This is a genomic window from Prosthecobacter sp., assembly GCF_044226605.1.
In the GTDB taxonomy this organism is placed as follows: Bacteria; Verrucomicrobiota; Verrucomicrobiia; order Verrucomicrobiales; family Verrucomicrobiaceae; genus Prosthecobacter.
This window is the reverse complement of record NZ_JBGAGS010000022.1, coordinates 1-57,671: the sequence shown is the minus strand read 5'-3', so window position 1 is coordinate 57,671 and position 57,671 is coordinate 1. Positions and strand designations below refer to the sequence as shown.

The following is a 57,671-nucleotide window of genomic DNA, read 5'->3' as shown; positions in this document are numbered from 1 at the left end:
GATCTTCTCATACGCTTTCTTGCCACCGAGCTGGTACGCCATCTCCCCCCAGAGGGTATGCACCTGGACTCCGTTCTCTTTACGCTCAGGCTGCCCCGGAGTGAGTTGATTTCCTACCAGGATCGCCCGTTTGATGGACTGCGGCGGGCTGCCCCCAGCCTCGGCAATCACGCTCTCCATGCCAGGGAGTTCCATAGCCGGAGCGCCTGAGGCTAGATGATAAAGAGCCAGCATCGAGTGCGTCTTTCCGCCACCAAAGGTGGTTTGCAGTTCCACCACAGGCTCCCCGCCGGGCTCTTTTCTCCATCGGCGCACCGCACGCACAATCAGCTCGCGCAGCCCGGCAGTCAGGAAGGTGCGACGGTAAAACTCCCTTGGATCTCGGTATTCCGCAGGCGCATTGCCTTTGTAAACTTGCCACAAATCAGCGGCGAATTCTGCCTCCTGGTAGTTACCGCTTGCCACATCCGGGTGTGGTGTGACCACTTCACGCCATGGCTTCAATCCCGTTGGCGCAGTCCCCTCAATGGGCTGGTAGGCCTCTTTGCGGCGTTCATTGTAAACTTTGCGGTCGAAAGTCGCTCGCCGCAGTTCGTGTTTGATCTCGTCTGCCGTGTCAGCCTCTTTCACTGCCCCAATAGACCGCAAGAGACGGGTCGTGCTATCCAGGGCACGGTCTGTATCGTCATTGGAAAAAGTTTCCTGATGCGCCCAGCGGTTTCGAATATCAATAACCTCGTTCACGATGGCGCGATGGGACTTGCCCAGTCGGTCGGAAAACAGGTCTTTCCACTCCCGATCCATGATTACCAGCATTGCGGCAGCATCCAGCTCTTTTGGGCCAAACTTCAGCTTCGTGTCCGAGAGACGCTGGTTTGCCTTCTCCTTCCATTTCGGGCCGTAGGCAGTGCCTAGTTCTTGTTCAAGGAAGGGTTGTAGGCCGCGCTGAAGAAGCTCCAGCCCTTTGCCGACGCGCTCATGGTTTGTGACAGGCATGATCTTGATGAAAAGTAAAAATTAAAGCAGTTCCCCTTGCACCGGCACCGCAGGCACATCCTCAGCCATCCGCATCACGTCACCCCAGCTTTGCACTAGAGCATTGTAGGCCAGAGCTTCCTGCGCACGCTTCTTTCGCTCGCAGAGGGTGTAAAGTCGATAGGCCAGTTCACGAGCCGTTTCGGCTTTGGCGCCCAGCTTGGCCACCAGTCCAGCGGCCGCGCTTTCACTAGTGCTCAGAGCACGGATGAGATGATGCACCGTCTCCCAGTGCGTGAGACGGCTGTCTGCAGCCGGGTCCCAGTCGGCAGGCAGTTCTTCAGGCTTGAGCAGACGTACTTTGCCACGCGCTGACACCACGATACCCGCATCCACCATGCCCGCGACGGACGTTCCTTTAGCTTTTGAAAGCACTTCTGCGACGCCAAACTCACCTTCAGCAAAACCGCTCTGCTCGAACCAGGCCAGTGCCCAGCGGCTGTCAGCGTCGAAATCGCCTTCCTGCTCGGCCAGCGCGGTGTCAAGAGTCTCGTTGATGAGCGCCAGCGCCTCGCGCACAGATAGTTCGCGCCCCTGCGCATCAAGCACTCTGGAGTAACGAGTGAAAACAGCCATGCCTGGGCCGATGGCGGCCTGTGCGAGATCCACAGGGGCGATGTTGCCAGCCTGCAGATGCCGCAAAGCTCCCGGCAATTCCCGCTGAAGCGCTGCTACAAATTCCCGCCTGGTCGCAGTTGGCGCATCCGCTGATCGCCGACGGCAGACCAGCACAATACTGGATGCTAATGCGTTTGCATCTTGTCCTATCATGCGATTACCGAGTTCGGTTCGCATAGGCCATGTGCCGTTTGTACTGAAACCAGCACGTATTACGGCGTCCAAAAATGTCTCCCATCCAGTGCTCGCAGTTCCAGAATCGCTAGCGCTTTCCGATTGTTTAAATGCGTAATAAATGGTAACGGGAAATACGGGATGGGATTGGGATGCAAGTCGATGCATGGCATTTGTCATTCCATCGAGAAAGAATGCCTCCGCTTCGTCCTTCCCGCCACAGCGGTACGGATTAGCTACAAGCTCTTCGGCTTTAGGCACTGACAATGTTGCGAACAGCTCGGGAAAAACCGGTCGCAGAACGCGGCGAAGCCATACGTAAAAGAAATCCGACAGATCAGCGTAGCCTATGTTGTCATAATAAGGCGGATCAGTTGAAATAACTTTGTCGTTGCTGAGTGTTTGGGTCTGGGAATCTGCTTGAATTGCCTTACCCTGCTGACAGCTCAGATTTCTTGGAAACGCAAACTCTTGGGGCTTAATGATTTTCTCCAAAGCAGCATTATAATTTGCAAGCCAATCGCTGAATGGGTTTAACTCTGCGTAGTCCCACGTCATGGGTATTCCTTGCCGCGCAAAAGTATTTCTCGTAGCCTGCACTACAGGAATCCATCCACAGACAGTCGAATTGAAATCGGTCAGACGGCTGACGACAAAAGCGAGATAAACGGCAACCGCCTCGGCGTATGCGAAGGCTCCACCACCTCCATCCCGAAGAAATTCTCTGTTTCCAGCAGAATCACCTTTCGTCGCATCATGAACTACACGCTTCATCGCTTCACCCGCCAAGTCTGAAAAGGTGGTTAGCATTGAAAGCTGTCGAGAAGTGAATAAATCAGCGTATGTAGCAATTCCATACGGAGGCGTCCAGTGAGAACGCATGTCGTCGGGCAGTGAGCTTTCGGGCTTCCAATATGGTTCCGCTTTTTCTGCGGATCGCTCGTGCGCTGCTGTTGGCGAAAGATAAACTTTACCATCGCCCCCCTCGGCAACGATAGCCATTAGGCGTGCACCAATTCGCCCAGCTTTTCCCTCGGATTTGATATAATCACCATCAATGGGGGAACCAGACATGACACAGCGAAAGTTCGCGCCACGGGCAAGCTTAGTACCAGCTTTTACAAGCTCGGCGTCTTTTGGCTTGGTCATATGCACAACAAATCGGTAGGTGCCATTTTCGACCACAGGCTCGACCCAGGCTTCTTTTCCCTTTTTGGATGACAACATGAAAGTGGATGAGAGTGGTACATCCACATTGCGAAAGGCCGGGTTCGGGCTTTTCACAGTCCTCGCCCAAAGCCACGCAATGACGGTGAGCTTTTTTCCGACCATCGGCTTTAGATCTTTGCGCTGGTCCGCCACTGCTTCGGTAATCTCTATCTTCGGATAAAGATGACCAATACGTTTTACTGCCTCGTCTCGCATCCATTGGCCGTAATAGCGAACATCTTCAACCAATCCTTGCGCTCCACTCCAAGACTTAGTAACGAGCTGGCCTTTGCGTGACTCCGGGTTCACCGGCGGTCGGCCTGCGAACTTGGGCGGAATTTCGATCATGGCTTTGTTTATCAGCACAGCCACAGGATTCAGGTCGCTGGCGTGAGCCTCCAGCCCAAGCCGCTGCGCTTCCAGCGGCAGAGCCCCCCCACCGGCGAAGGGGTCGTGAAACGCGGGAAGTTTGTTCCGGTCAAACAGATCGTTGACGCGAGGGTGCCCGGCGTTGTCCGCGCAGGCGCGCCGCCACGACTGCCAGATTTCATTACGGGCCTTTTGAAGCACTGTCTCATTCGTAGTGCTTTCCCACTGCACCAGCTCTTCGATGATACGGAAAAGCCGCTGCCTCTCTTCCTCGGCAAGGATTTCGTCGAGGTTCGGCTCCGGTCCAGGTTCCGGCGCACTAATACTTGCCGCACTCGCTTTTTCCAGCGTCGCTGTCGCTTCCATCCAGAGTTTGTGCCGAACCTTGAGAAGGCTCTCCGCCCTCCGCTTCAGCTTCGGATCGCCCTTGAGCTGATCAACATAGCTCGATGGATCATCCACCATCTGTGCAAAGATCACCGCCCGCGCCGCCGCCAAAGGCCGTCTCGCCCACCAAAGATGCAGCGTGCTCGGATGCCCATGCCGGATGGACTTCTCCCGTGCTGAAGCCTTGTTAATGGCTTCGAGAGGAAGGGCTACTTCGATGAGCTTTTTGCGAACAGATGTCATTTAACCTTGGTAATTGATGGATTGGAGACAAGCCTCCGCTGTTGCGCCAAAGCGCCAGCGAACCATGGTAAAAAACGGCTTCCACTCTCCGTTGGCGTTCCTTGCGAGGTGCCTATGGACGAGCGAAGGAAAAAGCGTTTCCGGCACGGCCGATTTTTGACGAAGACTTTTGATCTGGTTTTCGATGGCTTTGTGAACCCGCATCCGAGCTTCGGAGAGCCGTCGGCAGTTCAACTTGAAGGTGTTCACCGTTGCTTCCGCCAAATCGACGGACACGCCCGCGCGATCACAATTTGCTTCGTCAGGAATGATGTCGAGTCGGTCTGTGCTTTGACGATATTCAAAGATACGCGGAGACGCCGGAACTTGATCAGGGGCGAGCACTTGCCCATCTACAACATGATCGTCTTTGGCAACATCACAGCTCCGGTTTTCAGATGCAGGCTTCAAATAAGCATCAGGGTTTTGCATCCACGCTTGATCACCTCCCTTGCAGGCGAGCCAGAGATTCGGCCAGTGCAGTCCCCAGTTGACTGGCGCTGGAGGATTCGGCGGCTCAGGGCGATCCGACTTTGGGTGAAAGTGGGCAATCTGCTGGTCGTTCTGATCCAGCAGGCGCTCGCAGTAAGCACACAAACCTCCCTGATCCGTGACAGTCCTATCGAGCACGGTTTCGGAACAAGCCGTATCTTTGAAGTCTTCCCAAGTCGCCTCCGGCTGAGCCTGACGAAAACCGCTCAGACACTGCGGTTCAGGCTGGGACTTCGGCACATGCTTCACAGGCCAACCTCCTTTTCCCAAAGGCGGTTCTCGATTATGGTCATGGCTTCGTCCACAGCGGGCTCGTTGCCAGAGAAGTCGGCGTCGAGTTTCTTCGCCAATGCTTTCGCACCGTCCAGATCCCCCTGATTGATTCGCTCAAAGAGTTTATTGAGGTCCCTCACACGTTCGTTTTCTGTCTCTGGTGGGCGGCTCGGAATTTTCATCACCCTTTCCAAGGCCCGCTTGCTTTCTGCACCGTAAATACCGCCTGGGGATGAGTGCAGTTCTCCATCCCTCAGAACGTGGATGCTCTGACTATGAATGGAGGTCAGCACTGCGGGACTATGGGTCGTGAGGATGATCTGTGTTTTTGGAAAAGTTCGCTGCAACTGCGGAACGATGGTCTGCTGCCAGTCTGGATGCAGATGCAAGTCCACCTCATCAATCAAGAGCAAAGCCTCTGATTGAAGAGGGTCAGAAATTTGAGGGTTAGCCTGCGCTAAACGTCGGGCGAAATCCATGACCAAAGCCAGCATCGTGCGGTAGCCATCGCTCAATTGTTCGGCGTAAAGATCGGTTACGGAACCATCCGCATTTTTACGACTGAGTTCAAAGTGCAACGGGTGCGTGGTAATGCGTGGCTCCGTGAATTCTGGAAGCATCGAGAGAATGGCACGCCTGACCGTCTCCAACACAGGAAGTCTGAACTTGTGGTTCTCCATTCTATTTTGAGTGGCGAGTTCGTCTCGCTCCATGGCAAAAAACCATCCAAACGCATCCTTGAAACGACTGACAGGATCTAGTGCATTCCCGAGAGCAGCTTCGCGACTGAAATCTCTTTGGAAGCTACGATGCCGCTGAGGAATGTCGATCACGGCTCTGCTGGTGCCGTAGTAGGCAAACACCGGCACTGTGCCCCCCGTACGCTCCGCTGTGAGAAACACATCATCGTCTAGCGCCTCACGAAGCTGCTTGGTGCCGAGCAAGGGGGGCAACGCCCCCCTTGTGCGTCGTGACTTGTCGCGCAACAAATGGGCATCCCATTCGACCACTTTTCCGTTGGGCATGCCTTTGAAGCGCAAGTGGCAAAAAGGCTTCGGGGAAGTGTCGTCAAACAGAGCAATAGCACGTTTTGCATGCCGTGAATTCTCCATGATGTCCAGCACGCCACGTCTCTTTCCACCCGGTATCTGGCTAAATCGGCGCGCTATCGGGGCAAGCCCCAGTGCGATAGCATCGAGGATTGCTGACTTGCCAGCGCCATTGTCCCCAACAAAGACATGAACATTCAGTGTCGGGTCAAACTTGATGGAAAGTGACTCGAAACAGCGAAAATGGGTGAGATGGATTTCATGCAGCCTCATGTGGGAGTGCCTCCTTTGGCTAACAGTTCACTAAAGTCATAATTCACACTCGTCACGCCAAAATCCGGTTCCCGCTGGAAGGGGCGGCGCACGTAGTGGACACGGTGCTCGGTGTCCGAAAGAAACTCTACAATGGCGAGGATGAAGTCCTCGGGCTTGTTGAGAGAGTACAAGATTTCGTTGCGGGTGACGGTCAGCGTGGCGGCACCAGTGACACGGCCTTTGACCTCAATGAACCGGAGTTTGCCAGTGCCGGGGACGCTCGACTCGATGTCATAGCCGAGCTTTTCAAGCTCACGGTCAATCGGCTCAAAGCCAAGCGAACGCTCCAATTCCATAATAACCTGCCTTGCGCGTGCTCCGGAAGCCTGCGTATCGATGGGGGTCCCTTCCCCTTGTGACTCTGCCGTGGGAGCCATTTTTTGCAGCAGTCCCACCGGCACCACGAGAAGTCCTCCGAGAATCACGGGCGGCAGCGGGGAAAGCTGGGATTCGAGCTGCAAATCCTCCAGACGCTTTTGCAGTCGGCCTTGCAGCAGATCAGCTCGTTTTTGTGCCTCGTTGGAGTTCAGGCGTGCATTGGGCTTGCCTGCCTGCTCCTGCAATTTGAGATCCTGGGCGCGGTGATCCCAATAATTAATTTCCTTGGTGAGGCGGTCCTTTACGGCGGCCTCGGTTTTGTTGATAAGTGCAACGCGGCGCTGGCGCACCTCGGCCAGGTGCTCTGGGACAACGGTAGCAATGGCGTGAGAGCGTCCCTTGTCCTCCAGACCGGTGCCGATCCATGCACATTCGGGCCTTGCCAGCAATATGTCGGCCTTAGGCTCGTCATCGCGCAAAGGACGGTAGTCGAGATAAGGTGCGTAATGGAGATGGCGCGTATTTCCGGCAGAATCGATCTCAACATAAAGCATCTGCTTCGAAATAACGCGACGTTCGCCGGTGCGAGTGGTGCCTGCGTCCTGAATTGCGTGCTCCATGTAGAAAAGCACACGAGGTTTATCGCCGGAGTCGTTTTCATCCACCAAGATGGCTCCACGGCGAAGCAAATCACGATGGCGTTCCAAAGTGAGATCAAGGGTGGCATCGAGCAATGGATGGCCCGGACACACAAAGGCGGCAAGAGGCTGCCCCTGTGGCTGAATCAGCGGTTTCTCAAACACGATGCGTTCGTATCTGCTGAGGACAGGCTCACCAATTCCAATGAGGCGGTCCCGGTTCCGAACGGGTGCTGGCACGTGAGCAACTTCATACCGCCGTGTCTCCCGCTGACGTGCATTACCCCCTAAAAGTCGGAACGCTTCGAGAAAGAAAGATTCAATGTAGTGAGGCTGAAGACGACGAGCGTCAGCACGTTCCATGTCCTCACGAATGCGATGCACGCGACTGGCATCCATGGCATCATGCGCGAGTGCGTTCTCCTCCACGAGATCCTGAAGCTTTGTGCGGTCGAAAGCCCCGGCAACGACATGATGCAGTCGGGATCGAACGTCAGGCTGCTCGCCGTAGCGCACAGCTTCAATCATCAGTTCACGCAAGGGCTTGCCCTCGAACATGACACGGCCCAACACATCAAACACCTGTCCGCCAAGGGCTTTGCGAGCCTCCTCTAGCTTGTCGAGCAATGTACGGTACACTTCGCCTTCTCGCGTTTCATCTGCCACGAGGTTCCACAGATGGCAAACCTCGGTCTGGCCGATACGATGGATACGACCAAAGCGCTGTTCCAGTCGATTGGGATTCCAAGGCAGGTCGTAGTTCACCATAAGATGAGCACGCTGAAGGTTGATGCCTTCACCAGCCGCATCCGTGGCAATGAGAACTTTAACCTCGGGGTCATGACGAAAGGCCTCCTGCGCTTTGAGGCGATCTTCCCGCCCAACACCACCATGAATGCTGACAACAGCATCATGGTTCCCGAGCAACCTGCCTATGCGTTCAGCGAGATAATTCAATGTGTCCCGATGTTCGGTGAAGATGACGAGTTTTTGACGTGTCGATTTATCTCCCAGCCTGGCCCCATAGGCCGGTGCATCTTCGGCGAGTCGGTTTGCCAAAGCGGCTGGTGTGAAAATTTCGCCTAACAGATGGGACAACTCGGACCATTTCCGGTCTTCTCCGCTGCGGCGCACCTCCATGGCAAGCCCCTCAAGGTGTCGAAGGATTTCGATTTCAGCGCGGAACTCAAGAATGCTGCTGGCTGCGGTGGCTTGGTCGAGCACCTCTTCCTCTGTGACCTCCGTCTCTCCATCTGGCGTGTCTTCAATGTCTTCAATATCTTCACCATCGAGCACAAGCGTAGGCTCAAGATCGCCCGTGGACATTTCGCGGCCACGTTGAAGCAGTTCAAGCTCGCGCAGTCTGGATTCCAGACGTTCACGGCGACGGCGAAGCGACTGATAAATTGCTTCAGGCGACGAGGCTAGGCGACGTTGAAGAATGGTGAGAGCAAAGCCGACGGTGCCAGCGCGCTTGCCGTTTTGCAGCGATTCGGCGCGGTTGAACTCGGTGCGCACATAGTCTGTTACATCCTTGTAGAGCTTCGCCTCGGCATCCGAGAGCTTGTAAGGCACAGTGTACGCACGTCGCTCTGGGAACAACGGTGTAGCGTCAAACTTGAGCAGGCTCTCCTTGACCATGCGCCGCATAAGGTCGGAAACGTCCTGGGCATGCACTCCATCGCGAAACTTTCCTTCAAAACGGTCCCCATCAATCAATGACATGAAGAGCTGAAAATCCTCCTCTTTGCCATTGTGAGGCGTAGCCGTCATCAAAAGGAAATGTCGGGTGAGAGTCGAGAGTAGCTGCCCCAGTTTATGCCTCTTGGTGTATTTGACTTCACCACCAAAAAACGTTGCAGACATCTTGTGGGCCTCGTCGCAAACAATCAAATCCCAACGTGCGTCCGGGGCGGAGAGCTTGGCCTGCACATCTTCATTGCGGCTCAGCTTGTCGAGACGGGCAATGACAAGATTATTTTCCAAGAACCAATTGCCAGTACGCGCCGCTTCCAACTTGTCGTTGGTCAGAATCTCAAAAGGCAGGTGGAAGCGACGATAAAGCTCGTCCTGCCATTGCTCCGCCAAGCTACCAGGACAAACGATCAAACATCGCACCAAGTCGCCTCGGGCGATCAGCTCCTTGATGAGGAGGCCTGCCATGATGGTCTTACCCGCGCCGGGGTCATCCGCCAGCAGAAAACGCAGAGGTTGTCGTGGCAGCATGTGCTCATACACTGCGGTGATTTGATGCGGCAACGGTTCAACCACCGAGGAATGAACCGCCAGAACTGGGTCAAACAGGTGCGCAAGCCGGATACGATGTGCTTCGGATACCAGTCTGAATGTCGCCCCATCCCCATCAAAAGCCCACGGACGCCCAATATCCACAACCTCAATTCGAGACTCGTCGTGTCGGTAAAGGAGCTCATTGGCAACTTTGCCCAAGGAATCTTTGTAGGTCAGCTCCAACGCTTCCGACCCGAACCACACGGTCTGAACCACCGTCACGAGGCTGCTGGGCAGAATTCCTCGAACGGTGGCTGTTGGTTTTAGGTCTTCAAGTCGTGACATGGGAGGCGCGAGGCCGAATATTCGGCCTAGTTAAGGCGTGGAAGTCCAGTAAAGACGCTCCCACAGCACTCGACAAGCGCAGAGCGCAAAAAGCCAACTGCCTCTTGCCGGTGCCACAAACACGTCCCATTGACGCGACAGCGGAGAGGGTGCATGAAAAAAACACCATGAGCTTACCCGGCTTGCCTAAGAACGCTGGAAAACCTACATCTGGCAGTGCGTCCCACATGCAGTTTGCTGGCAAAACGTCAGCCCTGCTCATGCGCAAACTCAAACGAGCAACGTCGCTTTTCACGGGAAGAAAGGACGCCCCTCTTGAGGAGGCCTCTCCGCCGAACTTGCCGCCGCTAACACATGAGGCCGAAGAGGCAATCAGACGCAAAATGTCCGCTGCGCAATTTGGAGATTACATGACAGCGATGGTCATCGAGGGTCTCCAGAGAAGAGACGACATGCCCGAGGAGGAGCTGGAGGAGCGAGAGCGAAACTGGCAGGCTAAACGAAACGAGTATCTGTTAGCGATTCGGGCACTCCAAAAAGCGCCGAACAATCCACCGGCATGGGCTGAAAGCAGTCTGGCTCGTTTCCAAAAAGAGATGCGGGGTGAATAAAGAACCACCCGCTTGCAGAGTCATCAAGGGGCTTTCATTCCCGGTCATGGCCTTGCCCTTCCTCCACCGGCCAAAGCTCCGTATCCAGCCCGATCTCTTTCCCCTCGATCTTGAGCATGTGGGCAAAACGCCCCGTGGCAGACAGCGCCGCATAACAGGCCTTGTTCTGTGCCCCCGTAAGCACCATCAGCCGCCGCACCGCTTCGCCCTTGGAATGATGAACCCGGCCATGCTCAAAAAGTTCAAGCAGGTGCTGCTCTGAAATTTTTTCGTTGTGTCCGCCCGCCCCGCTACTGCTGCCAGTGGTTTCCTTCCACGCCTCAATGTCGAAATCAGGCAGCGGCTTGAATGGGCCGTTGGCACGTTGCCAGGCAGTGCTCGTTGGCATAAGGCCATTGTTGCACTTCGCTACCGTCGCCACGATGCGCAAGTCACTCTCGTCCCGTGTCACGCATTGGAGAAAGATGGCTGCCCTCGCGGCACTTCCCAGAATCAGGCTCCCGCTGATGAGGTTCAAAAGCTCGCGTCCGTTCGCTCGCTCGTTCTCCTTGGGCTTGCGTGTGTGGCTGCCAATCACAAGGCACGGCTGTTCTTCGATCCTTTCAGGAAAGATGGAGTAAAGCCCGTCAATCGCAGAGCGGTAATCCTTCTGCATGCCGTCAGAAACACAGCGGTTCCATGGATCAACCCCAAAAACATCAGGCTTAAATTCTGCAATGTCTCTGCGAAGCTGATCCTGGAAATCCTTGTCTGACAAGTCCATGCCAAAGCGCGGTATTCGCGTGATTCGCACATAGTCTTGGATGTCCTCCCATTTGACCCCAGCCCCTCGCAGCTCGTCTTGCAGGCGCACCTCATCATTCTCAGCTTGAAGGAGCATCGTGCGAAAAGGTCGGTGAACCTTCATGCCAAACCAAGGCGTCTGGAATGCGCCGCACAGCGCCAGCCACGTCATGGCACGGCTTTTACCCGCACCAGCCGCGCCCGCAATTATCGCCATGCCTCCACGGAAAATGAAATTATCTCCCACGATGTGATAATCAGCGGGTGGCTTGAACTGGAAAATGTCTTTGGGAGTCAGCCACTCGATAGCCACTTTCTTTCCGCCTTCTGCCGCTGGATTCTTTCCATTCCAGTCTTGCCTACGGCCATCAGACTGGATGGAATGCCCGGTCGGTTTTGCTTCATCGGCAGGCAGTTCATAAATTCCGGCCTTTGCTCCTGGTTTGGGAGTCGTACTCATGGGCACACCTCCAAAAGCTCGGGGTGGGCACGAATGCTCTCCGCACTCGCCTTTGCGAACAGGTCTCCTAGATCTTTGATGCTCTCCCCTGCTGCATCCCGAATGCCAGCCAGGGAAAAGCCGTCCACCTTGGCTCCAGCATTCCGCAGACTCCGCGCCCATGACAGCGCCGCCCGCTGACCTGGCTCGTCCATTTGCGGAATGATCCGTACGCGCTTGCCCGTCAGACGCGCCGCCACCTCGGGCAACAATTGAACCGCAGCGCCCATACAGCACAGCGCCGCCACATCTGCCGCCCGTCCCTCGCCATCAATCACCGCATGCGCCGCCAGGAAATCTCCCACGCCTTCCACAAAGAGCAGATTCGGGAAGCTCTCCGCCTCCATCAATCCCACCGGCCACGTCTTGTCACCGTAGCAATGCGCCTTCCGTGCAGGCACTTCGCCAAAGCCCGGCCACAGCTCGCCATCCATGCGCCGCAACTCAGCACCGCGCCGCGCTGCATCGGTGATGCACCAGAACGCCCGGCCCCATTGCTGCCCAAAGTGCAGAAAGCCCCGCTCGTCAGCCAGCCGCACCGCAGGCAATGACAGCGTGCGCAGCTTTGCCAGCGCGTCCAGTTCCTGCGCATTGCCGCGTAGCATCGGCGGCCATGGCCTCGCTTTGCGCTCAGCCTGCCTTTTAGGCGCTTGAGGCGTGGCCTCACGCCCTGCCCCTGCCTGCTCACGCATCCACCGCACAGCGCCCGCTGTATCGCAATCCAGCGCCTTTTTGATGAAGTCCACCACATCAAAGGTCTCCCCCGTTGCGTGATCTTTGGCCCGCGTGCCTTCCGCATACACGGAAAAGCTGGCGTGCCTCTCCTCCGGTCTGAAGGGTGACTTGCAGCACCGGCCCGCCTCCCCTGGAAGATGAAGCAGCCGCCATGCCTCATCAATGCGCAGCCGCGCTTTCAGCTCCCGAATCAAGCCCGCCGTGCTCATGGCTGCGTCTCCTCTCCATGGCCTGCCTTGCCGCGCAGAAAGGCGGTGAGCTTTTCTTTGTCAATGAGCACCGCGCCGCGCACCCGCCCCGGCAGTCTGGCAGAGATGAACGCCCCCGCAGCCTTGGCCGCAGATACCAGCCCCGAACGGCTCAGCCCTGTGAACCGGCAGCGCCCCTTGGGAGAGGGGAGGCGCAGAAACTCCGCCTCATGAATGGGTGCAGGCTCAAAGCGCTGCTCCATCCCGTGTGGCAGATTCCCCGCCACCGATGGGCGGCCCGTCTTGATGCCCGACAGTCCGCCCCTGGCTGCCGTGGATGATTGATGTTGGCGTGATGTTGTGTTCATGTCCGTGATCTCTTTGGAGATTGCGGACACTCATTTATAGCCGTGGATAACTTTTCACAGCACGCGAGGCCTCGGCATTTGTTCTCGAAATCATTTTGATTTCGCAGACGATTTTTTCCACCATGGCGTTTCATCATCGCCAACGATCTTCTTAAAGCAGGCTGTGATCCTTGCGAGCTTCGCACCTGAAAGGTCTTGAGCCTTGGCCTTTTTCCCCGCCGCTATCTCCATGGCTGACATCCCTCGAATCTTCGCCTCAATGGCCACCTGCTCCTTCGCTGTCCACCCGCCCTTTTTCAATTCTCGTTTGAGCCGTTTCCCTTCCTTTTGTGCAGCATGGAGCGCATTCTTTGCCGTCTGCTTTTTTTGAAGATCAATCAAGGCATTCAAAGCGGCCATGGCTTCTGTCTGCCACTTGCTGCCCTGCTTCTGTTTCGCGGGACGTTCGGGCCATTCGGCTTCTGGCAATGCACGATAATAGTCCCCCTTTTTTGATTTGCGCGGTCGCAGTCTCTTCAAGAGTTGCAGGAATGCTTCTGCAAGCTCGCTGTCCCGCGTGTCCTTCCAGACAACTTTCAAAGCCAGGACCTCACCCCCTTCGTTGTCCAGTGCGCGGAAATGTCCTCTCTGCTTCGTCCGCGTGTTCATCGCTTCTTGATCGCTCGTGGTCGCATGCAGCGCTTTGTCAAAGCTGATGACATCCTCATGACCTATCGTTTTTCCGTACTCCTCCTTGGCAATGATGACTCGATAAGGAATGTTTTCTGTCTTGGTCGCTTCTTCGTTTTTTGCCAGCCTCACTCTATCGCGCACCACCTGTCCTATCACCCAAGGATCAAGCACCGGCCCGGCATCCGTAAGCATTGGCCCCGTGTAGCAATGAGATTCATTGCAGCTCATGGCAAAAGACGCAGCCCATTTGCGTTCATGCAGCGGGATGAGAGGATAGGGAGCATCTTCCACCAGAAATTTGCCAAGGCTTTGAATGACTGCCTCCGCATAGCCTCCGATTCTCCCATGCAGTTCTTTAATTTTTCTTCGTGTCGTAAACTCTAATGGGTGCATGGCACAACCTCCAAGCCGGGGCTTGCTGCTAATGCGCTTGGGGATGCGCATCTTTTCCGGCATCTCCTGCTTTATAGTCTCATGCATCACAGCAAGTTGCAGCAGCGTCACGGACTGCCGGGCATACTCGTAATAAACCGGCAGTAATCTTTCGGCTCTCTCCCACTGCTGGCGAATAGGCTCCCGCTGCTTGTCCGTGAGTTTGTCCCACAATTCCGGCCTCCACTGGCTGCCACCATGAAAGCCGCCCCCTTCCGGCCCAAAAAAGCGAAAGCAATCAGCAAAGCTCACTCTCTTGGAATCGGCAGCCACCTTGCGCTTGGCTATGATCTCCAGCGCTTTTTGTTTCGCGGCTTCAAGGCGGGCATGCAAATCTCTCTTCTCTTCTCCATTCTCCCAGGCTCCAAGAGCATGTTGCACATCCTGAAACTCTTCACTGCTCATTGCACTGCATTTGCTGCCAAACTCAATGCCCAAGGCTTTCTTCTCCTCCCTGGTCATCTTGCAGGCTTTGCGGGCTATTTCGACCCGACTAGCTGACAGCATGGAATCTTTCCATGCTGGAGCAGCAAGACGCTTGAGCGGCCAAGAAACCGGCTTCTTGCCCGCCTTGATTCGTTCCTGGTTGAACTCATCCTTTTCGCTTTTCGGCAGTGCGTTCAGGCGTTCCCGTTCACGGTTAATGTCGGCAACATCTTCCTCAATGTACCGCTGCTGATTGTTCCGCTCGAGAACCATCCACGCCTCAAATCTCGCGTTGGCAATCTCCTCCGCCTCGCTGCCCACCATTCTCTCAAGCATTGACGTCATGGGCGAACATTCTCACCGCTCTGGCGATGGCAACCACTTTACACGGCATCCAGCGCGGGCGCGGGAAGATTGGAAAGACGGGCGGCATGAGCTCCAAGAAGGCGGGGAGACTCTTTCTGAGCGGGATTGCTCTTTACCGCGATTTCAGCTATCCTTAGCCAAGCCGACGATGACTGGGTGCTGGCAAGACGTAGGCGAAAGCCCTCCACGAACCTGAGTTGCCCAGTTGTCGAAGGCCCGCTTCCATCCATCGCGAATTCTCAGGAGGGTGCTTGGAAAGAAGAAAACCAGCCTCGGGCGGGATCAGAGAAAGAAAGAGAGTGTTCTCTCTCTTCTTCCGGCTCGTCTCACTCGGATCAGGCGCGGCCAATGCAAAAATTTTTCCCTCCCAAGAATGGATAATGAGGCCTCGCCTCACCTGCCTTGCTCACCCCCTCCCCCCCTATCAAAGTTATCGGCGGCATTGTCTTACTTCTTGTCTTACTTTGCCCATATTTCAAAGTTACTTCTTTGAACTTCAAAGAAGTGGAGGCGAGGGGAATTGAACCCCTGTCCGAATCACCGTTGCCCGTAGCGTCTCCATGCTCAGTCTCATCTTTGGTCTCGGTGGGAGGCGGCTTGAGACAGCCTACTCTTCACCCAGCGTCCTGTTTAGTCTCGTTTGTGACCCGGTCGCCCGGCCGCCAAACCAGCCTGGTAGTGGCATCGCTCAGGCTACCAGACATTGCCTGAAGGATGTCGCAGTGCTTAAGCTGCGAGTGCTAGCTCGTTAGAGTTTGCATTTATGTTTTTGATCCGGTGTTTAACGAGGCCAACGAATCATCCTCGGCATGCAGCTCCGAACTAAGACGACCCGTCGAAACCAGTACGCCCCCGTTTTGGAGTGGAAGGGAAGATAGTACATGCCGGCGGGATTGCAAGGGGGGAGTGGAGCGAGGCAGGATACGCCGAAGGAGACGCAATGGGGCAGGCTAGAACATGGGGCCAGGCGCCGAAGGGACCGGATGAGGAGAGCGAATGCGAGTTGCTGGAGGACGAGTTCGAGCTCGAGGACGAGGACGAAGTGGCGTTTCGCCGGTCAACGTCCGCCTCATTCCGCGCTCGACAATCGGCATTCGACATTCACCTTCCCCGCCCCCATGTCTGCCCTGAAGCTTCACGACACACTTTCCCGCACCGACCGCGAAACCATGCCGCTCGATGGCAAGACGCTGCGCTTCTACTGCTGCGGGCCGACGGTCTATGGTCCGGCTCACATCGGCAACTTCCGCACCTTTGTGGCGCAGGATGTGATGCGGCGTGTAGTGGAGGCCGCCGGAACGGCGACGCTGCATGTGCGCAACATCACGGACGTGGATGACAAGACGATCCGGGATTCGCAGAAGGCGGGGCAGACACTCCTCGATTTCACGCGGGGCTGGACGGAGAAGTTTCATGCGGACTGCGCGTCGCTGAATCTGCTGCCGCCGCATGTGGAACCGAGCGCCGTGGCACACATCCCGCACCAAATCGCAATGATCGAGAAGCTGGTGGCGGGCGGGCATGCATACGCCGCGGCGGATGGGAGTGTGTATTTTCGCGTCTCGTCCTTTAAAGACTACGGCAAGCTGAGCCATCTGGAAGATCGAGAGCTGCGCCTGGGTGCGAGCGAGGCGGCGAGCGCGACGGACAGTGATGAGTACACAAAGGATTCGCTGACGGACTTCGCGCTGTGGAAGGCGCGGAAACCGGAGGACGGGGAGAATTTCTGGCCCAGCCCTTGGGGCGAGGGCCGGCCGGGCTGGCATTTGGAGTGCAGCGCGATGATTTTGGAATACCTAGGCGAAGATTTTGACCTGCACAGCGGTGGGGTGGATCTCATTTTCCCGCATCATGAGAATGAAATCGCTCAGAGCTGCTGCAGCACGCATGGTCACTTTGCGCATCACTGGATGCATGTGGCGCACCTGATGGTGGACGGCGGAAAGATGAGCAAGAGCATCGGTAATCTATACACGCTGGCGGATCTGGCCGCGCGTGGGTACTCGGCGGCGGAGGTGCGGTATGTGCTCATCTCCGGCCACTACCGTGCGCCGTTGAATTTCACCATGCACAGCCTGGACTCCGCGCGGCAGGCGCTGCAAAAGCTGGCGAAGGCGGACAAGGGGCTTTCTGCCGTCTCCCCTGCCCTGCCCGAGTTGAAAAACGCAGGCCCCTTTGGGGAAGCCTGGGAGACGCTGCTGAATGATCTGAACGTGCCGGGTGCGCTGGGTGGGATTTTTGGGGTGCTGAACAAGCTGAAACCCGCGGCGCTGTCCACCGAGGAAGCGGCGGCGGCACGTGGCGGGCTGCATTTCATGCTCGGTGCTCTGGGCATTGTGCTGCCACCGGTGGCGGATGATACGGCCGTGGATGTGCCTGCGGAGATTCAGGCAAAGGCGCAGCAGCGCTGGGATGCCAAGCAAGCGAAGGACTGGGCTGCCGCGGATGCTTTGAGGAAGGAGCTCGAAGCCGCCGGGTGGCTGATCAAGGACAGCAAGGACGGGTTTACGGTGGTGCCGAAGTGAGGCTGCTAAAGCAAGAGGGCGAGACCCGCACGGCATGGTAGGGCGCCGGGCCTTCCAAGCGCCGTCACACGTTTCCTGGCTCTTGGTACGCACGCTCCCATTGCGGAGAAAAATTCCCCCGCTCCCCGGCGCAGGCGGCAGCATCGTGGTTCGCACAGTCCTCTGTGCGACACGCAAGCCGCCTGATTCACAAACCACAACACGCAGCTCAAAATCCAGCGCTCATCCTCGCCACGCAGGGAGCGTAAAGAACGCAATGCAGGCGATGCCACTCGGAGATACGTGCGCAGGGTTCAGTCCAAGCGCAGACGCTGGGCCGCGGGTAACCGCACAGAGGACTGTGCGGACCACGATGGGGCCGCCTTCGGCGCGCCCTCCGCCCAGATCTACCACACCGCCCCCACGCTTTTGTTTTGCTTTTTTCGCCAGCTCCGCACAAAAAGCGTCGTTAACAGTCAGCCAACTCACCTCAACATAGCCAGCACCCGCCACAACCATGAAACGCCTTGCCTCACTCCTTTTCGCTCTCGCCGTTTTTCCTTTGCATGCCGAGGACTGGCAGCCGGAGGCGGGGTTTACTTCGCTGTTTAACGGGAAAGATCTGACAGGCTGGTGCTTTCGGGCGAAGACAGACCGCAAAGACCCAAATCCGGGAGCGATCACGGAGAAGCACGATGGCAAGACGGAAGCCGCCGATGCGGGCCGCTACATCGTGAAGGGCGGCGTCATCGCCGTGACCTTTCCGACGGAGATGGACAAGCTGACAGGGCAGATCTACACGCAGGCGGAGTTTCCGAAGAATTTCATTCTGAAGCTGGAGTTTCGCGCCAGCGTGAATGCCGACAGCGGCGTCTTCATCCGCAAGCCGCAGCTGCAATGCCGCGACTACCTTGTGGCGGGTCCTTATAAAGAGCTGAAGGCCTACAAGCCGCAGGAGTGGAACCAGATCGTCGTCGAAGTGAAGGACGGAGTGGCGCACTGCACCTGCAATGGCGAAGTGCTGGAGGCCGCGCTGCCAATGCCGCCCACAGGGCCGATCGGCCTGGAGGGAGACCGTGGGGTGATGGAATACCGGCACATTCAGATCAAGGAAGTGCCATAAGGCCTTGAAGCGACTACCGGGTCATGGGGCCTCATACCGGCCCCTCACCCGACCTTTGACTTCGTCTATTTTCGCTGCGCTACGATTCCCCGAAGGCTTGCTGGGCCAAACACGTCCTCGACGAGGAGAGGGGAAATACGCTGGCATCCCTTGTTTGTTTTGAGATCGTTACAACGCGAATCTCCTCTCCCCGTCCAACGCGCAAGCGCTCCACGATTTCAATCAATAGGGCTTCTCGCCGTCGATGTTTCCGCTGGGGTTGTAGTTTGCGACCACCACCACCCTGCCGTTTCTTCCTCTGGCCAGGCCAAATCCCACCATGGTGCTCTTGGCCCAAACCATCTGCGTGTAGTGCCCGGTGACAGCTTCTGGTTTGGTGGGAGCGCTGTATTTGACGTTTCCGGCGTCATGATCGTACATCGCCTTTTCGGCCAGCCACGCATTGGCTGCGGTGGCGGAGGTGAAGCCGCCCGTGCCCCAGGCGATGTTTTCTCCATACTTCGAGGCAGGCCGGTGCTCGAGCGCATCGGTTTGGGCGATATGGTCGGCCCATTCCTGGGCTGTCTTCGCCAGATCATTGGACCACTCCAGAGGGGGCGCTCCTACGGCCGAGCGCGCAGCATTGTGCACCTGTAGAAACTCGATCACCTGAGGATCTTCCGCATTCAGGGTATCTCTGACGGTTCCCGCAGGCCCAGGGTCCTTGCCAGGCATGGTCTGCGGAGCAGAAGCAGGTGCCGGCGCGCCGCCGTTCGGACTGCCGGGAGTGACGATGGTGAGAGAATTGACGGTCTTGGTTTTCCCCGGCGCAGATGGAATCACCACGGCGACCGGCGCTGGCGCTGGTGGAGCGACAGGTGCTGGTGCCGCAGGCGCCGCCGGCCCGATCTTCCCGCTGTAGCCCTTGGGCACGGGCGCGCCTTTCGGAGGCACACCAAGGACGAAATGTGGTGCGGTGTTTTGCGCACCTACGTGAATCCATTTAACGCCACCTTTCGGAAGCTGGAAGATCAGAGTGGCCTTGTTGTACGTCGGAAAAGGAAAGGGCGTGGCACCCGTCATTGCAGGCACCGAACTGACATCCGGCACGAGTTGCACGAGTCCCTGTGGATCCACCCAGTAAGGGGTGATGGGCTGGCCGGTGTAGTTGTACAGAGAAAGCGTGACGGCCGCTCCGCCAAGCACCGATGGCGGCACCTTTCCGATAGGCGGGGGCTCCCAGCAGCCAGCCCGGCGGCATGGAGTCCGGAAACGCTCGAAATGAGCAACACACTCAAGGCCATGAATTGAAATGCTTTCATAAGAACTAAGGAGCAGTGACCGACAACGGTTAACCCGTTTCACCTAAGTGCCAAGAATATATTTCCACACCTGCAACGCAACGTCTTCGCTAGAGAATCAGGATTCTCACGTTTTCCGGCCAGTGAGAAAAGAAACCTGGGCCGCGACCGATGCCTCTCAATGAGCGATTGAATCCATGCGGAGTCGGGAGCCACCGAGACGCCGTGATAATTCCGCAGCCTGTCATGGCCGAGATCAAAGCTGGCCCGGGTGTTGATGCCGAGCACCTGGCCGCCCGCTTCGATCACCGGGCCTCCGCTGTCTCCGGGAGTCACCGTTGCGGTGTGCTCCAGCAGCCTCCAGCGGGCTCCGGGAGGATTCGCCATCACGGGGCCCAGGCTGGTCACACAGCCGCCACTGTAAGCTATCCCAGGGCGTTTCTCGCCGACATTCCCGCAGGTGAAGATGGGCGGGCCTTTTTTCAGCTCGTCAAATCCGGCGAGCTTGTGGGTCCGGTACGGTGTCAGGGGGGCGTGAATCAAGGCAAGATCGGGCTCGCCCTTTTGCACATTGCCCCGCCAGACAATGTCCGGCTTCACGCAATGGAACTCGCCGTCCGAAGCCAGAGCGACGAGGGCAAGCCGGGGCCTGTTGGCCACGCGCAAGACATTGTGCGAGTTGAACAAAACCGCCCATCGCAGGGCGGCATAGTCCAGCGCTTTTCCATCCCCGATCTTCCGGTGCGTCCATTCCTTGAGGCTGGCAGGCCGCCGTGCATTCAAAGTGGCCACAGCGCGCTGCATGTCCCGCGCCCTCAGCGGCGGTGCCTCGGGCTCCGCCATGCGGCTGCCGCGAAAAGGGACGCATGATTCGAGCAGGAAGCTCACGCACAGAGCGCCTACGACATGGAAAAAAGAGAATCTCATTGGCCAGCGGTTTGAGTCTGGCTGTGCGAGTATCTTCAATGCCGAACGCCTGGACCACATGCTGGTAAGTCTTATCCAAAACCTGGAGAGGCAGGCAAAAACAATTTTTGAATGAGTTTCAGAAACGACGCGCCCCCCGCATTCCGCTTGAGTTTCCCGCCCGCGCCGCCATCAGGTGGTCGCAAGATGTGCTCCTGCGTAGCGTAGCTTTCTTCCCCCCTTTTTGCTTCCATAATGAAAAACCTCTACCGCCGCGAATTTCTCCGCGATCTCGGCATCTCCGCCGGGGCGCTGCCGTTTCTTGCCGGGCTGCCCAGCCTGACGGGTGCGCCGACACCGCAGAGGAAGCAGCGGCTCATCATCATGTTCTCGCCGAATGGGACGCTGCCGAACGAGTTCTGGCCGGACCAGGAGGGGGCGGATTTCAGCTTCAAGTCCATCTTGAAACCGCTGGAGCCGTTCAAGGAAAAGATGCTGATTTTGCATGGCGTCGCCAACAAGGTGAAGGGCGATGGCGACAGCCACATGCGCGGCATGAGTTGTCTGCTCACTTGCGATGAGTTGCTGAAGGGCAACATCATGGGTGGCGGCGGCAATCCGGCGGGATGGGCGAGCAGCATTTCCATCGACCAGGAGCTCAAGAATTTCCTGCAGAGCAAGAAGGAGACGAAGACGCGCTTTGGCTCGCTGGAGTTTGGCGTGGCGGTGCCGGAACGTGCGGACCCTTGGACGCGCATGTGCTATGCAGGCGGGAACCAGCCGGTGGCGCCGATCGATGATCCGCACCAGATTTTGAAAAAGGTGTATGGCAAGATGAAGGACAAGGACAGCCTCGTCAGCATCCTGGACGACGTGCGCGATGACCTGAAGCGCATCTCCTCCAAGCTCAGCGCGCGGGACAAAGCCCTGCTGGACCAGCACATGACGCTGGTGCGCAGCATGGAGCAGGATCTGGCGGATGCGGACAAGCAGGGCAAGCTGGCCCACCCCGTGCCGCAGGTGGACCCGAGCATCGAGCTGGTGAATGACAACACGCCGCAGATCAGCCGCATCCAGATTGACCTGCTGGTGAACTCGCTGGCGAATGACATGGCGCGGATCGGCACACTCCAGTACATGCGCAGCGTGGGCATGGCGCAGATGCGGTGGCTCGGAGTGGAGGAGGGGCACCACTCGCTCTCGCATGATCCGGATGACAAGAAGGACAGCTACGAGAAGCTGATGAAGATCAACACATGGTTTGCGGGCGAGTTTGCCTACCTGGCCAAGCGCCTAAGCGAGACGCCTGAGGCGACCGGCGGCGGCAACATGCTGGACAACACCCTGCTCGTCTGGACCAACGAACTCGGCAAGGGCAACACCCACACCCTGGACAACATCCCCTACATCATGGTCGGCGGCGGCTGCGGATTCAAAATGGGCCGCAGCCTGAAGTTTGAAAAAGCGGCGCACAATCGCCTGTGGATGGCCGTGGCGCAGGGCATGGGCCATGACTTGCAGACCTTTGGCAAGAAGGAGCTGTGCGAGGGCGGCGCGCTGGTGCTGGCATAAAGACGCCGTGGCGCGCGAGAAGCAGCGGTGATCGCTGAATGATCCAAACAATACGGGCAACGTTGCCGTTGCCCGTATTGTGATTTTGGAGGGCGCGCAGGGCTGGCAGAGGTGCCTGGGCGCTCAACGATCAATGACGGTGGTCGTGATCGTGGTCGTGGTCATGACCGTAGGCGTTCCCATTGCCGTGGCCGTAACCGTGGCCGTTGCCATGGCTGGAGGAGTTCCAATTATGCGGGTAGGTCTGGCCGACATTGGCATGGTGGTACTGGGGGTGGCTGCTGAGATTCAGCGGCACCGAGGGCGAGGAGCGGATCACGTTATGGGAGACACCGTAAGGACGTGGGGAGGACATCCAGGAGTTGCCCCGGTTATAGTGGTACGTCTGGGTCTGCGGATGATAGTAGGTGGAATATTTTGGGTAGTAGGTGTAGTTGCTGCGGCCATAGGCTGGAGCGTAGGCACTGTTACCAGGCCGATAGCCACCGTAACCGGAGCCGTAGCCTGGGCCGCCGACGCCAGCGCCGACATAGGTATCGCAACTGGTGAAGGTGAGAAGAGCTGCGGCGCAGAGCAGGAGAAAGCCGGCTTTGCCGGACGGGGAGGTTGGATTTGCTTTCATGAGGAGGCAAGCATGGGGTGGGAGGAGGGAAAAGGCAATGCGCCTGAAAACAACCGGGGTATCCCCCATGCGCCTCTCGGGGCAACCGGAGGAAGGGGGTAGCGCGAACCGGCGCTTGCAAAGTACGCCAATCTCGCCAAGGAAGCAGGCCCATCTTATGCCAGCCACCCCAGTCATCAACCTCCGCAAAGGACACGCCGTCCGTTACAACAACGACGTGTGCGTCGTCACCGACACCGAACTCAAGACGCCGCCGCGCATGGCGTCGTTCGTGCAGATGTCCGTCCGCAGCATCACCATCGGCAAGATGTACAACCTGCGCATGACTTCCAATGAGTCGCTTGAGTCCGTGAACCTCGTCAAAGACAGCCACGAGTTCAGCTACAAGGACGGCGACGGCTACCACTTCATCCACCCCGAGACCTTTGAAGACGTGCTCATCGGCGAAGACAAGCTGGACGCCAAGACCCGCGGCTACCTGATCGAAGGCCAGAAGTACCTCGTCGTGTTTGCGGACGATGTCGTCGCCGGCATCGAACTGCCAGCGAACATCATCATGACCGTCACCGACAGCCCTGCTGGCGTGAAGGGCGACTCCGCCAACAACGTGTACAAGGAAGCCACCACGGAGTCCGGCATGCGCGTGCAGGTCCCTCTTTTCATCGGCCCTGGCGACAAGATCAGCGTGAAGACCGAAGACGGCACCTACCTGGGCCGCTCGAACTGAGTTTGAGCTGAGTTCATTGAATCAAGAAACGCCTGGGTGTGAAAGCGCCCGGGCGTTTTTGCGTTTGGACTCACCTGTCCATTTTTGCCTGCCCTCAATGCCTCCCAAACGATTCTTAAAGATCGCCTCCGCGATGGCCTCCTGCTGCTGGCCGTGGCCTTGATACGTGCCGCCTTGGAGCCTTCGGTGACATGCCAGGAGTTTGAACAACGCATGGATGCCTACTTCAGTGAGTCGGGATTTGAGGTGATGTTCAAAGGGACCGAAGAGGCAGCCTCCGTGCCTCTGCCGTTCTGCCCGCACATGCACTCTCTCTTTGTCAGGCGTGAGCACTCCTCCGCGGCTCCCACCGGTTTTACTGATTCGGTGCTGCGGTGGAATATCGCCCGCGTCGGAGGTCCGGCATTTAAACTTTTGGTGCGCTACTACGACGGCCATGCGGTGCGCGTGGTCATTTGCTCGTACGTCAAATATACGAAGGAACGGCGCGATCTCAGAGATGCGCTGGCGAAAATGTTTCCGCATGTCCAGATCACCTTTGAAGATTTATGCCCGCCAGATTGGGCACGCGTCGTGCAGTGAGCTGAGCTCGCTGTTCCAATGCAAAACCGCCTGATCATGGGAAGCGGTGTGGCGTTTCGTTTCCGGGGTTGGAAGATCGCACACCATCGGCAGCACGGGACAATCCTGTCCGTGAAGAGCGCACCCTCTGCAGACACGATTGCCCGCACTACTCCTGACGGCTTATCCCCGCCTCTTCGTCAAAGGCGAGGGCGGCCATTGCGCGATAGCACCGGAGAGGTTTGGCGAGAGCAGACCACGGAAATAAAGAGGCAGCCTAAAAACCTGTAGCGGCCACTGATCAGAGAACTGAAGGCTTAGGTTAAGACAGGGGCACGGCCTGAAAAAACAGGAAGGGATACATCCATCCAGAGGTGCGGGTGCGAAAGGCAGCGCGTGGCGTCCCACGTCCTGAAAGAACACCAACACCCAACGGAAGCATGACCCCTCCCACCCCAACCTCGAAAACAAACCACTCGCGACGCAAAGGCTCCACTGGAGCCTTTTTCGCCGCAGCCCTGCTAGCTCTTACCAGTTCATATCAGCCGGCCAATGCAGGCCAAATTTGGACTGGCACCGGTGTGACCTCTGCGTGGTCAGACAACGGCAACTGGGGCGGCACCGCACCCAATTATGCTGTGGGCCTTCAGTTTGGGGGAATCTTGAATCTGGCTGCGGTGAATGACGCCACGGCCACCTCCGCCGGTCTTTCCTTCGATGCGACTGCAGGTGCTTTCACTCTGAGTGGAAATGCCATCACTCTCGGAGGCGGCCCATTGGGAGGCATCATCAACAATTCCACCAACGTGCAGACCATCGCCTTTGGTGGAACTGGCGTGACCTTGGGCGCGTCTCAGACGTGGTTTTCCGGCCTTCTCCCCGGCGGCGGGCTGATCGTGGGCTCAGCGGTCGATCTGGCAGGTCAGACGCTGACGATCAATGGCTCTAACAATACCACCCTCTCCGGTCCGATCTCGGACTCCGGTGCGGGTGCCGGCCAGATCAACAAGGTGGGCGCGGGCACACTTCTTTTGAGCGGGACGAACACCTTCACCGGCCCAACCACCGTGACTGATGGCCTCCTGCAGCTTCAAAACGGAGCAGCGATTGCCGACACAGCCACAGTCAGCGTGACAGCACCGGGCGCACTCGCCCTGCTCTCCAGTGAGACCATTGGCACACTGACTGGCAGCGGCAATACCAACCTGAACGCCAACACGCTCACAGTCGGCGGCAACGGTGTTATCGCCGTCCCCGGAGACAGCGTTTACAGTGGCAACCTGACGGGCGTCGGCGGCTCGCTCGCCAAAAACAGCGCGGGCATCTTCACGACCTCCGGCACCAACACCTACACCGGCACCACAACGGTGAACGCGGGAACGCTCAACGTGCTGGGCACCCACACCGGAGGCGGCGGCTACACCATTGCCCCTGGCGCGACGCTGGCAGGCACGGGAGCCATCACCGAGGCACCGGGTGCTTCCATCACTGAAAACGGCGCGATCGTGGTTGGCGATGCCACCCTGGCCGTTCCCGTCGCCTCCACGCTCACAGTGGTCACGTCCGGTGCGGGCGCGATCAACATGGGCGTCGGCAGCACTCTGGTGGTCGATCTCTTCACAGGCGCAGGCCTTGGCAACAACAACGCCGTTCCCGGCTCCTCAGACACCTTCATTCTCGGCGGTGCGCTGAACTCCGTGGCAGGCGGCACTTTGGTCATTGCCAATCCGAACGGCCAGACAGGCTTCACCGGCGGGGATAGCTGGCAGGTGGTCACCCTGCTCCCCGGCGCAACCATCACGGGCAATCTGGGCCTCACCGGCAATCTGGACACCACCGCACTGAATCTCACCGCCACTCAGGTGGGCAACTTCAACCAGACCTCCGGTGTCTTCACCATCGTCGATACCCTCACCGGATTGCAGATGGCCAATGCCATGGGGCAGGCCGTTCTGGCCGGTGCTGAGAGCGTGCTCACGGATGTGAACGGACGCCTCTTCTTCCTCCGCGCCGGTCAGGGCGATCTGGCCGACCAAGACGAGTACGATCAGGGCGTGGTCAGCGGCCAGGGCGACAAAAACCCCGCGCCACCTCCCGCCGCGCAGCGCCGCCCAAGCCCCGGCAACTGGGAAGTGTTTGCCACGGCCAATTACAACAACGCCCGTCTCGGTGCCCTCGGTGGTCTGCAGGCAGGCGTGCAGTCGGACAGCTGGACGCAAGGCATCGGCGCAGAAGTGCACCTCACCTCAAGTCTGGCTCTGGGCTTCGCCGCCAACTGGCTCGAATCCCGCCAGACCTTCACCGGCAACGTCGGCTCCATGGACATGAACGGCTACGCACTGAGCGCCTACACCTCCTATGTGAAAAAGGCCTTCTGGGCCAATCTGCTCTACAGCTTCGGCAACTATGACATCGACACCACCCGCAACCCCATCGGGTTTGCCAGTGCTCAAGGAGACACGAATGCCTACACCAACTCCATTCAGTTCAACTCCGGCTGGAACTTCCGCTTCCAGAACAACAGCCTGGTGACCGGCCCCTTCATCGGCCTGGACTACACCCACGTCTCCGTGGACGCCTATAGCGAAACCGGCGGCGGACTTGCCGCTCTGGCCTACGGCAAGCGCACTGCGGAGTCCCTCATCTCCCGCATCGGCTGGTCGGTGAGCAAGTATGTGCCCACCGACTTTGGTGTGATCACAGCCCAGGCCCGCCTGAGCTACGAGCGTCAGAACCTCAGCAACAACAACGGCACCACCGTGGGCCTCATCAACCAGCCCTTCGTCGTCGGCAACGGCGCGCAGAGCTATGGCCGGGACTACATGGTCGCAGGTGCCGGGCTGAACTTCCAGTTCACTCCCGCCTTTGGCATGCTGTTGAACTATCAGGGCCAGTTCTTCCGCCAGAACGTGCAGGCCCATTACGTGGGCCTGCGCTTCAGCTATAAGTTCTAATTCATGCTTGAAGGACGCCTGACCGTGAAAGCGGTCAGGCGTTTTTTTGTTTTTACCGGGGGGGATTGACCTGCCCCCCGGGTTTGGGAGCAGCAGGAAAAAGGAACTCTGCACATGGCGGAGCGTTGTGAAATCAGGATGATCCCTCTCCTTGAAGCTAGGGCTGAAAGGACACAGGAACACCCTTCTCGATGAGGTCGTAGAGTAGATTGGCAAGGTAGTAGGTGGTGCTGGTTTCTTCGGAAGAATAGACTTCGTCGTAACTAAACTTAACATGTTTGGCGGCGACATAGTTCAGCAGCATGATGCGGTAGCGCTCCTCGCGCTCGCCGTGCCCGGGCGGGAAGGTTATGTCTCCCCAGCCCGTTTTTTTCAACGCGGCGGTCTCGGCGCGGAGCTCTTTTTCGCTTACTTCATTCTTGGGAAACTGGCAGTGCACCGCAGTGGTCTTCCACACACCGTTCTGTCTTTCGTAAACGACCTGGAGCAGGCCGGGGTCCATCGTGATTACGCCGTCGTCCCCAACAATGACGCTGCAACTGTGCAAGGAAGGAAGGCTAAAGACAGAGGTCAGATCGACAGTGTAGTTCTTGGTCGCAAGGAGCAACATTGAAAGAGGATGAGCCGCAAAGCTATGACCGCCCTGTCCAGAGCTGCGATCATGAGCGCCACCCCGTGACTGCACATAGCCATCAGAAACGGCCACGAAAATAGCACCTCGCGGAGTGGCCCCCACAAAAGTGGAAACTCTCCGCTGACTGCCATGCAAAACGTTCGACTGCTCGACTTTTCTGATGCTGTCACGCGCGAACCGCGGGTAGCTGGAGGCCATGCTGACGGTGTCGCGGCTCTGGCATGCGATGAGGCTGAGAATGAGTATGCCGGTGAATAGATGTCGCATGACTTTTTGCAGCATGGGTGGCCCCATCCTCTGCGGGTGGTCTGACGCTGCAAGAACTGATGCATAGCAAAGCAAGAAGCCTTGAGGGCTTCTTACCCAGACGGAATCACGATGATCCCTCTCCTCCATCAAACGCCAGCGCCGCCATCTCTCGATAATACGATGACGTTTTCAGCAGCTCCTCATGCGTGCCGCTGGCGAGGATGCGCCCCTGATGCAGGACATAGATGGTATCCGCCTGGATGATCGTGCTGAGGCGGTGGGCGATGATGAGGCTGGTGCGGTTGGCGCGGAGGCGGGAGAGGGCAGTCTGAATGAGGCGCTCGGATTTCACATCGACGGCGGAGGTGGCTTCATCGAGGAGGAGGATGGGGGCGTCTTTGAGGAAGGCGCGGGCGAGAGCGAGGCGCTGGCGCTCGCCGCCGCTGAGGAGGACGCCGCGCTCGCCGACCTGGGCAGAGAGGCCGTCGGGATGGCGGCGGATGAAGTCTTCGGCGCAGGCATCGCGCAGAGCGGTCCAGAGTTCGTCATCGGTGGCGCTGGGTTTGCCGATGAGGAGGTTGTCCCGCACGGTCCCGGCGAAGAGGAAGGCCTCCTGGGTGAGGTAGGCGAGGGACTGGCGCAGGAAGCGTTTGCTGAGGTTTTGAACGGGGGTGCCGTCGAGCGTGATGGTGCCGCTTTGCGGATCGTAAAAGCGCGTCAGAAGCTGGAAAAGGGTGCTCTTCCCAGAGCCGGTGGCACCGACGATGGCGATCGTCTGATGACGCGCGGCGCGCAGCGTGACGTCCTGCAGCACGGGTTTGTCCGCACGGTAGCTGAAGGTGACGGCGCTGAAGGCGATCGCTCCCTGCACGGTGGGGAGCGACTGGCCGGCATCGAGATCTTCGCCCGTTTCGTTGTCGAGGATGTCGAAGACGCGCTTGGCGGCGGCAAGGCCGTTGAGAAGGGTTTGATTGACGCCGTGAAGTCGCGCGATGGGCTCGTAGAGAAATCCGACGAGGAGCAGGAACTGCATGAGCTGGCCGGGCGTCATGCTGCCCTGCACGCACCACCAGGAGCCGGCCATGAGGAGGAGGACGAGGCCGCCATTGCCGAGGAGCGTCATCGAGGGCGAGTAGAAGGCCCAGGCCGCCATGAGGCGCGTTTGCTTGTCCTGCAGCGAGCGGCTGGCAGCGAGGAACTTCTGCTGCCGCGTCTCCTCGGCGGTGTAGCTCTTGATCTGGCGGATGCCGGTGATGGCATCGTGCAGCGTGGCATTGAGCGCGCTGGTGGCCTCGCGCGCGGCGGTGGCGCGCGGAGAAACCCAGCGGGAGTAGATCCACCCGCCCGCGGCGATAAGCGGCGTGGGCGCGAGCACGAGCAGAGCGAGCTGCGTGTCTGCCACGAGCATGACAATGGCGGTGACGATGATCTGCAAAATGGCGGTGCAGCCCTGCTCGATGCCTTCCAAAATGACGCGCTGCGTGGCGGGCACGTCATCGGCTAGCTTGGTGAGGATGTCTCCGGTGCTCTGGTGGTCAAACCAGCTCAGCGGGAGGAGTTCGATCTTGCGATGAAGCTGGCTGCGCAGGTCGGTGATCATGCGCTGCTCAAAGGTGCAGTTCACGCGGGTGCGCAGGTAGAAAAGGCATTCCCGCAGCGTGAAGGCCAGCAGGGCCAGACCTCCCGCACGCCAGATGAGATCACTGCGCTTCTGCGGAATGATTTCATCCATGAACCAGCGCACGACACCGGGAAAAACAAAAATGAGCGAGGTCCCCGCCACCGCGAGAGTGAACTGCCAGGCGGCAATACGCCAGTGGCCACGTGCAAACGCGAGCAGGCGGCGCATCGCGGCGCGGTTGGTCATTGGCTCGGGTTCGGGCTTGTCGTCCATTTCAATGCGCAGGTAAAGCAGACTCCTTCCTGCTGCTCCACAGATGTGCAGACGTGTTTATTTCAAGTGCCATGCGTGGAGGTTTTAGAGCCTGAAGGAATCATGATAAAGGCACAAAGACAATCAATGATAACCCGAGGCAACCAGGATATCATTGGCATTTGCCCTTTGAGGCCGTTTGTGAAAGCCGTTACGGCGCTGGCATGCGAGACCTTGGCGGCTCCTGCGTCAGGCTGATTCTTGTGAGCTGAAGGCTCAAATCCACGGAAAAGCCGTGCATCGCCATGAGTACATTTGGTAAGGAGGCTTCTCCTTGACAAAAGAGCGTGCCATGGCTATCCTCGCCTCATGCGCCCATGTCGCATGCTCTCACCGTAGAGAGCTTGGGCCACTCAAGTGACCCGAATGAAACACATCGTATCCGTGCTGCTTCTGATGATGGCCGGCCTCTCTGTCGAGGCGCAGAATGTCTCTCCTGAGGATTTTCGGGATGACGCGGTGCGGCGGCTATTCACCGAAACCCTGCGCGACACCCAGTCCAGGCAGATGCAGGCGATGCATGCCAAGGCGCGCAAGGCGGGCTGGCGGGAAGATCACATCAAAGGGCCAAAACGCCTGCTGATAGGCGAGATGGGCGGCGTGCCTCTTGTCATCGCCCCGTTCAATGCCAACGCCGCCATCTCCAGCGGGGTGACCTTGGTGCAACGCGACCTGCCCGCCATGCAGGGCGGCGGACTGCAAGTGGGCGTGTGGGATGGCGGAGCCGTGCTCTCAACCCATCGGGAGTTCAATGACGGCTTCATCTCCCGCGTGACGGTAGTCAACAACGTGGCGGCAGACAACCACGCCACCCACGTGGCCGGCACCATCGTTGCGCGGGGTGTGGACTCCAAGGCGCGTGGCATGGCCCCACAAGCCCGCATTCTGAGCTACGACTATGATTATGACACCTCCGAGATGTCCTCCCTGGCGGCCGCCTCCATGCCGCTCAACGGCAAGCTCCTGCTCTCCAACCACTCGTACGGCTTCGTAAACGGGTGGGGCTTGGACGAAAAAACCAACCGCTGGTATTTCTATGGCCGCCTGGCGGACCGTGAGGACTTCAAGTTCGGCCTCTATAGCGACAGGGCGCGGGACTGGGACATCATCTGCGCCCAAGCTCCCTATTATCTGCCGTGCAAGGCAGCAGGCAATGACCGGTCGGACGGCCCCCCTGCCGAAAATGAGCCCTTCTACTATTTCAATTCCAACAACCAGTTGAAGTCCAAGAACTACTCCGCCGCCGTAGATCCACCGGAGGATGGCGCCACTTCCTCCGGGTGGGACACCATGGACACGACCGCATGCGCGAAGAACGTGCTCACCGTGGGCGCGGTGACGCGTGCCGTCAGCGGCGGCGTGCGAGATTACAACAGCGTGATGATGACAAGCTTCAGTGGATGGGGGCCCACGGACGACGGGCGCATCAAGCCAGACGTCGTGGCGGATGGCGTGGACGTTTATTCCTCCTTTGTAACTCCTGACGGCAGGGCTAGCTATGACTACCTCAGTGGCACCAGCATGGCCACGCCTGCCACCACGGGCGCACTCGTGCTGCTGCAGCAGCTCTATGAGAGCACGCACCCCGGCCAGTACCTGCGAGCCGCCACGCTGAAGGGACTCGTCATCAGCACCGCACGCGACATGGGCGCTGCGGGACCGGACTACAAATATGGCTGGGGCTATGTGGACACGCGCGCCGCCGCCCAGGTCATCCAGAACCACTCAGCCTATCCCAATGGCCAGTCCCTGCTGGAGCGCCAGCTCTCTCAGGGAGCTGTGGACACCTACACCGTACCCGTGCGCGGTGGCCGCACCGTGCGGGCCACTCTGTGCTGGACGGACCCCGCAGGCCCCTCCCGAGGTGCCATAGGATCCACCAATGTGCCCCTGGACAATGCTGCCTCCGTTCTGGTGAACGACCTGGACATGCGCATCTCCATGTCCTTGATCAACAACACCCCCTATGTCCTGAACCCCGCCTCTCCGAACAACACTGCCACGCGTGGGGACAATTTTCGGGACAATGTGGAAGTCGTGGAGTTCACACCCTCCGCCAGCGGCACCTGCCAGCTCACCGTGCAGCACAAGGGCACCCTCACGGGCGGAAAGCAGGCCTACTCACTCATCATCACGGGCCACGACTACGCCAGCGCGCCGCTGCTGGGCCTCTCCACGGAAGGAATTGCGGTGGAGTCCGTGGCCCAGGGCAGCGCGCCCGCGCCTGTCAGCTTCCTGGTGGCAAATGTCGGAACTGGCACGCTAAACTACACCCTCGCGGCGGATCAGCCTTGGCTCAGTGTCTCACCCGGCTCAAACTCCAGCGCGGGGGAGTCTAACAGCCACACCATCACCTTCAACACCAGCCAGCTGGCTCCAGGGACGTACACGGCTACCATCACGGTCTCCCCGGCAGGGCTGCCAGCGCGTTTCATTGCGGTCTCAGCGCTGGTAAAGGCGGCCTTCCTTTCTCTGGAAGAGGCCGTGGACTACATGCGCTACTCCATCTCCACCGACAGCGCCTCCAAGTGGTTCGGCGTGCAGGACTCCGGTGCCGTGGGCACGGATGCCGCACGCAGTGGTGGTGTGGGGCACAATGAGTCCAGCCAGATGCGGTGCTATGTGCCTGCTGGAACGCTGACCTGGAAGTGGAAGGCCTCCTCCGAGCAGGGGCATGACTTCCTCCGCTGCCAGATCTGGACAACGGACACGCCGCCCGTGCTGGTGGTGGACCGCAGCATCAGCGGGAGCACGGGATGGATTTCTGAGAGCGCGGACCTCCCCTCCGGCAACTACTACAGTGTGACCTGGAGCTACACCAAGGACGCCAGCGGCGCCTCCGGTTCTGATTGCGGCTGGGTGGACTCCATCTCCCACTCCGCGAGCGGGCTGGAGGGCTACTACGTGGCCGCCCCGGCCGCGGTGGATGTGGTGGCCACCACCGGCCAGATCATCCCCTCCCGCACTGTCACGGTCTTCACCGTGGATCGCGGGGGGAATCTGGTGGCGGCCCTGCGGCAATTCTCGGCGGATGGCCACAGCACTGAACCATTTCAGGGCAGTTGGCTGAGCCTTACAGTGCCACCCGAAAGCGGCAACTTCAACGGTGGCGAGCCTGACAAAGTGGTGTTGAGTTTCAACACCAGCGGCCTCTCAGCCGGCATCTACCGTGCCGCCCTTGTCGTCTATGACCCGGTCCGCTACACGACCGCCAGCATGCGGTCTGTGGAGGTGCCGGTGACCCTTAGCATCGGCAGCAGTGGCGCGCAGGTGCTGCCCCAGTCTGCCGCTGCAGGCTATGGCAATGTGTGGCAGTTCGGTGCCTATGACGCGGCGGTCTCCACCGAGTTCTTCGGGCAGAACCAGTATGGAGCGCCGTCCATCTCGGCTGGTTTCGGCAGCACGGAAACCGGTGACACCAACTCCCTGCAAAGCGCCGCCATCAAGGATGGTGAGCAGAGCCACTTCGGTGGTCTTTTCACCGGCCCCTCCACCTTGGGCTGGCAGTGGCGTGTCTCGAGCGAGCCTAACAATGACTACCTGGAAGTGCTGCTGGATGGTGAGCCGGTGATTGATGCCACTGGAAACCCGATGCGCATCTCCGGGGAAACTTCCTGGCAGAGCTGCTCCCTGGCCCTGACCTCCGGCAGCCACCATGTCTTGTGGCGTTACGTGAAGGACGGCTCCGTCTCCGCAGGCACGGACGCCGCGTGGATCGACAACATCAGCCTGGAGGCAGACAGCGCTGGCACGGCACCGCGTGTCGCCCTTTACAAGGGAACCGAGCTCCTGCCGGTGAACCGTCTGGCCAATGGTGGGGCCGCCACCAGCTACCCCGCCACGGCGGTGGACTCGGCCGTGCAGTGGCAGATCTTCACTCTTCAGAATGAAGGCAGCGCCGCTCTTCAGATCAGCGGCATCAGCATTCCTGCCACTGGGAACTTCCAGGACTTCCAGCTAGACACCTCCGGCACGCAGTTGCAACTCGCCCCGGGTGCCAGCACCAGCTTTGCCGTGGCCTTTGCCCCAACCGCCATGGGCGCACGGGGTGCCACCGTGCAGATCAGCAGCGATGACGCCACGGATGGCACCTTTGTGGCCGGTGTCGCAGGTTCCGGCGTGGCCGTGGCGGCCACCTTTGGCACGGCAGCAGACGTCCCCCTGACCCGCAGTGGTTACTCTGCGGCGGGGAAGGCGCTGAGTTTTACGCTCAACTACGCGCCGGATCCTGGCACAGACCTGATCGTGGTGAACAACACCGGGCTGCCCTTCATCACCGGCGTTTACTCCAACCTGGCTCAAGGGCAGCTCGTGGCCGCCACCTTCGGCGGGCAGACCTACAACTTCGTGGCGGACTACTACGGCGGAAGTGGAAACGACTTGGTGCTTCACTGGGCTGGCAGCCGAGTTTTTGCCTGGGGGCGCAATGACTACGGCGAGGTGGGAGACTCCAGCACCACCCAGCGCAATGCGCCCGTGTCGGTCCTGACCACAGGCGCGCTGGCCGGGAAGACGGTGACCAGTGTGACGGCGGGCCAATTTCACAGCGTCGCGCTCTGTTCAGATGGCACCCTGGCCGCCTGGGGCAGAAATATTGAGGGCCAGCTCGGGGACAACACACAGACCAGCTCTTCCGTGCCCGTGGCGGTAAATGCAGCACCCGGTTCCGCCCTGAATGGAAAAAGAGTGGTGGCCGTGACGGCGGGCGAGTACCAGACCCTGGCCCTCTGCTCAGATGGCACGGTGGTGGGCTGGGGCTGGAACGACCAAGGAGAACTGGGGGATGGAACGACCACCAACCGCAAGCTGCCGGTGGCCGTGAACACCGGCGCCAGCTCCGCCTTAAATGGAAAGACCGTGGTGGGCATCTCCGCCGGGTACCAGCACACCCTGGCAGTGTGCTCGGACGGTACTGTGGCCGCCTGGGGCTACAACAACCACGGTCAGCTCGGGGACAACACCCAGACCCGCAGGTTGCTGCCCATCCTGGTCAACACCACCCCCGGTGCCTCCGCCCTGGCAGGTGCCACGGTGGTGGCCGTCTCTGGCGGTGTGGACCACAGTCTGGCCCTGCGCTCGGACGGCCTCGTGGTGGCCTGGGGTGGCAACAACTTCGGCGGCGGCCAGCTTGGAGACAATTCCACTACAGACCGCCTCTTGCCCGTGCTGGTGAACACCGCCTCCGGCGTCTCCGCCCTCTACAACAAAACCGTCGTGGCGATCGCCGGGGGAGGCTATCATAGCATCGCGCTTTGCTCCGATGGCACCCTCACGGCATGGGGCAACAACAACGAGGGGTGTTTGGGCGACAACACAACGACCACGCGCACAGTGCCGGTGGCGGTGAATACGGCTGCGGGATTGTCCGCCCTCAATGGAAAAACGATTGCACGTATCGCCGCCGGCCACTCCCACACCTTGGTCTCGTGCACGGACGGCACAGTCTTGAGCTGGGGCAGGAACGACTTCGGCATGCTGGGGGACGCCACCACCACGGCACGCTCCGTGCCAGTAGCGGTGAGCCGGGCGAACTTGGTCGCAGCAGAGCGCTTCGCCACCACCTCCAGCAGGTCGCAGGCCTGGCACACCCTGGGCCTCGTGGCAGGTGCCCCGCCGATTATCAGCACCACCGCCCCATCCAGTGTGACGACAGTTGCTGCCACCTTGAACGGCACCTTCAATCCCCAAGGCATCAGCACCAGCCTGTACTTTGACCTCAGCACAGACGGTGCCACCTTCACCCCGTACAGTGCCGCGCCGGCCACCTCCTCCAGCCCTGCGGCGGCGGACTTCTCCCTGCCTCTCCAGGGCCTGACCCCCGGTGGCACATACTACTACCGCCTGCGCGCCGAAAGTGCCACGGGCAGCGTCATCGGCGCCACACTCAGCTTTGCCACCTTGGGGCAGCGCCAGGGCTGGCGGCAGCTCTATTTTGGCACCACCTCCAACATTGGTGACGCCGCAGACGCCGCCGATGGCGACAGAGATGGAATGGTCAACCTCCTGGAATATGCCACTGGCCGCAATCCCACGGTCTCTGACCCTTTAACGACCGGTATCTCCCGCAGCGGAGGGAATCTGGAGTTCACTTACGCGCGTAACAAGGCCGCCGTCGCCGAAGGCTTGGCCTTCCAAGTCGAATGGAGTCAGTCTCTCAATGGTGGTTGGAGCACCGCCGGGGTTACGGAGTCAGTCTTCTCCGATGATGGAACCACCCAGCAAGTGAAGGCCTCGTTTTCCGTTGGCAGCCAGCAGAGCTGCTTCGTACGCCTCAGGGTTTCCAGCCCGCCATGATGCCGGGCGGTTGAACGGATCAACGACAGGGGCGCAGAGGTGCAGTTTACTCGGGTGCGCACGTAGAACAGCGCCTCGCGCAGCGTGAAGGCCAGCAGGGCGAGGCCGCCGGCGCGCCAGATTAGATCACTGCACTTCTGCGGCATGATTTCATCCATGAACCAGCGCACGACGCCGGGAAAAACAAAAATGAGCGAGGTCCCCGCGAGAGCGAGAGTGAACTGCCAGGCGGCAATGCGCCAGTGGCCACGTGCGAATGTGAGCAAGCGGCGCAGCGCATGGCTGTGGGTCATTGGCTCGGTCTTGTCCTCCATGGGGTGAGTGGCTAGACGAGCGAGCAGGGTGAGGGATTCAAACCGAATGTGGAATGGCATGTCACGGCGTGCGGCCCAAGGAGCGGGACTTGCCAAGTCCCGGCCTGGAGACACACCGTAATACCACCCTCACCTCCCAAACCGCAGCACTTGGCAAGTGCCGCTCCTCGGGGGGACGCTTGCGCTACGATCAACCCACCAGATGCACCTGCGGCATCGGCACCACGAATTTACCGCCACGTGCCAGGAACTCGCTCTCGCGCTTGAGGAACTCGGGCATGAAGTGCCAGGGGAGCACGAGGTAGTAGTCGGGCTTGGCGGCGCGGGATTCTTCTTCGGAGATGATCTTGATGTGGGTGCCGATGGTGTAGCTGCCCCACTTGATGGGATTGCGGTCGGCAATGAAGGGAACGAGGTCCGGGGTGACGTTGCAGAACTGCAGGGTGGTGCTGCCTTTCGTGGAGGCGCCGTAGCCGTGGACGACTTTGCCTTCGGCCTTGGCCTTCTGCAGGAAGGCGGTGAGGTCGGTGCGGATGCGCTCGATGTTGTCGCGGAAGACGGCGTAGGGGGCGTCGGAGTCGAGGGCCATTTCGAACTCGCGGATGCGGAGTTCCTGCACGCGGGCGGCGGCTTCAGCGGACGGTTTGACCTGGCCGGCATTGGCGACGACGAGGCGGAAGCTGCCGCCGTTCACGTCATTGAGATGGACGTCGATGACTTCGAGGCCGTGGTCACCAAAGAGGCGCTCAAGCACAGCGAGGGAGTAGTACTCCAGGTGCTCGTGGCAGATGGTGTCGAAGCTGTTGATGTCGAGCATCGCGGGGAGGTAGCTCTGCTCGAGGATCCAGATGCCGTCGGTGGCGAGGACGTCGGCGATGTCCTGCACGAAGGCGTGGGGATTCTCCAGGTCATAGAACATGGAGATGCTGGTGACGACGCGGGCTTTCTCGGTGGCGTGCACGCTCTTGAAAGCGCGGGCGGTGAAGAAGTCGTTCACGACTTCAAAGCCCTTGGCGCGGGCCTTGAGGGCGATGTCGGAAGGATCAATGCCGATGTGGCGGAGGCCATCGATCTGGTAGCTGGAGAGGAGGGTGCCGTCGTTGCAGCCGATGTCGAGGACGATGTCCTTGGGCTTGAGGGTGATGGTTTCCTTCACGAGCGCGGTGATGCCCGTGAGATTGTCGATCATGGACTGATTGATGCCGGACTCGTAGTAGTAGCGGTGGTAGAGCACCTTCGGCGGCACGGAGTGACGCATCTGCACCAGGCCGCAGGCGTTTTCATCCACGGAAGGGTCGCAGCGCACGAGGTCGAGCGGGACCTTGCGCTTGATGAGGGCGCTGCCATCGGCACTGGCAAGCACTCCGCCGATGAATTGATCTCCCAGGCTGACGACCGGGGTCAGGCTGCGGGAACCGCAGATGCGGCAGGTGTTGCGGGTGATGAGGACGGGGCGGAAAGCTTGGATGGCCATGGGTGGTTCCTCAATTGGCATTGATGCGCTGGCGTGTCCAGCCTGAGTTGTGGGGGGTGGAAGCGGGAAGGCGCGCCCGCATCCCGTCGCGGGACCTCATTTGCCACGCCACGCGGAATCTTACTTCGCCACGCGGAATCCCTGATTTGAAAGGGAGCCGTGGCGGTCCATGCGGCCGATGTCCACGAGATTGTAGAAGGAGCAGGTCCCGGCGGAGCACCACCAGGAGCCGCCGCGTCCTGCCACGAGGCGCTGCTCGTCGCCAGCTTCCGCATCGGGGGGCAGGCCGGAGCAGTATTCGAAGACGTTGCCAATGACGTCGTAGAGGCCCCAGGCATTGGGCGGGAAGGACTTGACCGGGGCGGTGTAGCGGAAGGTGTCCTCCAGGGTGTTTTTCAGGTGGCTCTCGCCATTCCAGATGTTGGCCTGCTTGGGGTCAAATTCCTGCCCCCAGGGGTAGAGCGTGCCGGTGCCAGCACGTGCGGCGGCCTCCCATTCTTCGAGCGTGGGCAGGCGTGCACCGAGCCACTGGCAGTAGGCCTGCGCGTCTACGCCGCTGATCTGTGTCACGGGATGATTGGGGATTTCCTCCCAGCCGGGGCCGCGCCCACCCATGGGTTTGCGCCAATGAGCGCCCTTCACCTGGTCCCAAGCCCACTCCTCCATGCCTTCCACAGCCACTTTGCCAAAGCCGGTGCGCTCGGCATCGGTGACATAATGCGTGGCGGCCACGAAGGCGGCGAACTGCGCGTTGGTGGTTTCCGCCTCCGCAATACCAAAGGCTGCCAGGCGCACATGGCGCGGGGGATTTCGCGTGGACTTCTGCCCGCCGAGCGCGTGCTCACCTGCGGGTATGAGGATGAAGCGGTGCCCGTTTTTGCCCTCGACCACCACCGGCGCTTTGGACGGGGCGTCTCCGGTTTCTGCTGAGAGAGATCCGTGCAGCACGGGCAGGAGGGCGAGCTTCCTGAGGAGCGTGAGAAACCGGCGTCTCATCGGCGATGGATGATGGAATACCAAGGGAGAGTCATGCCATCGGCAGCCCGGCGCTTTTCAGGCGGCACTTCCTCGAGATAGCGCCGGGTGAGGCTCAGCACCTCGTCCCGCACGCCCTCAGTATAGGGGACATCCACCGGGTATGAGGCGTCTTTGGAGATCTTGGCTTCCCGTTTGACCTCGTCCCAGATGATATCGTCCCGCAGATAGTAGGGGATCTGCTCATAGGAGGTGTACTTTGACAACTCCGCCGCGTGCCTTTTGCGAAAGGCCGCGTGCCCTTCCTCCCGCAGGGATTTTTCCAGGGCTGAGTCCCACATGGGGCGGTAGCGCTCCTGCATGAGAAGTGTGTGCATGAGGCCTAGCATCTCCCGCTGATAAATTCGGCAGGACTTGATGGCTCTAAAATGATCCAGTGGCAGCCAGCCGGAAGGCGAGTCCAAGCGCAGCAGCGGCACCACGACCGAGGCATCCTTTTCCGCCGCCGCCACCAGCTCATGAAGCTGCTGCTCCAGGCGCAGCACCTCCGGCAGGCACTCGACCGCATTCAGGCTGCGCACCACCTGGAAAATGAGCGGGCCAAATTCGGTGCTCGTCTGCCCGCTGCGTTTGGGCCATGACTCTTCGCGGACGGCGGGCTTCTTCTCGGAAGGCGGAGCCGCAATTTTCAGCTCTTGGAGTCGGCGGACGAGCACCGGCATAACGACATCGCGGTAGGCAAGCAGGCGGTTCTGACTCTCGCCTCCGAGATTGAAGTGACGTGGAGCCAGCTGAGCGCCGGGAGGCATGGGCACATCCATGGGGATGTCCGGCACGCTCGCACACATCTGATTCCAAGAACCCGGGGTGGCGATGCATTCCTCCAGCAGCGTGGCCCCGTCCACCTTGGCGGCGGGAGGCTCCTTCCCTACCACGAAATCCTGCACCAGCCGACGTGCGTCTGCGATCACCTCCGTGGTGCCTGGCAGCAGGCCGGGAGGGTGCCGCCTCACGGCGAGCGCATGCAGGCGGCCGGTCAGCGACTCGTTCATGGGGGCATAGCCTTTCTTCTCCAGCATGCCCAGGCAGACGCCGAGGATTTCCCGCTGGAACACCAAGTTGTTGAAGAACTGCTGCTTCCATTTCACCACCGCTGCACGGTTTGGCTCGTCCTTGTAGGTGATCGATTCTGCCTCCTGCAAGCCGAGGTTTTCTTCGCCGGTTTGAATGATGGGCAGGGAGACTTTCGGCGTCTTGCCATCGTTGGCCCTGAAGGGATCGTTGGATTTGGAGTCGGCTTTTTCGATGAGCTCGCCCAGTTCCTGCTCCAGGCGCAGCAGTTCGGGCAGCAGTTCCACGGTCTGCAGCGCCTCCATGATGCGCAGCATGGTGGCGCCCAGTGCGCGGGGATTTTCAAACTTACGCGGCCCCGGGAGTGGACCGGTATCGCCCGGAGCATCGTGCAAATCGTTCAAGCCTTTCGCCAGCTTTTGCACCTCGGCGCTGAGGGGCGGTGCTGGCGGGATGCTTTCCCAGTGGAAATCTTTGAGCCGCAGACCAAGCTCCTCCACGATCTCCTTCCGTTGGGAGGAGAGAGCGACGATGGTGTCCTTCGACAAAAAATACTCCTGCGAGACAATGGTGCCGTAACCATGCAGCGGCACGGAGTAGAACTGGCCCACCGGGCTGTCATCCCGGCAGAGCTGCCCATAGTCGCCGGGCCACCAGATGGAGCGGTCCAGCAAGTCGGCGGCGCTTTCTCCCCGGAGGGACGATGAAAGGCAGGCACCAAAGCCGAGGGCAAGCACCAGCAAGATTTTCGTATGCATTTTCCCGTGAGCCTAACACGCCGCGCTGGGAATGGGAAGGGTGCGAAGAGGAAGGAACGGGCGTTACAGAGTCGGCGCATCCACTGCATCTCAATCCCGGCTCCGAAGCGCCTGACAACCTACACGCGTGCGGTGGCGCGGTTGTCCAAAAACCACTGGTAGGTGTGCGCGACGCCGTGGCGGAAGTCGGTGCGGGCTTTCCAGCCGAGCTTTTCCATACGGCTGACATCGAGCAGGCGGCGGGGGTTGCCGTCTGGCTGCGTGGTGTCCCAGAGAACTTCACCCGAGTAGCCGACGATCTCGCTGATGATCTGCGCGGCCTCGCGGATGCTGATTTCCCAGCCGCAGCCGATATTGATGATGTCGGGGCTGCTGTAGTTCTCCAGCAGGAAGGCGCAGGCGGAGGCGAGGTCGTCCACAAAAAGAAACTCGCGCTTGGGGCTGCCGCTGCCCCAGAGGGTGACGGAGGACTTGCCCTGAACTTTGGCTTCATGGAAGCGGCGGATCAGGGAAGGCAGCACGTGGGAATGCTCGGGGTCAAAGTTGTCGTAGGGGCCGTAGAGATTGGCCGGCATGCCGCAGATGAAGTCGCGGCCGAACTGATGACGGTACCCCTGGCAGAGCTTGATGCCGGCGATCTTGGCCACGCCATAAGGCGCATTCGTCTCCTCCATCGGCCCGGTCATGAGGCTGTCTTCGCGGATGGGCATTTCCACGACTTTCGGATAAATGCAGGTGCTGCCGAGGAAGAGAAGCTTCTGGGTATCGAAACGATGAGCAGCAGAGAGGACGCTGTTTTGAATCTGCAGATTGTTGAGAAGGAAATCCACCGGGTGGGTGTAGCTGGCCTTGATGCCGCCCACAGTCGCAGCGGCGAGGATGACCTGATCGGGCTTCTCAGCGGCAAAGAAAGCGTCCGTGGCATGCTGGTCGCGAAGATCGAGCTCTTCCTTCGTGCGGGTGATGATCTGCCACTCCGGCTTGCTGGCGTAGTGACGCAGCAAGGCGCGCCCGACAAGGCCCCGGTGACCGCTGATGAAAAGTTTGCCGCCTGATGAAGACATGCATTCATGCCTAGCTGAGGTGGGTGCGGTGTCCAGCAGAGCTTAGCGTTCGGAGTTTAAAGTTTGAAGTTTAAAAGCTCGAAGCTGGCAGGCGCAAATTTGTGCACGCTGTTCCCTGCTAAATGCTTGAGGCACTGAAGCTTCTTCAAGAAGCTTTTCCGCGGCCGCCACTCTTTGAAAGAGTGGCGACCCCTACGAGAATCGAACTCGTGTCGCATCCGTGAAAGGGATGTGTCCTAACCGCTAGACGAAGGGGTCTTTTGTTTTCCGCTCGGATTGAGCGGGCGGAGATAGTGCGTTCGATGTTAAATTCCGCAAGAGAAAAATGATGAAGTTTTGAAATCATTTTTTTCGTCGCCGGGATCACCAAGAGAATGCAGTGCAAAAGTTCTCAATATGCCCGCCCCGGGAGCACGGATTGTGTAAGACCAAAGGGTCGATGACATGATGCTTTTGATGCAGTCGATACCACGGGCACGAAAAACATGCTTCGCCGGCGCATGGCATGATGGATGCTGAACAATGATTCAGATGTTTTGAAAAGCGGCGAAAAACCTTGAACTCTGCGGCAAAATATTTAACCTCGCTTAATTAACTCAAATGCTGAGGTATTTGTTTATAAAAACTAGATTTTTCATACGGACTTGCTATTTTGTTAAGTCGGGTCGCTTCATCTTCCGATGAGTTTTTCGTTCCGAAGTTTGTTCCAGCGCGGAGCCGGTTCTAGCGAACCGGGGCACGGCGCTGAGCAGAACTTCGCGGGAGCACATCCACCGAGAGTGACTGGCACAGCACACAGTAGTTCATCATCCATGCAAGCGCCTCCATCACTCCAGTCTTCAGCCGGTGCATCCCCCTTCCAGGTGGGGGGCAGTCCGCTTTTTAGAACTGCGGGAAATGAACCGATCGCGGCGCCGCCTATCAATTCAGCCTCGGGAATGTCCCCTTTCAGCATCGCAGGAGCCACACCAACCCATTCTCCTCTCACCGTAGGAGATGTGATCAACCAACTGCCACCCGAAGTGGTGCGCATGGGGGCGCTGCCGGCAGAGCAGCCGCTTTCTCTCCCCCCTTCCCTGCTGGAAAACGCGCTGCGGAGCGGTCAGGCGGCTCTGCCCGTGTTTGAGCTGTATCGCGTGTGCCCGGCCCTGTTTCAGGTGCCGATCTCGCCGCAGGATCCACGCATGGTGCAGTTGCCTGCGTCGAAGCTTCCAGGATTGATCGCACAGGCCAAGGAAAGCAGCGCCGGAGCCCCCGGAGCTGCGCCTTCGCCTTTTTCCCTGGGGCAGCCGGTGGCGACGCCGCATGCACCCGCAGGCTCGCCGTTCCAAATGCCGCCCCCTGCCGCAGAGGCTCCGGGTGCAGCACAGCCTGGCGGATCGCCGTTCTCTCTGGGCGGCAGCCCGGCAGGCTCACCATTCAGCATGCCGCAGCCCAGTGGTATGCCTGCTGGATCTCCCTTCGCCCTTGGGGGAAGCCCTGCGGGGTCTCCCTTCGGCATGCCGCAGCAGTCTCCTTCCGCAGCAGCGCCAGCCACGCCTGCGGCGTCTCCGTTTTCACTGGGAGGCAGTCCGGCAGGTTCGCCGTTTAGCATGCCGCAGCAGACCGCGGCGGCACCTGCCTCGCCGGGGGGATCTCCTTTTTCTCTCGGAGGCAGTCCTGCGGGATCGCCCTTCAGCATGCCCCAGCAGCCTTCTTCGACGGCGGCATCTGCGCCGCCTGTAGGGTCGCCGTTTTCGATGGGTGGAAATGCGGGTGGCTCGCCTTTTGGCCAAGCACAGCCGCCTGCCTCCGCGGCGGCGCCAGCGCCAGCTACGGGATCGCCTTTTTCGTTGGGCGGGGGCCTTGGAAATTCGCCTTTCGGTCAGCCACAGCAGACCGCGCCCGCACCTGCGGCAGGCTCGCCATTCGCGCTGGGTGGGAGTTCGGCAGGCTCGCCTTTTGGTCAGCCACAGCAGCCAGCAGCTACAGCGGCCCCTTTGTTTGCCCCGGCACCCGCAGAAAATCTCGCGGCTTCAGGAGCCCAGCCTCAGGCATCCATTTCCGTGCTGTTCACCCCGCAGGCGCAGCAGCGGGCGTCCACACCTTCGGACATGACGGCACCGCCTTCGATGCCGTTTGGCTCTCCATTTGTGTCTGCCATGAAGGAAGCGGCCCCGCAGCCAGAGGCACAGGCGATGAATGCCTTTGCGCCTGCACCGCAGCCACCCGCAGCGGCACAAGCGCATGCACCGGCACCCGTGCCCGCTCCAGCACCAACGTCTGCTCCGGGCAACGGCCTTTCGGCAAATGGCATGGCCAAGCTGGGATTCGCGACGGTATTGAGCGGATACAGCATGGATGAACTCGGCTTCAATCCGATCACGCTGCCGGCATGGATCACCACGAGTGTGCCGGCAAACGTGCTGCAGGAGCAGATGTCGTCCGGAAACATCGTGGTGGAACTCGGCCTGCTGATCGACGGAGTTTCAGACATTGGATTCCGCAACACCCTCACCACCGCCAGACGTGACTGCCGCATCAAGCTGCCGCAGAATGAAGTGTTTCATGCACTGACCAACATGAGCGCAGCCCCGGCCGCTGCAGGCATGCTTGCCAGTCCTTCCCCTGCCCCGGCAGCCGCCCCCGGCCCCATGCGCCTCTCGGTGCAGCCAAACCCGCAGCAAAATCCCGCTCAGCCGCCCCCGCAGAATTCGCAGTCCCTGTTCGCGCCCGCTGCGCCCCAGCCCCTGGCAGCACCCGCAGCAGCGCCGGCCACGCCGATGTTTGCAGCCGCGCTGAATCCCTTCCTCCAAAGCGCGCCATCGGAAGCACCCGCGCCCGCTTTGACTCTGAACCCGGCGCAGTCTTCGGGCGGGCCACCGCAGTTTTCCTTTGCTGCGCCAGCGCCCACTCCAGCCGCACCTGCGTCTGCCTTTGGCGCCACGCCTTCGGCCTTCGCTCCAGCGGCATCTGCGGAACCTCCACAGGCAGCTGCGCAGCCCGCTGCGGGGTCGCTCTTTGCCCCAGCAGCGGCACCGGCTCCGGCCATCCCCTCTGGGCCGATGCAACCTCTGGCTTCGGCCTTCCAGGCCTTTGGTGGCAAGCCACCAGCCAGCACCAGCACGCCAAGCTCTCCCCTGGCAGGAACGGCCAAACCCTTCGACCCATTTGCTTCCCCAGCGACTGGCGCATTGTCTTCGAAAGCGCCAATGGAAACGGGCTTCAGCAGTGCGCAATTGCTGGGACAGGTGCCGCCGACGCAGCATCCTGCGCCCGCCTTTGCTCCAGCGCCTGAGAAGCAGCCTGCGGCGAGCTTTTTTGCCCCGCCCGCAGCGGCTTCTGCGCCCGCGCCTGCGCCGTTCCAGCCCACCCCTTCCTTTGCCCCAGCTCTGGAGGAGATCCCAGCCGTCTCCCCGCCGGCTCCGATGTTGCAACCCGCATCGAGAGGACTCTTCAACACTCCTGCACCGGCCCCGGCGGCGAAAGAACCGAAGCCCGCTGCCGCCTTCCTTTCACAGCCAACCCCGGCATCGGCACCCGCTCCAGCCCCGGCAAAAATGGCGGCAGTGAAACATTCCTACCTCGGCCTGGCACCGCTGGATACCCAGACGGACCAGCTGCTGCTGCGCGCCCTGCTTGGCACGGAGGAAAACCTGGCCGCGCCGCGCGTCGTGGAACTGCTGGCCCTGCAGACCGGCCTCAGCGCCTGCGTCTGCCTGCATGGCTCCCATGTTCTGAGCCACGCAGATGCCTCCAAGCCCGATGCGGCGGAATTTCAACGGCAGGCACCGGACATCGCGCGACAGCTGCGCGGACTGGCGCCGATGATCGGCATCGAAGGCGCGGAAACTTTCACGCTCAATGCTGGAGGCCGCCTGCTGACCTTCTGCTTCCCGGGAGAAACCATCATCGGTGTGCTGCACGATGCCGAACCCTCCACGGGCATGCGCGACAAGATCACCCTCATCGCCCGAGAGCTCTCCCGCATGCTGGGCTGATCCGGCCTTTTTCCTGCGGCAGGCTGCGGAATTCATCCCCTGTCATTCGTTCTTTCTCCTGCCATGCCCAGCATCAACCACGAAGACCGCACGGTCAGCTTCAAGATCGTGTACTGCGGCTCTCCGCTCTGCGGGAAGACGTCCAACCTCCAGCAGATCCACGCCAAGCTGGACCCGAATGGATGCAGCGACCTGGTCTCCCTCTCCACCGCGCAGGACCGCACGCTGTTTTTTGATTTCCTGGCCGTGGAGGCCGATGCGCTGCCAGGGTACAAGACCACTTTCCACCTCTACACAGTGCCGGGACAGGTGACGTACAATGCCACGCTGCAGCTCGTGCTGCGGCAGGCGGATGGCGTGGTCTTTGTTGCGGACTCGCAGATGGACCGCCAGCGCGACAACCTGCAGTCTCTGCAGAGCCTGGATGCCAACCTGCGCATGAACGACAGCTCGCTCGAACGGCTCCCCATCGTCATTCAGTACAACAAGCGCGATCTGCCCAATGCCGCGCCGGTGGAGTACATGGAGTACCTTTTCAACAACCGGCCCACGCCGTTTCTCAGCTTTGAATCCGACGCACGCAGCGGCCGCAACGTGCTGGCAACGCTGAACGCCATCTCCCAGGCGGTGCTGCATCAGTTCCGCCTGCGCGCCGCGCCCCCGGACAGCACCTCCGCCAAGCCGCATGAGCTGCCGACGCATGCCCTCGCTGCGTGAACCCAGCTTAAATCCTTTAACTTTAAACATGCAACTCACCGCCCTCGCCTCCCTGCCTGAAGTCATTCAAGCGGCCATCGCCGATGACGCAGGGCGGCTGCTGGATTGCGCCGGACACGGCGAGCCGCCGACTGCCGCGATCCTGGTGCTGGCGCATGCCACTCTGGCAGCAGCCTGCGAGTTGGGGCGGAGATCGGGGAGTGGCGACTGCCTGGAAATTATTCAGCTGCATGAGGCGGGAGTCATCTATCTGCACGGCCTGCCGCAGCGGCGTGTGCTCATGGTGCGCTGCCAGAGCGTGGCGGTGATCCCGGAACTGCGCATCGCCTGCCAGGGACTGGCCAAGCCGATCACGACCCGTGTGCGGCCCATGAGTGCGCCGACCATGGGCCTGGCCGATGCGCTGCATGCGGAACCGGCGTGGTGAGGGGTGGGGCTGCGAAATGGGAACGTGGAGGGTGAACAGGCTTGTGCTCGAATAAAATCTTCAAGCCCCTCGTTGCGCATGTGATTGTCGTAGGACGACAGCCCACCCGTCTGCCAGCGTACGGCAAGCAACATTGCGCGTGAATGCGCTCAGGGTCGGACGGTTTGGCGGAGGCCATCGCGGGCAAAATCAAACCTTCGACGCCAAACACATCCAACCTACGATTTGCTCGCTGCGCTGTCCGAAAACAAGTCTAATTGGCTTTGAGCTTTCCGCTTTTCGCGTCTTCATCCTGCCGTGCGTTTCATTCTGCCTCTCTTGATCCTTCTCGTCTGCGCCATTCCCGCGCGGGCGCTGGAGCGCTTTGATTTCTCCGCGCCGCTGATGTTCACCACCTTCCGCATTTCTCTGCATTCGGAGAGCAGGGAGAAGGCGGAGGCGGCGGTGGAGGCAGCGTTCAAAAAGATCGCGGGCCTGAATGCCGTGTTCTCGGATTATGAGCCGAACAGCGAGCTGATGCAGCTATGCAATGCGGGGCCGGACAAGGCTTTTAAACCAAGCGAGGATCTGTATGCGCTGGTGAAGCGGTCGCAGGAACTCGCGGAGCTGACGGAGGGGGCGTTTGACATCACCTGCGGAAATCTGACCCACCTGTGGCGGCGCACCAAGCGCACTCACAAGCTGCCGCCCGCAGACCGCCTGCAGCAGGCGCTTGCCGCCACGGATTGGCGCGCGGTGCGGCTGGATGAAAAGGCGCAGACTCTCACGCTGACAAAGCCGGGCATGCTGCTGGATGTGGGAGGCATCGCCAAAGGTTATGCGGCGGATGCGGGGCTGAAGGTACTGCGGGAGCATGGCATCACACGGGCGCTGGTGATGGCGGGCGGAGACATCGCCATCGGCGATCCGCCACCGGGAGAGGACGCATGGGAGATCAAGCTGCGACAGTTTACGAAGGAGTCGCCGGAGGAGGATCTCATCGCCGTGCGCCTGCACAACTGCGGCGTCTCGACCTCAGGAGATCTGTATCAGTTTACCGAGATCGAAGGCACGCGGTACTCGCACATCGTTTCGCCAAAGACGGGGATGGGACTGACCCAACGAATCGCCTGCTCGGTGATCGCGCCGGATTGCACGACGAGCGATGCACTGGCCACGGCGATGTGTGTGCTGGGCCGGGAGCGCGGAGAGAAAGCAGCGGCACAGCTGAAAGGTGTGACGGTGAAGTTTGCGGAATGAGCTAACAAGAGCTGAGGTGAAATAATGACAGATCCAACAACCCTGATGAGCCCCCTATGGACAAGACTGAAGAAATCATCAATCTGATCTGGGATAAAGAGGTTTACTACCTCGTTTCTGCCGGCAAAGACGCCCCGGCGGAGCGTGAACTGAAGGAGTACGCTTCAAGCATCGGCATCCCCCTTCCCCAAGATTATCTGTACCACGCAACGGGGTACTGGGGTGGCCTCTACCTCGAGGTGAGGGAGGAATACTGGCCACGTCACAAAGCTTTTGATGTGGGTCCCTTCTGGAGTTTTTTGTATGGCCTGTATGTTTATGCGTTCAGTGATGAAGCCCCCGATTGGATGCAGGTCAAGCTTGCCACCGAGAGGTTTCAGGAAATGGGACATCAGGTCATGCCGATCCTGAAAGTCGTGGGAGATGCGGACATTTATTGCTTCAACCAGCAGGGCAAAATTCAAAGATATTCCCACGAAGAAGACTCATTCGAGGATTACGAGGGCGGATTCTTCGATCTGTTGCGTCATGAATTTCTGGAGCTGGAACAACGCAGGAAAAACAAGCTGGCTCAACTGAGCGAGAATCGCCGGTGAGCCGTAGCGATGCTGGACGCCTATGAAAAGCCGGCGGCGTGAGACAGAGCACCCGTAAACTATCGCTTCTTTTTCGAGTTCCTCAGGACGTGACGCCTGCCCACGATCGCCTCCCCTAGATCTGCGGCTCCCCGCTGTCAGGGGGCGGAAGACGGTCTTCGACTTCGCTGAGAGGCATGCTGTGCACATTTGGCAGAAGCTTGCTGCGGTCGGCGATGGTGGCGAAGATGTAGAACAGGCCGGGGATGATGAGCAGACCGACCAGGGTGCCCAGCAGCATGCCGCCGGCTGCGGAGGCGCCAATGGTCTTGTTGGCAATGGCACCGGCCCCCGAGGCGCGCAGCAGTGGAAGCATGCCGGCGATGAAGGCGAAGGAGGTCATCAAGATGGGGCGGAAACGGACGCGCGCACCCTCGATGGCAGCCTCACGGATGGACATGCCTTTCTGATGACGCTGCGAGGCGAACTCGACAATGAGGATGGCATTTTTTCCCAGCAGGCCCACGAGCATGATGAGGCCGACCTGGGCGTAGATGTCATTGTCCAGGCCGATAGTATTGAGCAGGAGGAAGGAGCCCATGACACCGATGGGCAGCGAGAGGATGACGGCCAGCGGAAGGACGAAGCTCTCATACTGCCCGACGAGGACGAGATAGACGAACAGGATGACGACGATGAAGATGTAAATCGCCTCATTGCCGCGGTCGACTTCATCAAAGGACAGGCCGGCCCAGCCGATGTCATAGCCGCGCGGCAGAGTCTTGGCGGCGACTTCCTGAATGGCCTTGATGGCGTCTCCGCTGCTGTAGCCGGGAGCGGGCGCGCCTTGGATGGACGGCGCGGGGTAGGCATTGTAGCGGGTGATTTCATTGAGACCCTGCGTCTCCTTGAGCGTGAGGAATTCGGAGTAAGGCACCATCTCGCCGTCTTCATTGCCCACATACATGTCCTTGAGGTCCTTCGGCAGGGCGCGGTAGCGCGGCTCGGCCTGAACGTAGAGCTTGAAGAAGCGGCCAAAGCGCACAAAGCCCTGCTCGTAGGTGCTGCCGACCATGATGCCAAGATTATCCATGGCCGTCTTGATCGAGACGCCCTTCTGCATGGCGGCCTGGTTGTCAATGACGAGCTCGATCTGGGGATAGTTGGCGCTGAAGAAGGTGAAGAGGCCGCTGAGCTCCTTGCGCTTGTGCAGGGCCTCCATGAACTGGTCATTCACAACCTGCAGGCGGTCGTAGTCGCCGCTGCTCGTGATGTCGAGGAGGCGAAGCGAGAATCCGCCCGCGGCACCGTACCCGGGCACGGCGGGGGGCTCGTAAAATTCGATTTTGGCACCGGCGATGGCGCGGCATTTTTCTTTTAGCTCCTGCACTATCTCTGGCACCGTCCGGCTGCGCTTGGACCATTCCTCCATGTCGATGAGGCAGGTGCCGGCATTGGATCCGCGGCCTTCCGTGAGCACTTCGTAACCGGCCAGCGAGGAGATGGATTTGACGCCTTCGATCTTCTTGGCGATGTCCCGCAGCTCACGCGATTTCGCATACGTGCGCTCCAGGGTGGAGCCGGGCGGAGTCTGGATGATGGCGTAAATCATGCCCTGGTCTTCCGCGGGAATGAATCCGGGCGAAAGCTGGCTGTTGATGAAGTAGGCGGCGGTCGTGGCCAGGACAAGAACGGCGATGGTGACCAGACGGCGGTGGACGATCAGTTTGAGAAGGCTGACGTAAACATCGGTGATCCGGTCAAAGATGCGGTTAAAGTGGCCGAGCAACCAAGCAACAGGACCTTTGCGGTGGTGCCGTGGCTGCGGCTCGTGCCCCTCATTCCTCAGGAGCATGGCGCAAAGGACCGGAGTGAGCGTGAGCGCCATGACGCCGGAGAGCACAATGGCCGCCGCCATGGTGATGGAGAACTGGCGGTAGAACACCCCCACAGGTCCGGACATGAACGTGACGGGCACAAACACCGCCGTCATGACGAGGGTGATGGCGATGACCGCACCGGCAATCTCCTGAATGACGTGCAGGGTGGCCTCATAGGGCGTGAGACTGGTGCCGTGCATGCGTGCGTGTACGGCCTCGACGACGACGATGGGGTCGTCCACGACGATGCCGATGGCGAGGACGAGGGCAAAGAGGGTGATCAGATTGATGCTGACCCCAAACATCTGCATGAGGAAGAAAGCGCCCACGAGCGAGACGGGCACCGCCAGAGTGGGAATAAGCGTGGAACGCCAGTCCCCCAGGAAAACGAAGACGACGAGAGCCACGAGCACGAAGGCCTCCACCAGGGTGTGCAGCACCTTCTCAATGGAGGCGTCGAGGAAGGCGGAGACGTCGTAGCTGATCTCGTAGTCCATGCCGGCAGGGAAGGACTTTTTCTTGACCAGCTCGAGCTTGGTCTTGATGGCCTTGATGACTTCGGCGGCATTGCTGCCGTAGCTCTGCTTGATGACGATGGCGGCGGAAGGATGGCCGTTCAGGTCAGAATAGAGGTCATAAAATTCGCTGCCGAGCTCGATGTCCGCGACGTCTTTCAGGCGGAGAATTTCTCCCTGCCGGGTGGCGCGGAGAATGACTTTTTCATATTCCTCAGCCCTGCTGTACCTGCCTTTGTACGTGAGCACATACTCGAGGGACTGGGAGGCTCTGCTGTCGGCACGCCCGAGCCGCCCCGGCGTGCCGATGACACTCTGCTCCTCCAGGGCTTTCATGATCTTCTCCGTGGAGATGTTGTAGGCGCGCATGCGGTCGGGCTTGAGCCAGACGCGCATGGCGAACTGCCGGGTGCCGAGGATCCTGGTGGAGCCGACGCCTCGGATGCGGCTGAGCTCCGGCAGGAGGCTGATGTAGGCGTAGTTGAACAGGAACTGCATGTCCGCGTTCTCGTCCGTGCTGTAGAGGTTCAGGTACATCAGCATGTTGGGGCTGACGTTCGTGACGATGATGCCCTCCCGCTGCACCAGCGGCGGAAGCTGGTTTTTCACCTGATTGACGCGGTTCACCACATTCACGGTGGCCTGGTTCGGATCGGTGCCCAGATGGAAAACGACCTGGATGGTGGCCTCTCCGGCGCTGGTGGCGTCAGAGATCATGTACTTCATGTCCTGCACGCCATTGATGGAAAGGTCCAGCTGGCTGAGCACGGACTCCTCCAGCACCTTGGCGCTGGCACCGGGGTAGGTGATGTTCACCAGCACGACCACCGGGGCCACATTAGGGAACTGCGACACCGGCATCCGCAGGATCGAGAGTCCTCCCAGAAACAGGATGATCAATGAGATCACAATAGCCAGAGCTGGCCGCTGGAGGACCTTCGAAAACATGGGTTGGATATCTTTCGTCCGGCCGCTGTAAAACGGCTGCCTTTACTCAGCCTTCAGCTTGAGGTGCTTGTACGCCTCTTCTGACTTCACAAACTCATACTCGTGCGCCTTCGCACCATCATGCGCCTGCCGCAGCCCTTCAAAAATGATTCGGTCAGATTCGGTGACGCCACTGCCGACGACGAAGAGGTCCTCCAGTTCATCGGTGACCGTGAGCTTCACCTGATGAAGGATTTCGTCCTTGTCCACGGTGAATGCATAGTGCTCGCCATCGAGCTCGAAGGTGGACTTCTGCGGAATGAGCACCACGTTTTTGAGAGCTTTGGTCATCTGGATGTTGCCGGTCTCACCATGGCGGAGGAGGCGGTCGGGGTTCGGGAAGTCCGCGCGGAACTGGATGGTGCCGGTGCGGTTGTCGAACTCACCTTCGATGACATTGATGCGGCCTTTCTGGTTGAAGACCTGGCCGTTGGCCATGATGAGGCTGACCTGCTTGCTCTCTTCGGACTGCTCATGAGAGGCGTACTCCAGGTATTCGGCCTCGGGAACATTGAAGTAGACCCACATCTCGCTGTTATCCGAGAGGGTGGTGAGCAGATCGCCCTCGTTGACGAGGCTGCCATTCCGGAGGCGCAGGCGGTCCATGAGCCCGGAGAACGGAGCCTTGATGTCGGTGAAGCCGAGATGGGCCTGCTTGAGATTGACCGCAGCCAGCTTGTCATCCCATTCAGCCTTGGCCATGGCCAGTTCCTTGTCCGAGACGACGGACGTTTCGGTGAGGCGCTTGGTGTTTTCGTATTTGACCTGGGCGACCTTGGCATCGGCCTCGGCACTTTTCAGCTCGGCCTGATAGGCGAGCGCGAGGATCTTGAACATCGGGTCCCCCACTTTGACGAGCTGACCTTCATTAACGAAGATCTTCTCCAGATAGCCGCGCTCCAGAGCACGGATCTCAATGTTTCGGCAGGAGCGGATCTGGCAGACAAACTCATGCTTGAGATCGGTGTCACGCCGGATCGGATTGGTAAGCAGCAGCTGGGACTCTTCCTCCTCCTCTTCCGCGTGTGCATGCGCGTGGCCGCTCTCTTTGCAGCCGGTGAGGGAGAAACTGGCCAGCATGCCAACGCACATGAACGCCTTCCATGCGGCACCTTGAAGCCCTCCTGTTTTGAATTTTCCAGCAGATTCAAAAAATCTGACGACAACGTTTTTCAATCGGGGTCTCATAGGGATGCACGATACTAAGCCGACACGCTTCAAAGTAAAGTGAAGCAACGCGTGGCGGCGGGCACGAGTGCATGCGAGGCGTGTGGAGGCCCTCAAAGGGCGAATAACACCAAAGACGCAGATAGGATGAAAGCCTATGCCGAATACCAAGCGTGAAAAAGGAAGCATTCCGAACGCTGCGCCGTGAAACAGAGACATGAACAAGAGCGCGATGGAGCAGACGAATGCTAATGACATCTCCTATGCCACGTCCTGCACTGAGAGGATCAGTTCATCCCCGCTCAAAGGGTGTCATTTTTCCTTCGAAATCCGCCCCATTTTTAGAGCGTGGCGAGCAGATGACAACGAACTCGAACAGGAGTCCATTGTTCGTGCCCTCATTCAAATGAATGCAGCCCGCAGAAAAGGCTGCACCTTGACCTCGGACTAAGGCGCAGCCCTGCAAAAGCAATCAGGCCCTTAGGTTTCTCATTGCCGCCCCGAGCCTGTGGCGCATGCTTGTGCATGACTTCTTCTGGTCTGCGCAAAAGTCTTGATGTGGTGGCGGTACTCGAAGCGGCCAAAGGGATTGTTGTACTTTTGGCGGGCTTCGGTTTGCTGGGGCTCCTGCACCGGGATCTGCACGAGCTGAGCGCGCAGGTCGTGAGACAAATGCATCTGAATCCGGCGAGGAAGTATCCGCATATTTTCATCGACCTGATGTCATCGCTCAATGACCAGCGGCTGTGGATGATGGCGGGGATGGCGCTGCTGTACTCCACCATCCGTCTGGTGGAGGCCTACGGGCTGTGGAAACAGCGAACCTGGGCGGAGTGGCTGGCGCTGGTGGGTGGCTGCATTTACCTGCCGCTGGAGGTGTATGGGATCTACCGGAAGGTCACCTTCGTTCACGTCTCGGCGCTGGTGGTCAATCTGGTGATCGTGCTGCTCATGGCCAAAGTGCTGCTGCAAAAACGCCGCACCAAGGAGGCGCAGGTGGGCTGAACCTGCGTGCGGGAGCGGCCGATTTTCAACTTCCTTGCCAAGGTCTTACACCGTTCTGACACATCCCGCGGGGGCTGTGCGACTCTACCACCAGACAACGAGAGCGGAGCAAGACCGCCGGTCTGACAAACAAATTTCAGTAGTGAGTGGTTCCTGCATGGCTGTTGGTACGCACTTCCAAAAAACGGGGCGGATCGGGTGATCCGCCCCGCTTTTTTTTACAGCGGAATCCAGTGCCCGCCTTCCCATCTGAAGAATCAAGGAACCATCACGGCGGGCAGACGCGATGAAGGGATGACAACCGTCTCATTGCCATGAAGCCTGCGCAGATCGCCGCGACCCTGCTGCTCACCGCCTTTCCTTCGCTGGCACCTGCGGGCACCATGAAGCTGCCGGAGGTGATGCCCGCAGTGACTGCCAGCCTGCCGGACGACTGGATGCCGAAAAGGTCCGAAATCGGCGTGCTGGCCGAGTCTCCGGACAATGTGGCCAGCATCTATCTGGAGGTGGTGGCGGAGGAGGAAACGGAATCTCTCATCGAAGACAGCATCAAATGGCTGACGGAAAAGTACGGGGTGAGCGTGGACACCGCCACTAAGACACCGAAAGATTTCGAGGATGACGGGCGAAAATGGAAGCGCTTCTCCTGGACCGGAAACAGCAAGGAATGGGGACCAACGGTGATTGGATTTCTCTCAACCGATGCAGGCGGTGGGAAGCTGCTCACCGTGACGTACTGGATCTCAAAGCGAGACAGTGAGAAGAGCCTGGAAACACTGGGCAAGATCTTCAAAAGTGTGAAGCCCGTTCCTTGATGCATCATCTTTTTCGTGCTGCTTTATTCCCTTCACACCGAGCGCTGTCTTCTGAACTCTCCCGGAGTCATGCCGGAGCGCTTGCGAAAGGCCTCGGCCATGTATTGCGGATGGGTGAAGCCGCAGCGAGCGGCAATGGCATCGAGCGTGAGATCGGTCTGCGTGAGCAGCTTTTCCACGGCGGCAAATCGGATGCGGTTGATCTCTTCGCCGGGGCTGCGACCAATGAGTGCCTTCATGCGGCGCTCGAGCACGCTGCGTGAGAGGGCGGTCTCGCGTGCCACACGCGTTACGTCGATCTGTTCCGTTGCATGCTGGCGGATGAATCGCAAGGCGGCGGCGATGCGGGGATCTTCCACCGCGACGATGTCGCTGGACTGACGCACGACGATGTCTCCGGGGGCGAGCAGGTGTTTTTCGCCCTGCTTTGGGATGCGCTGCTTGGACATCCATTCATCGAGGATGCGCGCGGCCTCATAGCCCACGGCCTGGCCGCGCAGACGCACGCTGGAAAGCGGTGGCGAGGCGGTGTCGCACAGCATGTTGTCATTCTCCGCGCCGACGACGGCGACCTCTTCCGGCACGGCGATGCCCGCACGCCGTGCGGCATCGAGCAGCCAGAAGCCGAGCTGATCATTCACGGCAAAGATGCCCACGGGCTTCTCCAACGAGATGAGCCATTCGGAGAACGCACGCTGGTGTTCGTCCCAGCGGAGAGACTTTTTTTTGCCTGCGCCGCCCGATTTGAACACGGAGCACTCAAAGCCATGCGCGCGTAGCGTCTTCGCGAAGAACTCGCTGCGCTCAACGAAGAAGGCCTCCGAGGTGTCGATGCAGCAGGCAAAGCGGTGGAAGCCGCGATTGCGCAGATGCTCCGCCACGCGGGTGCCCACGATGCTGTTGTCCATGCCGACAAAGGGAAACGAATGAGGCAGCACGGTGGTGCGCAGCTCGATGACGGGCAGCTTGGTGGCCTTGAGCTGACGTAGCAGCGCGTCATCGACGGTGCGGGAGAGGATGCCGTCGCCGGGCCAGTCTTTGAGCCAGTCGGGGAAGCGGCTGCGCAGATCGCGCGGCTCAAGGTAGAGCGACCACGGCCCATGCTCAGCCACGTAACGCCGCACGCCGCGCACGATGTCACGCCCGTACGAACGTGAGGTATCGACGAGGACGGCGACCTGCGGGATGCGGCTGGGGTTTGAGCGTGGACGCATGGTGAGATGCAAACGGGAAGCAGCCCCCGGAAGCAAGCAGGAATCGTCGTGGCAGGCACTGAGATTATTTTTTGTAACGAAATAACGGGGGACGGGTTATGTGTGTAACATGCGTTCCCGTCGCTCTTCCATCTCCCCTGCCCTCCTGCTGAAAATGGGCGGTGCTGTTTTTGTCTCGGCCTGCCTCGCGGCGTCTTCGCAGTTGCCGCCCAATGTGGTGAAGATCACCACGGATGATCAATACCGGCGCATTCAGGCCAATGGCATTCCTGACCACACGCCGGGCCAGTTTCCAAACCGGCACAATCCGAATGTGATCGGGCCGCAGAGCTATGACTACAAAGTGCCGCTGCACCCGAAGGTAGCGGAGAAGCCCTCGCCCTTTCGCATGCAGCCCTTTGGCATCGCGGTGAATGGCGTGGTGTTTGATCCCTTCGCCGCGGAGTGGTGGCAGGGAAATCCTGGCAGCGGCTGGCAGTATGAACCGCATGGCGGCGCGATCGATCTCGGGCTGGATGCCAGCAACGCGCATGTGCAGCCAAACGGGGCCTATCATTACCATGGCATCCCAAACGGTCTCGTCGAAAAAGCCGGTGGCGACAAAACCAAAATGGTGCTCGTGGGCTGGGCTGCGGACGGCTTTCCCATCTATAACCAGTGGGGCCACAGCGAGGCGAAAAACGCCAGCAGCCCGCTGAAGAAACTCGCCTCCAGCTACGGCATCAAAAAAGGCACGCGCCCCGCGGACTCTCCCGGTGGCAAGTATGACGGCGCCTTTGTGCAGGACTACGAATACATCGAGGGCAAAGGAGATCTGGATGCGAGCAACGGTCGCTTCGGTGTGACGCAAGAGTTTCCCGAGGGCACCTACCACTACGTGCTCACCGACACCTATCCCTACATCCCGCGCCAGTTTGCCGGCACGCCCGACGCCAGCTTTGAACGCCGTGGACCTCCCGGTGGTGGCTTTGGCCCGCCCGGCCGTGGCAGGCGTGGTGGTCCAGGAGGCCCCGGCGGCCCTGGAGGACCTCCCGGCGGACCAGGAATGCGCCCACCGCCAGGGTTTGGCCCGCCTCCGTTTTGACATCCCCACGGCTCATTTCCGGAAAGCGTACGCCATGAGACGCTCGACGGAGGCTTGAGGACAAGCCTCCCTACCCTGCGCCGCGCATACGCGCAGGCCCAGCGCAGGTAGGGCGGGCTGTCCAGGCTGTGTGAAAACTATTTCACCGGTTTGACCGGGGGCGTTCATGCGCAACAAGATGGGCATGAGCCACCTTCGAGGAACTGATCGCAGCGAACTGCAGATGCTGCCGCCATGC

Annotated in this window: 38 protein-coding genes, 1 tRNA gene and 1 other RNA gene (1 of these 40 running past the window's edge); 16 read left to right on the top strand and 24 right to left on the bottom strand. The window is 59.7% G+C overall.

Annotation, left to right across the window (positions count from 1 at the left end; genetic code table 11):
• The 5 genes in view from ACILSO_RS25675 to ACILSO_RS25655 are tightly spaced (at most 21 nt apart) and all read right to left on the bottom strand, a layout consistent with a single transcriptional unit that may run on beyond the window.
• Positions 1-996, bottom strand: partial view of a Swt1 family HEPN domain-containing protein gene (locus ACILSO_RS25675; RefSeq protein WP_395740335.1) — the beginning only. Its footprint begins 2,373 nt before the window's first position; 996 of the gene's 3,369 nt are visible here — the first part of the coding sequence; its start codon is at positions 994-996; its stop codon lies beyond the left edge, outside the window.
• Positions 997-1,017: 21 nt separating this feature from the next.
• Positions 1,018-4,035, bottom strand: coding sequence for a DUF1156 domain-containing protein (locus tag ACILSO_RS25670; RefSeq protein WP_395740334.1), 3,018 nt, complete (start codon positions 4,033-4,035; stop codon positions 1,018-1,020).
• Positions 4,036-4,815, bottom strand: a complete 780-nt coding sequence (locus ACILSO_RS25665; RefSeq protein WP_395740333.1) for a retron system putative HNH endonuclease — start codon at positions 4,813-4,815, stop codon at positions 4,036-4,038.
• Positions 4,812-6,161, bottom strand: a complete 1,350-nt coding sequence (locus ACILSO_RS25660) for an AAA family ATPase (protein WP_395740332.1) — start codon at positions 6,159-6,161, stop codon at positions 4,812-4,814. The genes ACILSO_RS25665 and ACILSO_RS25660 overlap by 4 nt, the downstream gene beginning before the upstream one ends.
• Positions 6,158-9,733, bottom strand: a complete 3,576-nt coding sequence (locus tag ACILSO_RS25655) for a helicase-related protein (RefSeq protein ID WP_395740331.1) — start codon at positions 9,731-9,733, stop codon at positions 6,158-6,160. Before ACILSO_RS25655 ends, ACILSO_RS25660 begins: the two co-directional genes overlap by 4 nt.
• Positions 9,734-9,993: 260 nt before the next feature.
• Here ACILSO_RS25655 and ACILSO_RS25650 point away from each other — a divergent pair, with 260 nt between their 5' ends.
• On the top strand, positions 9,994-10,344 hold the full coding sequence (locus tag ACILSO_RS25650) for a hypothetical protein (protein WP_395740330.1): 351 nt from the start codon (positions 9,994-9,996) through the stop codon (positions 10,342-10,344).
• 34 nt (positions 10,345-10,378) lie between these two features.
• On the opposite strand, the gene ACILSO_RS25645 is transcribed toward ACILSO_RS25650, so the two are convergent.
• The 5 genes from ACILSO_RS25645 to ssrA form a co-directional block, all read right to left on the bottom strand.
• Positions 10,379-11,587: an AAA family ATPase gene (locus ACILSO_RS25645; protein WP_395740329.1), complete on the bottom strand. Its 1,209-nt coding sequence runs from the start codon at positions 11,585-11,587 to the stop codon at positions 10,379-10,381.
• Positions 11,584-12,570 carry a hypothetical protein gene (locus ACILSO_RS25640; RefSeq protein ID WP_395740328.1) on the bottom strand — a complete coding sequence of 329 codons (987 nt, stop codon included), beginning with the start codon at positions 12,568-12,570 and terminating at the stop codon, positions 11,584-11,586. The genes ACILSO_RS25645 and ACILSO_RS25640 overlap by 4 nt, the downstream gene beginning before the upstream one ends.
• Entirely contained in the window at positions 12,567-12,917 is a 351-nt protein-coding gene (locus ACILSO_RS25635) for a hypothetical protein (RefSeq protein WP_395740327.1), read from the bottom strand. The genes ACILSO_RS25640 and ACILSO_RS25635 overlap by 4 nt, the downstream gene beginning before the upstream one ends.
• 90 nt (positions 12,918-13,007) lie before the next feature.
• Positions 13,008-14,792 (bottom strand): hypothetical protein, encoded by a 1,785-nt coding sequence (locus ACILSO_RS25630; protein ID WP_395740326.1) that lies wholly within the window; start codon positions 14,790-14,792, stop codon positions 13,008-13,010.
• Between the two features lie 523 nt (positions 14,793-15,315).
• Positions 15,316-15,667, bottom strand: a transfer-messenger RNA (tmRNA) gene (gene ssrA, locus ACILSO_RS25625).
• A 264-nt stretch (positions 15,668-15,931) separates the two neighbouring features.
• Between ssrA and cysS the strand changes: the two genes are divergently transcribed.
• Positions 15,932-17,338, top strand: a complete 1,407-nt coding sequence (gene cysS, locus ACILSO_RS25620) for a cysteine--tRNA ligase (RefSeq protein ID WP_395740325.1) — start codon at positions 15,932-15,934, stop codon at positions 17,336-17,338.
• 496 nt (positions 17,339-17,834) lie between these two features.
• On the top strand, positions 17,835-18,440 hold the full coding sequence (locus ACILSO_RS25615; RefSeq protein WP_395740324.1) for a DUF1080 domain-containing protein: 606 nt from the start codon (positions 17,835-17,837) through the stop codon (positions 18,438-18,440).
• Between the two features lie 222 nt (positions 18,441-18,662).
• Here ACILSO_RS25615 and ACILSO_RS25610 read toward each other — a convergent pair whose 3' ends face one another.
• Both ACILSO_RS25610 and ACILSO_RS25605 read right to left on the bottom strand, forming a co-directional pair.
• Positions 18,663-19,637: a CAP domain-containing protein gene (locus ACILSO_RS25610; RefSeq protein ID WP_395740323.1), complete on the bottom strand. Its 975-nt coding sequence runs from the start codon at positions 19,635-19,637 to the stop codon at positions 18,663-18,665.
• Positions 19,638-19,780: 143 nt separating this feature from the next.
• Positions 19,781-20,647 (bottom strand): trypsin-like peptidase domain-containing protein, encoded by an 867-nt coding sequence (locus ACILSO_RS25605; RefSeq protein ID WP_395740322.1) that lies wholly within the window; start codon positions 20,645-20,647, stop codon positions 19,781-19,783.
• Between the two features lie 234 nt (positions 20,648-20,881).
• On the opposite strand from ACILSO_RS25605, the gene ACILSO_RS25600 reads away from it, so the two are divergent.
• Positions 20,882-22,198, top strand: coding sequence for a DUF1552 domain-containing protein (locus ACILSO_RS25600; protein WP_395740321.1), 1,317 nt, complete (start codon positions 20,882-20,884; stop codon positions 22,196-22,198).
• A 130-nt stretch (positions 22,199-22,328) separates the two neighbouring features.
• Here the strand turns inward: ACILSO_RS25600 and ACILSO_RS25595 are convergent, their stop codons facing one another.
• The gene (locus ACILSO_RS25595; RefSeq protein WP_395740320.1) at positions 22,329-22,820 is read right to left on the bottom strand and encodes a hypothetical protein; all 492 of its coding nucleotides are present in this window, start codon (positions 22,818-22,820) and stop codon (positions 22,329-22,331) included.
• A gap of 157 nt (positions 22,821-22,977) precedes the next feature.
• Here ACILSO_RS25595 and ACILSO_RS25590 point away from each other — a divergent pair, with 157 nt between their 5' ends.
• The 3 genes from ACILSO_RS25590 to ACILSO_RS25580 all read left to right on the top strand — a co-directional run bounded on the left by ACILSO_RS25590 (position 22,978) and on the right by ACILSO_RS25580 (position 27,062).
• Positions 22,978-23,547, top strand: a complete 570-nt coding sequence (locus ACILSO_RS25590; protein ID WP_395740319.1) for an elongation factor P — start codon at positions 22,978-22,980, stop codon at positions 23,545-23,547.
• Between the two features lie 213 nt (positions 23,548-23,760).
• Entirely contained in the window at positions 23,761-24,129 is a 369-nt protein-coding gene (locus ACILSO_RS25585) for a hypothetical protein (RefSeq protein WP_395740318.1), read from the top strand.
• Between the two features lie 419 nt (positions 24,130-24,548).
• The gene (locus tag ACILSO_RS25580; RefSeq protein ID WP_395740317.1) at positions 24,549-27,062 is read left to right on the top strand and encodes an autotransporter domain-containing protein; all 2,514 of its coding nucleotides are present in this window, start codon (positions 24,549-24,551) and stop codon (positions 27,060-27,062) included.
• Between the two features lie 157 nt (positions 27,063-27,219).
• Here ACILSO_RS25580 and ACILSO_RS25575 read toward each other — a convergent pair whose 3' ends face one another.
• Together ACILSO_RS25575 and ACILSO_RS25570 are read right to left on the bottom strand one after the other, a co-directional pair.
• Positions 27,220-27,978, bottom strand: coding sequence for a hypothetical protein (locus ACILSO_RS25575; protein ID WP_395740316.1), 759 nt, complete (start codon positions 27,976-27,978; stop codon positions 27,220-27,222).
• A 91-nt stretch (positions 27,979-28,069) separates the two neighbouring features.
• The gene (locus ACILSO_RS25570) at positions 28,070-29,839 is read right to left on the bottom strand and encodes an ABC transporter ATP-binding protein (RefSeq protein WP_395740315.1); all 1,770 of its coding nucleotides are present in this window, start codon (positions 29,837-29,839) and stop codon (positions 28,070-28,072) included.
• A 405-nt stretch (positions 29,840-30,244) separates the two neighbouring features.
• On the opposite strand from ACILSO_RS25570, the gene ACILSO_RS25565 reads away from it, so the two are divergent.
• Entirely contained in the window at positions 30,245-36,172 is a 5,928-nt protein-coding gene (locus tag ACILSO_RS25565) for a S8 family serine peptidase (RefSeq protein ID WP_395740314.1), read from the top strand.
• A 504-nt stretch (positions 36,173-36,676) separates the two neighbouring features.
• On the opposite strand, the gene ACILSO_RS25560 is transcribed toward ACILSO_RS25565, so the two are convergent.
• From ACILSO_RS25560 to ACILSO_RS25535, 6 genes are all read right to left on the bottom strand, one after another.
• The gene (locus tag ACILSO_RS25560; RefSeq protein ID WP_395740313.1) at positions 36,677-37,960 is read right to left on the bottom strand and encodes a class I SAM-dependent methyltransferase; all 1,284 of its coding nucleotides are present in this window, start codon (positions 37,958-37,960) and stop codon (positions 36,677-36,679) included.
• 120 nt (positions 37,961-38,080) lie between these two features.
• Entirely contained in the window at positions 38,081-38,956 is an 876-nt protein-coding gene (locus tag ACILSO_RS25555) for a formylglycine-generating enzyme family protein (protein WP_395740312.1), read from the bottom strand.
• Positions 38,953-40,764: a hypothetical protein gene (locus ACILSO_RS25550; protein ID WP_395740311.1), complete on the bottom strand. Its 1,812-nt coding sequence runs from the start codon at positions 40,762-40,764 to the stop codon at positions 38,953-38,955. The genes ACILSO_RS25555 and ACILSO_RS25550 overlap by 4 nt, the downstream gene beginning before the upstream one ends.
• A 119-nt stretch (positions 40,765-40,883) precedes the next feature.
• Positions 40,884-41,828: a GDP-L-fucose synthase family protein gene (locus ACILSO_RS25545; RefSeq protein WP_395740310.1), complete on the bottom strand. Its 945-nt coding sequence runs from the start codon at positions 41,826-41,828 to the stop codon at positions 40,884-40,886.
• Positions 41,829-42,011: 183 nt separating this feature from the next.
• Positions 42,012-42,086: transfer RNA gene (locus tag ACILSO_RS25540), tRNA-Glu, on the bottom strand.
• 895 nt (positions 42,087-42,981) lie between these two features.
• Complete coding sequence (locus tag ACILSO_RS25535; protein WP_395740309.1) at positions 42,982-43,509, bottom strand: hypothetical protein; 528 nt, start codon at positions 43,507-43,509, stop codon at positions 42,982-42,984.
• A 460-nt stretch (positions 43,510-43,969) separates the two neighbouring features.
• Between ACILSO_RS25535 and ACILSO_RS25530 the strand changes: the two genes are divergently transcribed.
• The 5 genes from ACILSO_RS25530 (at position 43,970) to ACILSO_RS25510 (ending at position 48,787) form a co-directional block, all read left to right on the top strand.
• Positions 43,970-45,808, top strand: coding sequence for a hypothetical protein (locus ACILSO_RS25530; RefSeq protein ID WP_395740308.1), 1,839 nt, complete (start codon positions 43,970-43,972; stop codon positions 45,806-45,808).
• 63 nt (positions 45,809-45,871) lie between these two features.
• The gene (locus tag ACILSO_RS25525; protein WP_395740307.1) at positions 45,872-46,525 is read left to right on the top strand and encodes a GTP-binding protein; all 654 of its coding nucleotides are present in this window, start codon (positions 45,872-45,874) and stop codon (positions 46,523-46,525) included.
• A gap of 28 nt (positions 46,526-46,553) precedes the next feature.
• Positions 46,554-46,952: a hypothetical protein gene (locus tag ACILSO_RS25520; protein ID WP_395740306.1), complete on the top strand. Its 399-nt coding sequence runs from the start codon at positions 46,554-46,556 to the stop codon at positions 46,950-46,952.
• Positions 46,953-47,249: 297 nt separating this feature from the next.
• A complete protein-coding gene (locus ACILSO_RS25515) occupies positions 47,250-48,191 on the top strand; it encodes an FAD:protein FMN transferase (RefSeq protein ID WP_395740305.1) in 942 nt (313 codons plus the stop codon).
• Positions 48,192-48,247: 56 nt separating this feature from the next.
• Positions 48,248-48,787, top strand: coding sequence for a hypothetical protein (locus ACILSO_RS25510; protein WP_395740304.1), 540 nt, complete (start codon positions 48,248-48,250; stop codon positions 48,785-48,787).
• Between the two features lie 115 nt (positions 48,788-48,902).
• Here ACILSO_RS25510 and ACILSO_RS25505 read toward each other — a convergent pair whose 3' ends face one another.
• Together ACILSO_RS25505 and ACILSO_RS25500 are read right to left on the bottom strand one after the other, a co-directional pair.
• Positions 48,903-52,109 carry an efflux RND transporter permease subunit gene (locus ACILSO_RS25505; protein ID WP_395740303.1) on the bottom strand — a complete coding sequence of 1,069 codons (3,207 nt, stop codon included), beginning with the start codon at positions 52,107-52,109 and terminating at the stop codon, positions 48,903-48,905.
• A 42-nt stretch (positions 52,110-52,151) separates the two neighbouring features.
• Positions 52,152-53,228: an efflux RND transporter periplasmic adaptor subunit gene (locus tag ACILSO_RS25500; protein ID WP_395740302.1), complete on the bottom strand. Its 1,077-nt coding sequence runs from the start codon at positions 53,226-53,228 to the stop codon at positions 52,152-52,154.
• A gap of 612 nt (positions 53,229-53,840) precedes the next feature.
• Between ACILSO_RS25500 and ACILSO_RS25495 the strand changes: the two genes are divergently transcribed.
• Positions 53,841-54,320 (top strand): DUF2127 domain-containing protein, encoded by a 480-nt coding sequence (locus ACILSO_RS25495; protein ID WP_395740301.1) that lies wholly within the window; start codon positions 53,841-53,843, stop codon positions 54,318-54,320.
• 314 nt (positions 54,321-54,634) lie between these two features.
• Positions 54,635-55,135: a hypothetical protein gene (locus ACILSO_RS25490; protein ID WP_395740300.1), complete on the top strand. Its 501-nt coding sequence runs from the start codon at positions 54,635-54,637 to the stop codon at positions 55,133-55,135.
• A gap of 32 nt (positions 55,136-55,167) precedes the next feature.
• Here ACILSO_RS25490 and ACILSO_RS25485 read toward each other — a convergent pair whose 3' ends face one another.
• Entirely contained in the window at positions 55,168-56,349 is a 1,182-nt protein-coding gene (locus ACILSO_RS25485) for a substrate-binding domain-containing protein (protein WP_395740299.1), read from the bottom strand.
• Between the two features lie 109 nt (positions 56,350-56,458).
• Between ACILSO_RS25485 and ACILSO_RS25480 the strand changes: the two genes are divergently transcribed.
• On the top strand, positions 56,459-57,433 hold the full coding sequence (locus tag ACILSO_RS25480; protein WP_395740298.1) for a YHYH protein: 975 nt from the start codon (positions 56,459-56,461) through the stop codon (positions 57,431-57,433).
• The last annotated feature ends 238 nt before the right edge of the window (positions 57,434-57,671 follow it).

Excerpts from the sequence above, each read along its gene's own strand:
- ACILSO_RS25670 (WP_395740334.1), bottom strand. The coding sequence starts at position 4,035 with ATGACATCTGTTCGCAAAAAGCTCATCGAAGTAGCCCTTCCTCTCGAA.
- ACILSO_RS25495 (WP_395740301.1), top strand. The coding sequence starts at position 53,841 with ATGACTTCTTCTGGTCTGCGCAAAAGTCTTGATGTGGTGGCGGTACTC.
- cysS (WP_395740325.1), top strand. The coding sequence starts at position 15,932 with ATGTCTGCCCTGAAGCTTCACGACACACTTTCCCGCACCGACCGCGAA.
- ACILSO_RS25600 (WP_395740321.1), top strand. The coding sequence starts at position 20,882 with ATGAAAAACCTCTACCGCCGCGAATTTCTCCGCGATCTCGGCATCTCC.
- ACILSO_RS25500 (WP_395740302.1), bottom strand. The coding sequence starts at position 53,228 with ATGCTGGCCAGTTTCTCCCTCACCGGCTGCAAAGAGAGCGGCCACGCG.
- ACILSO_RS25655 (WP_395740331.1), bottom strand. The coding sequence starts at position 9,733 with ATGTCACGACTTGAAGACCTAAAACCAACAGCCACCGTTCGAGGAATT.
- ACILSO_RS25630 (WP_395740326.1), bottom strand. The coding sequence starts at position 14,792 with ATGACGTCAATGCTTGAGAGAATGGTGGGCAGCGAGGCGGAGGAGATT.
- ACILSO_RS25485 (WP_395740299.1), bottom strand. The coding sequence starts at position 56,349 with ATGCGTCCACGCTCAAACCCCAGCCGCATCCCGCAGGTCGCCGTCCTC.
- ACILSO_RS25605 (WP_395740322.1), bottom strand. The coding sequence starts at position 20,647 with ATGAGATTCTCTTTTTTCCATGTCGTAGGCGCTCTGTGCGTGAGCTTC.
- ACILSO_RS25640 (WP_395740328.1), bottom strand. The coding sequence starts at position 12,570 with ATGAGCACGGCGGGCTTGATTCGGGAGCTGAAAGCGCGGCTGCGCATT.
- ACILSO_RS25615 (WP_395740324.1), top strand. The coding sequence starts at position 17,835 with ATGAAACGCCTTGCCTCACTCCTTTTCGCTCTCGCCGTTTTTCCTTTG.
- ACILSO_RS25525 (WP_395740307.1), top strand. The coding sequence starts at position 45,872 with ATGCCCAGCATCAACCACGAAGACCGCACGGTCAGCTTCAAGATCGTG.
- ACILSO_RS25645 (WP_395740329.1), bottom strand. The coding sequence starts at position 11,587 with ATGAGTACGACTCCCAAACCAGGAGCAAAGGCCGGAATTTATGAACTG.
- ACILSO_RS25490 (WP_395740300.1), top strand. The coding sequence starts at position 54,635 with ATGAAGCCTGCGCAGATCGCCGCGACCCTGCTGCTCACCGCCTTTCCT.
- ACILSO_RS25595 (WP_395740320.1), bottom strand. The coding sequence starts at position 22,820 with ATGAAAGCAAATCCAACCTCCCCGTCCGGCAAAGCCGGCTTTCTCCTG.
- ACILSO_RS25585 (WP_395740318.1), top strand. The coding sequence starts at position 23,761 with ATGGATGCCTACTTCAGTGAGTCGGGATTTGAGGTGATGTTCAAAGGG.
- ACILSO_RS25580 (WP_395740317.1), top strand. The coding sequence starts at position 24,549 with ATGACCCCTCCCACCCCAACCTCGAAAACAAACCACTCGCGACGCAAA.
- ACILSO_RS25565 (WP_395740314.1), top strand. The coding sequence starts at position 30,245 with ATGAAACACATCGTATCCGTGCTGCTTCTGATGATGGCCGGCCTCTCT.
- ACILSO_RS25560 (WP_395740313.1), bottom strand. The coding sequence starts at position 37,960 with ATGGCCATCCAAGCTTTCCGCCCCGTCCTCATCACCCGCAACACCTGC.
- ACILSO_RS25535 (WP_395740309.1), bottom strand. The coding sequence starts at position 43,509 with ATGCTGAAGGGCGATCCCGCAGGACTGCCTCCGAGAGAAAAAGGAGAT.
- ACILSO_RS25545 (WP_395740310.1), bottom strand. The coding sequence starts at position 41,828 with ATGTCTTCATCAGGCGGCAAACTTTTCATCAGCGGTCACCGGGGCCTT.
- ACILSO_RS25590 (WP_395740319.1), top strand. The coding sequence starts at position 22,978 with ATGCCAGCCACCCCAGTCATCAACCTCCGCAAAGGACACGCCGTCCGT.
- ACILSO_RS25650 (WP_395740330.1), top strand. The coding sequence starts at position 9,994 with ATGCGCAAACTCAAACGAGCAACGTCGCTTTTCACGGGAAGAAAGGAC.
- ACILSO_RS25575 (WP_395740316.1), bottom strand. The coding sequence starts at position 27,978 with ATGCTGCAAAAAGTCATGCGACATCTATTCACCGGCATACTCATTCTC.
- ACILSO_RS25530 (WP_395740308.1), top strand. The coding sequence starts at position 43,970 with ATGAAGGAAGCGGCCCCGCAGCCAGAGGCACAGGCGATGAATGCCTTT.
- ACILSO_RS25510 (WP_395740304.1), top strand. The coding sequence starts at position 48,248 with ATGGACAAGACTGAAGAAATCATCAATCTGATCTGGGATAAAGAGGTT.
- ACILSO_RS25480 (WP_395740298.1), top strand. The coding sequence starts at position 56,459 with ATGCGTTCCCGTCGCTCTTCCATCTCCCCTGCCCTCCTGCTGAAAATG.
- ACILSO_RS25635 (WP_395740327.1), bottom strand. The coding sequence starts at position 12,917 with ATGAACACAACATCACGCCAACATCAATCATCCACGGCAGCCAGGGGC.
- ACILSO_RS25570 (WP_395740315.1), bottom strand. The coding sequence starts at position 29,839 with ATGGACGACAAGCCCGAACCCGAGCCAATGACCAACCGCGCCGCGATG.
- ACILSO_RS25550 (WP_395740311.1), bottom strand. The coding sequence starts at position 40,764 with ATGCATACGAAAATCTTGCTGGTGCTTGCCCTCGGCTTTGGTGCCTGC.
- ACILSO_RS25660 (WP_395740332.1), bottom strand. The coding sequence starts at position 6,161 with ATGAGGCTGCATGAAATCCATCTCACCCATTTTCGCTGTTTCGAGTCA.
- ACILSO_RS25520 (WP_395740306.1), top strand. The coding sequence starts at position 46,554 with ATGCAACTCACCGCCCTCGCCTCCCTGCCTGAAGTCATTCAAGCGGCC.
- ACILSO_RS25505 (WP_395740303.1), bottom strand. The coding sequence starts at position 52,109 with ATGTTTTCGAAGGTCCTCCAGCGGCCAGCTCTGGCTATTGTGATCTCA.
- ACILSO_RS25555 (WP_395740312.1), bottom strand. The coding sequence starts at position 38,956 with ATGAGACGCCGGTTTCTCACGCTCCTCAGGAAGCTCGCCCTCCTGCCC.